Source organism: Mesorhizobium sp. CA13, assembly GCF_020165235.1.
Taxonomy (GTDB): domain Bacteria; phylum Pseudomonadota; class Alphaproteobacteria; order Rhizobiales; family Rhizobiaceae; genus Mesorhizobium.
In genome coordinates, this window is sequence record NZ_JAIUHS010000011.1 from 171,001 (window position 1) to 220,659 (window position 49,659).

64 protein-coding genes, 1 tRNA gene and 1 pseudogene (1 of these 66 only partly in view) are annotated in these 49,659 nt (G+C 64.0%); 45 read left to right on the forward strand and 21 right to left on the reverse strand.

Annotated elements, in window-relative coordinates:
- On the reverse strand, positions 1 to 1,581 hold the 5' portion of the coding sequence (locus tag LB566_RS23125) for an NAD(P)/FAD-dependent oxidoreductase (protein ID WP_224627375.1). 222 nt of this gene lie to the left of the window's left edge; 1,581 of the gene's 1,803 nt are visible here — the first part of the coding sequence; its start codon is at positions 1,579 to 1,581; the stop codon falls past the left edge of the window.
- A gap of 444 nt (positions 1,582 to 2,025) precedes the next feature.
- Here LB566_RS23125 and LB566_RS23130 point away from each other — a divergent pair, with 444 nt between their 5' ends.
- The 9 genes from LB566_RS23130 to LB566_RS23170 all read left to right on the forward strand — a co-directional run bounded on the left by LB566_RS23130 (position 2,026) and on the right by LB566_RS23170 (position 12,801).
- Complete coding sequence (locus tag LB566_RS23130) at positions 2,026 to 3,807, forward strand: acetolactate synthase 3 large subunit (RefSeq protein WP_140553557.1); 1,782 nt, start codon at positions 2,026 to 2,028, stop codon at positions 3,805 to 3,807.
- Positions 3,808 to 3,889: 82 nt separating this feature from the next.
- Positions 3,890 to 4,462 carry an acetolactate synthase small subunit gene (gene ilvN / locus LB566_RS23135; RefSeq protein WP_023676680.1) on the forward strand — a complete coding sequence of 191 codons (573 nt, stop codon included), beginning with the start codon at positions 3,890 to 3,892 and terminating at the stop codon, positions 4,460 to 4,462.
- A gap of 110 nt (positions 4,463 to 4,572) precedes the next feature.
- On the forward strand, positions 4,573 to 5,169 hold the full coding sequence (locus LB566_RS23140) for a LysE family translocator (protein WP_140553558.1): 597 nt from the start codon (positions 4,573 to 4,575) through the stop codon (positions 5,167 to 5,169).
- Positions 5,170 to 5,384: 215 nt separating this feature from the next.
- The gene (locus LB566_RS23145) at positions 5,385 to 6,671 is read left to right on the forward strand and encodes an efflux RND transporter periplasmic adaptor subunit (RefSeq protein WP_224627384.1); all 1,287 of its coding nucleotides are present in this window, start codon (positions 5,385 to 5,387) and stop codon (positions 6,669 to 6,671) included.
- Positions 6,668 to 9,829: an efflux RND transporter permease subunit gene (locus LB566_RS23150; RefSeq protein WP_224627386.1), complete on the forward strand. Its 3,162-nt coding sequence runs from the start codon at positions 6,668 to 6,670 to the stop codon at positions 9,827 to 9,829. The genes LB566_RS23145 and LB566_RS23150 overlap by 4 nt, the downstream gene beginning before the upstream one ends.
- A gap of 73 nt (positions 9,830 to 9,902) precedes the next feature.
- Positions 9,903 to 10,508 (forward strand): nitrile hydratase subunit alpha, encoded by a 606-nt coding sequence (nthA, locus tag LB566_RS23155; RefSeq protein WP_140553561.1) that lies wholly within the window; start codon positions 9,903 to 9,905, stop codon positions 10,506 to 10,508.
- Between the two features lie 14 nt (positions 10,509 to 10,522).
- Entirely contained in the window at positions 10,523 to 11,182 is a 660-nt protein-coding gene (nthB, locus tag LB566_RS23160; protein WP_224627389.1) for a nitrile hydratase subunit beta, read from the forward strand.
- On the forward strand, positions 11,169 to 11,531 hold the full coding sequence (locus LB566_RS23165) for a nitrile hydratase accessory protein (protein WP_224627391.1): 363 nt from the start codon (positions 11,169 to 11,171) through the stop codon (positions 11,529 to 11,531). Before nthB ends, LB566_RS23165 begins: the two co-directional genes overlap by 14 nt.
- A 142-nt stretch (positions 11,532 to 11,673) precedes the next feature.
- Complete coding sequence (locus LB566_RS23170) at positions 11,674 to 12,801, forward strand: ATP-dependent RecD-like DNA helicase (protein WP_140553563.1); 1,128 nt, start codon at positions 11,674 to 11,676, stop codon at positions 12,799 to 12,801.
- Here the strand turns inward: LB566_RS23170 and LB566_RS23175 are convergent.
- Positions 12,794 to 13,201, reverse strand: a complete 408-nt coding sequence (locus LB566_RS23175; protein WP_224627401.1) for an STAS/SEC14 domain-containing protein — start codon at positions 13,199 to 13,201, stop codon at positions 12,794 to 12,796. The two genes, LB566_RS23170 and LB566_RS23175, sit on opposite strands and share 8 nt — an antisense overlap.
- 112 nt (positions 13,202 to 13,313) lie before the next feature.
- Between LB566_RS23175 and LB566_RS23180 the strand changes: the two genes are divergently transcribed.
- From LB566_RS23180 to LB566_RS23190, 3 genes are all read left to right on the forward strand, one after another.
- A complete protein-coding gene (locus tag LB566_RS23180) occupies positions 13,314 to 14,054 on the forward strand; it encodes a pyridoxine 5'-phosphate synthase (protein WP_224627403.1) in 741 nt (246 codons plus the stop codon).
- A 103-nt stretch (positions 14,055 to 14,157) separates the two neighbouring features.
- Positions 14,158 to 16,077 carry a potassium transporter Kup gene (locus LB566_RS23185; RefSeq protein WP_140495382.1) on the forward strand — a complete coding sequence of 640 codons (1,920 nt, stop codon included), beginning with the start codon at positions 14,158 to 14,160 and terminating at the stop codon, positions 16,075 to 16,077.
- 40 nt (positions 16,078 to 16,117) lie between these two features.
- Positions 16,118 to 17,158, forward strand: coding sequence for an SDR family oxidoreductase (locus tag LB566_RS23190; RefSeq protein WP_224627405.1), 1,041 nt, complete (start codon positions 16,118 to 16,120; stop codon positions 17,156 to 17,158).
- Positions 17,159 to 17,202: 44 nt separating this feature from the next.
- Here LB566_RS23190 and LB566_RS23195 read toward each other — a convergent pair whose 3' ends face one another.
- Positions 17,203 to 18,096 (reverse strand): SDR family oxidoreductase, encoded by an 894-nt coding sequence (locus tag LB566_RS23195; protein ID WP_224627446.1) that lies wholly within the window; start codon positions 18,094 to 18,096, stop codon positions 17,203 to 17,205.
- A gap of 135 nt (positions 18,097 to 18,231) precedes the next feature.
- Here LB566_RS23195 and LB566_RS23200 point away from each other — a divergent pair, with 135 nt between their 5' ends.
- Positions 18,232 to 18,642 (forward strand): winged helix-turn-helix transcriptional regulator, encoded by a 411-nt coding sequence (locus LB566_RS23200; protein WP_224627449.1) that lies wholly within the window; start codon positions 18,232 to 18,234, stop codon positions 18,640 to 18,642.
- A 132-nt stretch (positions 18,643 to 18,774) separates the two neighbouring features.
- Here LB566_RS23200 and LB566_RS23205 read toward each other — a convergent pair whose 3' ends face one another.
- A complete protein-coding gene (locus LB566_RS23205; protein ID WP_224627450.1) occupies positions 18,775 to 19,512 on the reverse strand; it encodes a glutathione S-transferase family protein in 738 nt (245 codons plus the stop codon).
- 100 nt (positions 19,513 to 19,612) lie between these two features.
- Here LB566_RS23205 and LB566_RS23210 point away from each other — a divergent pair, with 100 nt between their 5' ends.
- The 3 genes from LB566_RS23210 to ilvC all read left to right on the forward strand — a co-directional run bounded on the left by LB566_RS23210 (position 19,613) and on the right by ilvC (position 21,917).
- Entirely contained in the window at positions 19,613 to 20,071 is a 459-nt protein-coding gene (locus LB566_RS23210; RefSeq protein ID WP_224627453.1) for a MarR family winged helix-turn-helix transcriptional regulator, read from the forward strand.
- A 78-nt stretch (positions 20,072 to 20,149) separates the two neighbouring features.
- The gene (locus tag LB566_RS23215; RefSeq protein ID WP_263498322.1) at positions 20,150 to 20,872 is read left to right on the forward strand and encodes a TetR/AcrR family transcriptional regulator; all 723 of its coding nucleotides are present in this window, start codon (positions 20,150 to 20,152) and stop codon (positions 20,870 to 20,872) included.
- A 25-nt stretch (positions 20,873 to 20,897) separates the two neighbouring features.
- Entirely contained in the window at positions 20,898 to 21,917 is a 1,020-nt protein-coding gene (gene ilvC / locus LB566_RS23220; RefSeq protein WP_224627463.1) for a ketol-acid reductoisomerase, read from the forward strand.
- A 101-nt stretch (positions 21,918 to 22,018) separates the two neighbouring features.
- Here ilvC and LB566_RS23225 read toward each other — a convergent pair whose 3' ends face one another.
- Positions 22,019 to 22,591 (reverse strand): BA14K family protein, encoded by a 573-nt coding sequence (locus LB566_RS23225; RefSeq protein WP_224627473.1) that lies wholly within the window; start codon positions 22,589 to 22,591, stop codon positions 22,019 to 22,021.
- 187 nt (positions 22,592 to 22,778) lie between these two features.
- On the opposite strand from LB566_RS23225, the gene LB566_RS23230 reads away from it, so the two are divergent.
- The 3 genes and pseudogenes from LB566_RS23230 to LB566_RS23240 form a co-directional block, all read left to right on the forward strand.
- Positions 22,779 to 23,891 carry an endonuclease/exonuclease/phosphatase family protein gene (locus LB566_RS23230; RefSeq protein WP_224627485.1) on the forward strand — a complete coding sequence of 371 codons (1,113 nt, stop codon included), beginning with the start codon at positions 22,779 to 22,781 and terminating at the stop codon, positions 23,889 to 23,891.
- A gap of 3 nt (positions 23,892 to 23,894) precedes the next feature.
- Positions 23,895 to 24,611 (forward strand): hypothetical protein, encoded by a 717-nt coding sequence (locus LB566_RS23235; protein WP_224627487.1) that lies wholly within the window; start codon positions 23,895 to 23,897, stop codon positions 24,609 to 24,611.
- A 175-nt stretch (positions 24,612 to 24,786) separates the two neighbouring features.
- A pseudogene (locus LB566_RS23240) lies at positions 24,787 to 25,026 on the forward strand (PIN domain-containing protein); the annotation flags it as partial.
- Positions 25,027 to 25,106: 80 nt separating this feature from the next.
- Here LB566_RS23240 and LB566_RS23245 read toward each other — a convergent pair.
- Genes LB566_RS23245 through LB566_RS23255 form a run of 3 tightly spaced genes read right to left on the reverse strand, consistent with a single transcriptional unit; the run spans position 25,107 to position 28,331 of the window.
- Positions 25,107 to 26,324 (reverse strand): ABC transporter permease, encoded by a 1,218-nt coding sequence (locus tag LB566_RS23245; protein WP_224627489.1) that lies wholly within the window; start codon positions 26,322 to 26,324, stop codon positions 25,107 to 25,109.
- A gap of 2 nt (positions 26,325 to 26,326) precedes the next feature.
- Positions 26,327 to 27,034, reverse strand: a complete 708-nt coding sequence (locus LB566_RS23250) for an ABC transporter ATP-binding protein (RefSeq protein ID WP_224627490.1) — start codon at positions 27,032 to 27,034, stop codon at positions 26,327 to 26,329.
- A gap of 4 nt (positions 27,035 to 27,038) precedes the next feature.
- Entirely contained in the window at positions 27,039 to 28,331 is a 1,293-nt protein-coding gene (locus tag LB566_RS23255) for an efflux RND transporter periplasmic adaptor subunit (RefSeq protein WP_224627500.1), read from the reverse strand.
- A 130-nt stretch (positions 28,332 to 28,461) separates the two neighbouring features.
- On the opposite strand from LB566_RS23255, the gene LB566_RS23260 reads away from it, so the two are divergent.
- Together LB566_RS23260 and LB566_RS23265 are read left to right on the forward strand one after the other, a co-directional pair.
- Positions 28,462 to 29,394, forward strand: coding sequence for a PhzF family phenazine biosynthesis protein (locus LB566_RS23260; RefSeq protein WP_224627502.1), 933 nt, complete (start codon positions 28,462 to 28,464; stop codon positions 29,392 to 29,394).
- Between the two features lie 107 nt (positions 29,395 to 29,501).
- Positions 29,502 to 29,577 (forward strand) — tRNA-Lys (locus LB566_RS23265).
- Positions 29,578 to 29,668: 91 nt separating this feature from the next.
- Here the strand turns inward: LB566_RS23265 and LB566_RS23270 are convergent.
- Positions 29,669 to 29,884: a hypothetical protein gene (locus LB566_RS23270; RefSeq protein WP_224627505.1), complete on the reverse strand. Its 216-nt coding sequence runs from the start codon at positions 29,882 to 29,884 to the stop codon at positions 29,669 to 29,671.
- Positions 29,885 to 30,221: 337 nt separating this feature from the next.
- Here LB566_RS23270 and LB566_RS23275 point away from each other — a divergent pair, with 337 nt between their 5' ends.
- On the forward strand, positions 30,222 to 30,425 hold the full coding sequence (locus LB566_RS23275) for a FitA-like ribbon-helix-helix domain-containing protein (RefSeq protein WP_224627516.1): 204 nt from the start codon (positions 30,222 to 30,224) through the stop codon (positions 30,423 to 30,425).
- Here LB566_RS23275 and LB566_RS23280 read toward each other — a convergent pair.
- From LB566_RS23280 to LB566_RS23335, 12 genes are all read right to left on the reverse strand, one after another.
- Positions 30,422 to 30,685: a hypothetical protein gene (locus LB566_RS23280; RefSeq protein WP_224627517.1), complete on the reverse strand. Its 264-nt coding sequence runs from the start codon at positions 30,683 to 30,685 to the stop codon at positions 30,422 to 30,424. The genes LB566_RS23275 and LB566_RS23280 overlap by 4 nt on opposite strands.
- A gap of 57 nt (positions 30,686 to 30,742) precedes the next feature.
- Positions 30,743 to 30,916 (reverse strand): hypothetical protein, encoded by a 174-nt coding sequence (locus LB566_RS23285; protein WP_224627518.1) that lies wholly within the window; start codon positions 30,914 to 30,916, stop codon positions 30,743 to 30,745.
- 31 nt (positions 30,917 to 30,947) lie between these two features.
- The gene (locus LB566_RS23290; protein ID WP_224627527.1) at positions 30,948 to 31,139 is read right to left on the reverse strand and encodes a hypothetical protein; all 192 of its coding nucleotides are present in this window, start codon (positions 31,137 to 31,139) and stop codon (positions 30,948 to 30,950) included.
- On the reverse strand, positions 31,118 to 32,488 hold the full coding sequence (locus LB566_RS23295) for a hypothetical protein (protein ID WP_224627529.1): 1,371 nt from the start codon (positions 32,486 to 32,488) through the stop codon (positions 31,118 to 31,120). The genes LB566_RS23290 and LB566_RS23295 overlap by 22 nt, the downstream gene beginning before the upstream one ends.
- A gap of 42 nt (positions 32,489 to 32,530) precedes the next feature.
- Positions 32,531 to 32,710: a hypothetical protein gene (locus LB566_RS23300; RefSeq protein WP_224627541.1), complete on the reverse strand. Its 180-nt coding sequence runs from the start codon at positions 32,708 to 32,710 to the stop codon at positions 32,531 to 32,533.
- A gap of 156 nt (positions 32,711 to 32,866) precedes the next feature.
- On the reverse strand, positions 32,867 to 33,019 hold the full coding sequence (locus LB566_RS23305; RefSeq protein WP_224627542.1) for a hypothetical protein: 153 nt from the start codon (positions 33,017 to 33,019) through the stop codon (positions 32,867 to 32,869).
- Positions 33,016 to 33,366: a transcriptional regulator gene (locus LB566_RS23310; RefSeq protein WP_224627544.1), complete on the reverse strand. Its 351-nt coding sequence runs from the start codon at positions 33,364 to 33,366 to the stop codon at positions 33,016 to 33,018. The genes LB566_RS23305 and LB566_RS23310 overlap by 4 nt, the downstream gene beginning before the upstream one ends.
- Entirely contained in the window at positions 33,363 to 33,677 is a 315-nt protein-coding gene (locus LB566_RS23315; RefSeq protein ID WP_224627546.1) for a hypothetical protein, read from the reverse strand. Before LB566_RS23315 ends, LB566_RS23310 begins: the two co-directional genes overlap by 4 nt.
- Positions 33,674 to 33,958 (reverse strand): hypothetical protein, encoded by a 285-nt coding sequence (locus LB566_RS23320; RefSeq protein WP_224627548.1) that lies wholly within the window; start codon positions 33,956 to 33,958, stop codon positions 33,674 to 33,676. The genes LB566_RS23315 and LB566_RS23320 overlap by 4 nt, the downstream gene beginning before the upstream one ends.
- On the reverse strand, positions 33,955 to 34,305 hold the full coding sequence (locus LB566_RS23325; RefSeq protein WP_224627558.1) for a hypothetical protein: 351 nt from the start codon (positions 34,303 to 34,305) through the stop codon (positions 33,955 to 33,957). Before LB566_RS23325 ends, LB566_RS23320 begins: the two co-directional genes overlap by 4 nt.
- Positions 34,302 to 34,583: a hypothetical protein gene (locus LB566_RS23330; RefSeq protein ID WP_224627561.1), complete on the reverse strand. Its 282-nt coding sequence runs from the start codon at positions 34,581 to 34,583 to the stop codon at positions 34,302 to 34,304. The genes LB566_RS23325 and LB566_RS23330 overlap by 4 nt, the downstream gene beginning before the upstream one ends.
- Before the next feature lie 102 nt (positions 34,584 to 34,685).
- Entirely contained in the window at positions 34,686 to 35,135 is a 450-nt protein-coding gene (locus LB566_RS23335; protein ID WP_224627571.1) for a helix-turn-helix domain-containing protein, read from the reverse strand.
- Between the two features lie 135 nt (positions 35,136 to 35,270).
- On the opposite strand from LB566_RS23335, the gene LB566_RS23340 reads away from it, so the two are divergent.
- The 23 genes from LB566_RS23340 (at position 35,271) to LB566_RS23445 (ending at position 49,551) form a co-directional block, all read left to right on the forward strand.
- Entirely contained in the window at positions 35,271 to 35,546 is a 276-nt protein-coding gene (locus LB566_RS23340; RefSeq protein ID WP_224627573.1) for a hypothetical protein, read from the forward strand.
- A 40-nt stretch (positions 35,547 to 35,586) separates the two neighbouring features.
- Positions 35,587 to 36,168 carry a hypothetical protein gene (locus LB566_RS23345; protein ID WP_224627583.1) on the forward strand — a complete coding sequence of 194 codons (582 nt, stop codon included), beginning with the start codon at positions 35,587 to 35,589 and terminating at the stop codon, positions 36,166 to 36,168.
- A complete protein-coding gene (locus tag LB566_RS30400; RefSeq protein WP_263498324.1) occupies positions 36,165 to 36,293 on the forward strand; it encodes a hypothetical protein in 129 nt (42 codons plus the stop codon). Before LB566_RS23345 ends, LB566_RS30400 begins: the two co-directional genes overlap by 4 nt.
- Positions 36,290 to 36,499 carry a hypothetical protein gene (locus LB566_RS23350; RefSeq protein WP_224627585.1) on the forward strand — a complete coding sequence of 70 codons (210 nt, stop codon included), beginning with the start codon at positions 36,290 to 36,292 and terminating at the stop codon, positions 36,497 to 36,499. The genes LB566_RS30400 and LB566_RS23350 overlap by 4 nt, the downstream gene beginning before the upstream one ends.
- Positions 36,496 to 36,840, forward strand: coding sequence for a hypothetical protein (locus LB566_RS23355; RefSeq protein ID WP_224627586.1), 345 nt, complete (start codon positions 36,496 to 36,498; stop codon positions 36,838 to 36,840). The genes LB566_RS23350 and LB566_RS23355 overlap by 4 nt, the downstream gene beginning before the upstream one ends.
- A complete protein-coding gene (locus tag LB566_RS23360; RefSeq protein WP_224627593.1) occupies positions 36,837 to 37,112 on the forward strand; it encodes a hypothetical protein in 276 nt (91 codons plus the stop codon). The genes LB566_RS23355 and LB566_RS23360 overlap by 4 nt, the downstream gene beginning before the upstream one ends.
- A complete protein-coding gene (locus tag LB566_RS23365) occupies positions 37,109 to 37,438 on the forward strand; it encodes a hypothetical protein (protein ID WP_224627595.1) in 330 nt (109 codons plus the stop codon). The genes LB566_RS23360 and LB566_RS23365 overlap by 4 nt, the downstream gene beginning before the upstream one ends.
- On the forward strand, positions 37,438 to 37,608 hold the full coding sequence (locus tag LB566_RS23370; protein ID WP_224627597.1) for a hypothetical protein: 171 nt from the start codon (positions 37,438 to 37,440) through the stop codon (positions 37,606 to 37,608). The genes LB566_RS23365 and LB566_RS23370 overlap by 1 nt, the downstream gene beginning before the upstream one ends.
- Positions 37,605 to 37,949 (forward strand): hypothetical protein, encoded by a 345-nt coding sequence (locus tag LB566_RS23375; RefSeq protein WP_224627599.1) that lies wholly within the window; start codon positions 37,605 to 37,607, stop codon positions 37,947 to 37,949. The genes LB566_RS23370 and LB566_RS23375 overlap by 4 nt, the downstream gene beginning before the upstream one ends.
- 130 nt (positions 37,950 to 38,079) lie before the next feature.
- Positions 38,080 to 38,343: a hypothetical protein gene (locus tag LB566_RS23380; protein WP_224627601.1), complete on the forward strand. Its 264-nt coding sequence runs from the start codon at positions 38,080 to 38,082 to the stop codon at positions 38,341 to 38,343.
- The gene (locus LB566_RS23385; protein ID WP_224627603.1) at positions 38,340 to 38,615 is read left to right on the forward strand and encodes a hypothetical protein; all 276 of its coding nucleotides are present in this window, start codon (positions 38,340 to 38,342) and stop codon (positions 38,613 to 38,615) included. The genes LB566_RS23380 and LB566_RS23385 overlap by 4 nt, the downstream gene beginning before the upstream one ends.
- Positions 38,615 to 38,926 carry a hypothetical protein gene (locus LB566_RS23390; protein ID WP_224627605.1) on the forward strand — a complete coding sequence of 104 codons (312 nt, stop codon included), beginning with the start codon at positions 38,615 to 38,617 and terminating at the stop codon, positions 38,924 to 38,926. The genes LB566_RS23385 and LB566_RS23390 overlap by 1 nt, the downstream gene beginning before the upstream one ends.
- Positions 38,926 to 39,399: a hypothetical protein gene (locus LB566_RS23395; protein ID WP_224627616.1), complete on the forward strand. Its 474-nt coding sequence runs from the start codon at positions 38,926 to 38,928 to the stop codon at positions 39,397 to 39,399. Before LB566_RS23390 ends, LB566_RS23395 begins: the two co-directional genes overlap by 1 nt.
- Complete coding sequence (locus tag LB566_RS23400) at positions 39,399 to 40,553, forward strand: toprim domain-containing protein (protein WP_224627618.1); 1,155 nt, start codon at positions 39,399 to 39,401, stop codon at positions 40,551 to 40,553. Before LB566_RS23395 ends, LB566_RS23400 begins: the two co-directional genes overlap by 1 nt.
- Positions 40,554 to 40,558: 5 nt before the next feature.
- Positions 40,559 to 40,870, forward strand: a complete 312-nt coding sequence (locus LB566_RS23405; RefSeq protein ID WP_224627620.1) for a Gp49 family protein — start codon at positions 40,559 to 40,561, stop codon at positions 40,868 to 40,870.
- Position 40,871: 1 nt separating this feature from the next.
- The gene (locus tag LB566_RS23410) at positions 40,872 to 41,555 is read left to right on the forward strand and encodes a hypothetical protein (protein ID WP_224627622.1); all 684 of its coding nucleotides are present in this window, start codon (positions 40,872 to 40,874) and stop codon (positions 41,553 to 41,555) included.
- An 83-nt stretch (positions 41,556 to 41,638) separates the two neighbouring features.
- On the forward strand, positions 41,639 to 43,522 hold the full coding sequence (locus LB566_RS23415; RefSeq protein WP_224627625.1) for a hypothetical protein: 1,884 nt from the start codon (positions 41,639 to 41,641) through the stop codon (positions 43,520 to 43,522).
- Positions 43,523 to 44,066: 544 nt separating this feature from the next.
- Positions 44,067 to 44,606 carry a hypothetical protein gene (locus LB566_RS23420; protein WP_224627627.1) on the forward strand — a complete coding sequence of 180 codons (540 nt, stop codon included), beginning with the start codon at positions 44,067 to 44,069 and terminating at the stop codon, positions 44,604 to 44,606.
- Between the two features lie 361 nt (positions 44,607 to 44,967).
- Entirely contained in the window at positions 44,968 to 45,369 is a 402-nt protein-coding gene (locus LB566_RS23425; RefSeq protein WP_224627629.1) for a hypothetical protein, read from the forward strand.
- Positions 45,366 to 47,048, forward strand: a complete 1,683-nt coding sequence (locus tag LB566_RS23430; protein ID WP_224627632.1) for a hypothetical protein — start codon at positions 45,366 to 45,368, stop codon at positions 47,046 to 47,048. Before LB566_RS23425 ends, LB566_RS23430 begins: the two co-directional genes overlap by 4 nt.
- A 41-nt stretch (positions 47,049 to 47,089) precedes the next feature.
- On the forward strand, positions 47,090 to 47,506 hold the full coding sequence (locus tag LB566_RS23435) for a hypothetical protein (protein WP_224627633.1): 417 nt from the start codon (positions 47,090 to 47,092) through the stop codon (positions 47,504 to 47,506).
- Positions 47,507 to 47,623: 117 nt separating this feature from the next.
- Positions 47,624 to 49,186 (forward strand): portal protein, encoded by a 1,563-nt coding sequence (locus tag LB566_RS23440; protein WP_224627635.1) that lies wholly within the window; start codon positions 47,624 to 47,626, stop codon positions 49,184 to 49,186.
- Positions 49,183 to 49,551 (forward strand): hypothetical protein, encoded by a 369-nt coding sequence (locus LB566_RS23445; protein ID WP_224627637.1) that lies wholly within the window; start codon positions 49,183 to 49,185, stop codon positions 49,549 to 49,551. The genes LB566_RS23440 and LB566_RS23445 overlap by 4 nt, the downstream gene beginning before the upstream one ends.
- Positions 49,552 to 49,659 lie beyond the last annotated feature (108 nt).

Consider the following 49,659-nt stretch of genomic DNA (forward strand, 5'->3'; position numbering starts at 1 on the left):
TTTGCCGACCTTGTCGGCAACCTCCTTTGAGATCAACTCGGCCGCCCAGCCATTCATCGAGCCGTAGCCGGTGGCGTAGACGATGACGTCCGCCGGCAGTTCGGTGCCATCGCTGAGCAGGATGGAATGTTCTTTGATCTCGGCCACGTCGACGCCGCTCTTGAGTTTGATGGCGCCGTCGATGATCAACTGCGAAGCGCCGATATCGATATAGTAGCCGGAGCCACGCCTGAGATATTTCATGAACAGGCCGGAGCCATCGTCGCCCCAGTCGAGCATGAAGCCGGCCTTTTCCAGGCCCTTGTAGAATGCCGCGTCGCGCTCCTTCATCTTCTCATAGAGCGGAATCTGGAACTCGTGCAGGATCTTGTAAGGTAGGGAGGCAAAGATAAGGTCGGCCTTGGCGGTGGTCATACCATTCTGCACCGCCTGCTCCGAGTAGAGAGCGCCAAGCCCGATGTCCATCAGCGTGTCGGATCTGACGATGTGGGTGGTCGAGCGCTGCACCATGGTGACGTCGACGCCGGCTTCCCACAGTGCCGCGCAAATGTCGTGCGCGGAATTGTTCGAGCCGATGACGACGACCTTCTTGCCGGCGTATTGGTCGGGGCCGGGGTGCTTCGAGGAGTGGTGCTGATCGCCCTTGAAATTCTCCATGCCCTTGAACTTCGGCAGGTTGGGACGGCCTGACATGCCGGTCGCCAGCACCAGCTGCTTCGGCTTCAGCGTGATGTCCTTGCCGTCGCGGCGGACGACAACCGTCCATTCCTTCTTCTCCTCGTCATAGGAAGCGCTCTTGGCCTCGGTTGAGGACCAGTAATTCAGTTCCATCACCTTGGTGTACATTTCCAGCCAGTCGCCGATCTTGTCCTTGGGCGAGAACACCGGCCAGTTCCGGGGAAAATCGATGTAGGGCAAATGATCGTACCATACCGGATCGTGCAGGCAGAGCGACTTGTAGCGCTTGCGCCAGCTGTCGCCGGCACGTTCATTCTTCTCGATGATGATCGTCGGCACGCCGAGCTGCCGGAGCCGCGCGCCAAGCGCGATGCCGCCCTGGCCGCCGCCGATGATGACCGTATAGGGCTGCGTCTTGAAGCCAAGCTCGGCCGCTTCCTTTTCGCGCTCTTCCTTCCAGGTCGGGCGGTTCTTGCCGGAGCCGTGCTTGGCGCCCATCGGCCGGGCGAAGCCGGCCGGCTCTTCATGCCCTTTCAGCTCGACCATTGTGGTCAGCAGCGTCCAGATCTTGCCGTCCTTCAACCTGATATGGCCGAAGCCGCGCGCCACGTCGGTCTCGAAGCTGATCCAGCCGTCGATCACCCCGTTCGCCTCGGTCGCGTCCTCGCCCCTGGCGATCGCAAAATGCGAGGGCTTCGTCTTCGACAGCTGGCTTTCCAGCATGTCACGCACCTGATAGCGGCCTTCCATGGTCTTGATGTTCCAGGTGAAGGTGACGAGGTCGCGCCAATAACAATCTTCCTGGAAGCATTCGACCGCCTTGTCGATGTCGCCGGCGGCGAGGGCCGCGCCAAATCGTTCTAGAAGGTCGGAAAGCTTCCTGTTCGGGGCCTTGTCGAGCATCAGTTTCCTCCGCGTTTTTGTTGATCGGCCTCGTTGCGAGCTGCCTTTGCCGAGCTTGGGGTCCGGCCTCGGGCAGTATCGCGGCAAACCATGGGCCGCGTCACGTCGCCAAATAGTTCGCTTTGTTTTCAGTAGCTTGACCAGCAACCCGGCGTCGAGCCGGGTCTAAATGACGGCGTGCGCCTGCTTCGTGCCATGCACCGGGCAAGCCGCCATGAAAGCGGAATCGACCCCATTGACGAACGGCCGCTTTCACCCTTATGGTTCGCCACCATGAAAAAGGCACTCATTCTCGTAGGAAGGCGCGTGGGCAAGGCGGTGTAACCGCCGGGCGAAAACCTCCCATGCGCACACACAGGCTCCCTCGGGGGCCTTTTTTATTGCCTGAAACACGACTAAACGACCAGCAAATCGCCAGATGGCGGACAGTACGGGACCAAACCGATGAGCAACGGACAGAGCGAGCGGCGCGAAATGACTGGCGCCGAAATGGTGGTGCAGGCGCTGAAGGACAATGGCGTCAAGCATGTGTTCGGTTATCCGGGCGGCGCGGTTCTCCCGATTTATGACGAGATCTTCCAGCAGGACGACGTCGAGCACATCCTGGTGAGGCACGAGCAGGGCGCAGGCCACGCGGCCGAGGGCTATGCGCGCTCGACCGGCAAGGCAGGCGTCATGCTGGTGACATCGGGTCCGGGCGCGACCAACGCGGTGACGCCTTTGCAGGACGCGCTGATGGATTCGATCCCGCTGGTGTGCCTGACCGGCCAGGTGCCGACCTCGCTGATCGGTTCGGACGCTTTCCAGGAGTGCGACACGGTCGGCATCACGCGCCCTTGCACCAAGCACAATTGGCTGGTGAAGGACGTCAACGAACTTGCCGCAACCATCCATGAGGCCTTCCATGTCGCCACCACCGGCCGTCCCGGTCCTGTCGTGGTCGATATCCCGAAGGACGTGCAGTTCGCCAAGGGCTTTTACGTTTCTCCGCAAACCGCGCCACGCACCAGCTATCAGCCGAAGGTGCAGGGTGATCTGGAGAAGATCAAGGCTGCGGTCGAGCTGTTGGCCGGTGCCAGGAAACCGATCATCTATAGCGGCGGCGGCGTCATCAACTCCGGTCCGGAAGCGAGCCATCTGCTGCGCGAGCTGGTCGACCTCACCGGCTTCCCGATCACCTCGACGCTGATGGGGCTCGGCGCCTATCCGGCATCGGGCAAGAACTGGCTCGGCATGCTCGGCATGCACGGCACCTACGAAGCCAACATGGCCATGCATGACTGCGACGTGATGATCTGCATCGGTGCGCGCTTCGACGACCGCATCACCGGCCGGCTCAACGCGTTCTCGCCGAACTCGAAGAAGATCCATATCGACATCGATCCGTCCTCGATCAACAAGAACGTCCACACCGACGTGCCCATTATCGGCGATGTCGGCCGGGTTCTGGAGGATCTCGTGCGGCTGTGGCGGGCGACCGCCAAGGCCGACAAGAAGGCGCTCTATCCCTGGTGGGAGCAGATCGCCAAATGGCGCGCGCGCGACTCGCTCGCCTATAAGATGAACAACGACGTGATCATGCCGCAATATGCCATCCAGCGGCTCTACGCCCTGACCAAGGACATGGACACCTACATCACGACGGAGGTCGGCCAGCACCAGATGTGGGCGGCCCAGCACTACCATTTCGAGAAGCCGAACCGCTGGATGACGTCCGGGGGGCTCGGCACGATGGGTTACGGCCTGCCGGCGGCACTCGGCGTGCAGATCGCTCATCCGAACGCGCTGGTCGTCGATATCGCCGGCGACGCTTCGGTGCAGATGACGATGCAAGAGATGAGTGCCGCGGTGCAGTTCGACGCGCCGATCAAAATCTTCATTCTCAACAACCAGTATATGGGCATGGTGCGGCAGTGGCAGCAGCTGCTGCACGGCAACCGGCTGTCGCATTCCTACACCGAGGCGATGCCTGATTTCGTCAAGCTGGCCGAAGCCTATGGCGGCCACGGCATCCGCTGCGACAAGCCGGACGAACTGGACGATGCCATCAAGGAGATGATCTCGGTCAGGAAACCGGTGCTGTTCGATTGCCGCGTGGCGACGCTCGCCAACTGCTTCCCGATGATCCCGTCGGGCAAGGCGCACAATGAGATGCTCTTGCCGGACGAGGCCACGGACGAGGCGGTGGCCAACGCCATCGACGCCAAGGGCAGGGAACTGGTGTAGCAGCGGACAGAGGCAGGGCTGTCGCGAGAAGCCGTGCGTAAACAGAGATTAGACCCTAGAGTTTGAAGTCGAGATTCACATCATGAACGCACAGCTACAACCGACCGGCTCCGCCTATTTCATCGCCAAGGAAACGGAAAAGCCCGAGAACCACACGCTTTCCGTGCTGGTCGACAACGAGCCGGGCGTGCTTGCCCGGGTCATCGGCCTGTTTTCCGGGCGCGGCTACAACATCGAGAGCCTGACGGTCTCGGAAACCGAGCATGAGAAACATCTGTCGCGCATCACCATCGTAACGCGCGGCACGCCGCATGTGCTGGAGCAGATCAAGCACCAGCTCGAGCGCATCGTGCCGGTCCACCGCGTCGTCGACCTCACCGTGCGCTCGCAGGAATTCGGCCAGGAACGGCCGCTGGAGCGGGAACTGGCGCTGGTCAAGGTCGCCGGCACCGGCGAGGCCCGCGTCGAGGCGCTACGGCTCGCCGACGCCTTCCGCGCCAGCGTCATCGACGCCAACACCGAGCATTTCATCTTCGAGATCACCGGCAAGGGCTCCAAGCTCGACCAGTTCATCGCCATCATGAAGCCGCTCGGCCTGGTCGAGATCTGCCGCACCGGCGTGGCGGCGATGAACCGTGGCCCGCAGGGGATGTAGCACCGGTCAGTTTCCCCACAGCGTGACGAGGGGCTCGGCCACCGGCCGAGGGTGGCCTTTATGCGGTCGTTGGAAAGAGACAATAATACTGGCTTATCCGGGAGGATATCATGTCGCTCGACGCATTCCTCGCCTTGCTTGTCTACGCCTTCGTGACCTCGATCACGCCCGGGCCTAACAATCTGATGCTGCTCGCCTCAGGTGTGAATTTCGGCCTGGTGAGGAGCGTGCCGCATATGTTCGGCATCAGCATCGGCTTTCTTGTCTTGCTGCTGGCGGTCGGCCTGGGTCTTGGCGCCGTGCTGACCGCGTTCCCGGCGCTCCACACCGCGCTCAAGATCGCCGGCGCTGCCTACCTCCTTTATCTTGCCTGGAAGATCGCCATGTCGCGCTCGCTCAGCGGCAAAGGCGAAACGAAGGCGCGTCCGATGCGTTTCATCGAGGCGGCGGCGTTCCAGTGGGTCAATGCCAAGGCTTGGGTGATGGCAATCACCGCCATGGCCGTCTACTCCAACCCCGAGCATCCGTTCCTGTCGGTGGCCCTGATCTCGATTGCCTTCACCATCGTCAACCTGCCGAGCGTCTCGGTGTGGGCAGGGTTCGGTACCGCGCTGCGCGGCTTCCTGTCCGATCCAGTGCGGCTGAAATGGTTCAACATCGCCATGGGCGTGTTGCTGGCCGCGACGCTTTGGCCGATGCTGCGGTGAGCTGTCGAGGTTCGCGATCGGGCTTTTGCACGCGATCATAGTGGGCTGCCCATCCATTGTGCAGTGCACATTAAATCTTCGTAATGCCGTGTTTTGGCCCTTTTCCGCCAAAGCCCTGTCCTATCTATTCAGCGAAATCGCGGCAGGCAGCCGTGATTTGAGCTAGAATACGACCACCTGGCTATGGCGTGTCGGACGGAGAGGGTCTTTTGTCGATGCGTGGAAAAGTCATTCTTTCATTGCTTGCAGTCGCCTGCGCAGGCGCGGCCTGGCTCTATCTGTCTCCCGACACGCTGAGCAGGGCCCGGCAGACCATCGGTGCAAAGCAGGTCGCGTCGGACAAGCCGGCGCCGGATAGGCAGGATCCGCAGGCAGGGGCCAAGCAGGCGGCTGGCGGCACTGGCGCCCGTTCGGCCTCGATCATCTCGGCCACGGCAACGACGGCCGATTTCCCGGTCCGGCGCTACGCCATCGGCTTCGTCTCCTCTCCCGCCGTGGTCAGCATCAACGCGCGGGTGTCCAGCCAGATCGTGTCGATCGACGTCAAGGACGGGCAGATGGTGAAAACCGGCGACCTCCTGTTTTCGCTAGATGACCGTGCCTTGAAGGCGCAACTCGCCAAGGATCAGGCGACGCTCGCCAAGGATCAGGCGCTGCTTGCCAGTTCGAATTCCGATCTTCAGCGCGCCAAGGATCTTGTCGCCAAGCAGGCCGGTACGCAGCAGACCTACGACCAGGCCGTTGCCACGCAGAAGGCGGCGGCAGCGACTGTCGATGCCGACAAGGCGACAATCGATGCAGACAATGTCCAGCTTGGCTTTGCCACGATTACCGCGCCGATTTCCGGCAGGCTTGGCGCGGTCAACGTTGCCGTGGGCGATCTCGTGACCACCAGCAATGGCAGCAGCAGCACCTCGACCCCGCTCGTCACCATCACCCAGATGGATCCGCTGCAGGTGAACTTCAACCTGCCCGAAAGCAACCTTGCGCTGCTGCACAAGGCACTGGCAAAGCCACAGCAAGGGGCAGTGACCTTGACCCAGGACGGCGACCCGACACCGATCGGCAAGGGCACGCTCGATTTCGTGGATTCCAGCGTCGATACCGCTTCCGGCACCATCGCAACACGAGCCAGCATACCCAACGCCGATCTGTCGCTGTGGCCGGGCCAATATGTGAATGTCGTGCTCGACGCCGGCATCATGCCGCAGATGACGTCCGTCCCCACGGTCGCGGTGCAACCCAGCCAGAAGGGGCCGTTCGTCTACGTGGTCAAGCCTGACAACACAGTCGAAATGCGGCCGGTGCAAGTGGCGCTGACCGAAGGTCAGAACAGCGCCATCAGCGATGGCCTGAAAAGCGGCGAGAAGGTTGTCATCGAAGGCCAGACGCGACTGAAGAACGGGGCTGCCGTGCACGAAGGCAAGGCATCGGCCAGATCCGGCGACCAGGCAGCACCCAAGGTTGCGCAAGCTGACAAGGCCGGCGAGGCCGCCCAATGATCTCCGAGTTCTGCATTCGCAGGCCTGTCGCCACCCTCCTGATGTCGTTCGCCCTCGTTCTAGGCGGGCTGTTCGCCTACAAGTTCCTCCCGGTGGCCGCGCTGCCCAGTGCCGAATTCCCTGTCGTCAACGTCTCGGCACAGCTGCCCGGCGCCTCGCCGGAAACGATGGCAACGTCGGTGGCGACGCCGCTGATCAAGCAGTTCGCCACCATTGCCGGCATCGATTCGATCTCGACCACCAACTCGCTCGGCCAGACCTCGATCGCCATCCAGTTCGTGCTCAACCGCGACATCGATGCCGCGGCCGCGGACGTGCAGGCAGCGATCGCGCGCACGCAAAGATCGCTGCCGCCCCAGATGACCTCGCCGCCGAGCTACCGCAAGGTCAATCCGGCCGACGCGCCGATCCTTTTGATGTCGCTGGTCAGCGATACGGTTCCGCTGACCGATCTCGATGCTTTCGCCGAAAACGTCATCTCGCCGTCGCTGTCGACCATCGACGGCGTGGCGCAGGTCTCCATCTTCGGCCAGCAGAAATATGCAGTCCGCATCCAGATCGATCCGACCGCGCTTGCCGCGCGCGGCATTTCGATCGACCAGCTGCAGGCGGCGATCGCATCCGCCAACTCCAATACCCCGCTGGGCGTTCTGAAGAACAACAAACAGCAGCTGACGATCACGGCCAATACGCAGCTGACCGACGCCGCCGGATTCTCCAACCTCATCATCGCCACCAAGAACGGTCATCCGGTGCGGCTGGGCGAGGTGACACGCGTCGTCGATTCGGTGCAGACCACGACGACTGCGAGCTGGTATGACGGCACGCGCGCGATCATCATGGCGGTGCAGCGCCAGCCCGACGCCAACACTGTCGACGTCGTCGACAAGGTCAAGGCGATGCTGCCGTCCTTCCAGGACCAGATGCCGGCCGCCGCCCAGATCAAGCTGCTCAACGACCGTTCGACCTCGATCCGCCAGGCCGTGGACGACGTGCAGTTCACGCTGCTGTTGACCATCGCGCTGGTGGTCATGGTGATCTTCGTGTTCCTGCGCCGCGTGACGGCGACAATCATCCCGGCCGTGGCGGTGCCGATATCGTTGATCGCCACGCTCGGCGCGATGTTCCTGTTCGGCTTTTCCATCGACAACATCTCGCTGATGGGCCTGACACTCGCGGTCGGCCTCGTCGTCGACGACGCCATCGTGATGCTGGAAAACATCTTCCGCCATATGGAGGAGGATGGGTTGTCGGCGTTCGATGCGTCGCTGAAGGGCGCGCGCGAAATCGGCTTCACCATCATATCGATTTCGATCTCGTTGGTGGCCGTGTTCATTCCGGTGCTTCTGATGGGCGGCGTGATCGGGCGCATCTTCAACGAGTTCGCCGTCGTGGTGACGGTCGCCATCCTGGCGTCGATGTTCGTGTCGCTGACGCTGACGCCAATGCTGTGCTCGCGGCTGCTGTCGGTGACTAAGGCCGACCGGGAGGCGCATGGCGATGGCCATAGGCGCGATTTCATCACCCGCGGCTACGACCGGGTCTTGAGCTTCTGCCTGCGGCACACCTTCCTGGTGTTCCTGGTCTTCATAGGCACCGCGGCGGCGTCGGTGTGGCTGATCGAGGTCTCGCCGAAGGGCTTTTTCCCGCAGGAGGATATCGGCCAGATATCGGTGACGACCATCGCGCGCCAGGACATCTCGTTCGACGCCATGGCAAAGCTGCAAGGGCAGGTGGCCAGCGTCTTCTCGCATTCGCCCTATGTCGATCATGTGGCTTGGTCGGCGGGCAGCGGCAACAATGCGCTCAACCAGGGGCAGCTTTTCGTCCAGCTCAAGGGCAAGGACCAGCGGCCCAATATCGAGAAGGTGCTTGCGGATCTGCGCAAGCAACTGGCCGGCGTGGCGGGCATCGAGACCTACATGCAGCCGGTGCAGAATTTGCGGCTGGGTTCGCGCTCGTCGGCCAGCGCCTACCAGCTCGTGGTTCAGGGCCTCGACACCGGCCAGACCGATATCTGGGCGCAGAAACTGAATGACGCGATGGCGGCCGATCATGCGACCTTCACCGACGTCACCAGCGACTTGCAGAACAATGCGCTGCAGGCGACGCTGGTGGTGGATCGCGACAAGGCGGCCCAGCTCGGCATCGACACCGACACGCTGCGCTCGGCGCTGTATGGCGGGTTCGGCACCGACCAGGTTTCGACAATCTTCGGCTCCGCCGACAGCTACGAAGTCATCACCGAGCTCGATCCCAAGATCGAGTGGTCGCCGGAGCGGATGCTGGCCATCCAGATGAGGACGGCGAGCGGCTCCCTGGTTCCGCTTGGCGCCTTCGCCCGGGTCGATCGCACGGCCGGCGCCTTGACGGTCAACCAGCTCGGCCAGCTTCCGGCCGTGACGATCTCCTACAATCTGCCGCAAGGCGTGGCGCTCGGCGACAGCGTGAGCCGCATCAACGCGCTCAAAGAGCAGATCGGCATGCCGGAGACGATCTCGACCAGCTTCGCCGGCACGGCCAAGACCTTCCAGGACTCGCTCGCCAACCAGGGCCTGCTGATCGGCGGCGCGATCCTGACCATCTATATCGTGCTCGGCATTCTCTATGAGAGCTTCATCCATCCGCTCACGATCCTCACAGGCTTGCCATCGGCTGTGCTGGGGGCGGTTGTCGCCTTGCGCTTCGCCGGCATGGACCTGTCCGTCATCGCGGTGATCGGCATCCTGATGCTGATCGGCATCGTCAAGAAGAACGGCATCATGATGGTCGACGTCGCGCTCGAATTGCGACGAGAAGGCATGTCGGCCACCGAGTCCATCCACAAGGCCTGCCTGATGCGGTTCCGGCCGATCATGATGACGACGCTGGCCGCCTTGATGGGCACGTTCCCGATCGCGCTCGGCACGGGCGCCAGCGCGGAGCTGCGCCAGCCGTTGGGCGTCGCCGTCGTCGGCGGCCTGCTCGCCTCGCAGGCTCTGACCCTGTTCGTCACACCGGTGATCTATGTCTACATGGAGCATTTCTCGGGTTGGCTGCTGGGGCTATTTCCGAAGCGAAAGGCCGAGTTGCACCTGGTCGAAGGGGGGGATCAGCCTTCGCTGTTCGACGGCGATGACGAGAGGCAGGGCGAGCCGCAGAAGGCGGCTGCGGAGTAGGATCCGCATCGCGCCCGCTGGCCCAAGCCGTCATGCTTGCGGCCGACGGATAGGAGAGCCATAATTTGTCGCCATGTCCCACGATCATGACCACGACAACGAGCTCGATCCGTTTGCCGCCCGCGTGCGCGCGCTGGAAACCATTCTCACCCGCAAGGGATTGATCGATCCGGCCGCGATCGATGTCATCGTCGATACCTACGAGACCAAGATCGGTCCGCGCAACGGCGCGAGGGTGGTGGCCAAGGCCTGGAGCGATCCCGCTTTTGCCGAGTGGCTGAAGCGCGATGCGACGGCAGCGATCGGATCGCTGGGTTACACCGGCCGCCAGGGCGAGCACATGCAGGCGGTGTTCAACACCGAAGAGACGCACAATCTCGTCGTCTGCACGCTGTGCTCCTGCTATCCGTGGTCGGTGCTCGGCCTGCCGCCGGTCTGGTACAAGGCGCCGCCCTATCGCTCGCGCGCGGTCATCGATCCGCGCGGCGTGCTTGAGGAATTCGGGCTGACGCTACCGGCCTCGACAAAGATACGCGTATGGGATTCGACCGCGGAGTTGCGCTATCTCGTCGTCCCGATGCGGCCGCAAGGAACCGAAGGCTGGAGCGAGGAGCGGCTGGCCGAACTGGTAAGCCGTGATGCCATGATCGGCACCGCGCTGGCCAAAGTACCGGAATAAAGGGGGGAGCCGGCATGAACGGGCCGCAGGACCTCGGCGGACAAATGGGATTCGGGCCGGTGGCGCCGGAGCGGGACGAGCCGTATTTCCATGCCGACTGGGAGCGGCGGGCGCTCGGCGTGACGCTCACCGCCGGCGCAATGGGTGCCTGGAATATCGATGAGAGCCGGCATGCGCGGGAATCGCTGCATCCGGCCGACTATTATGCCTCCAGCTACTACCAGATATGGATCAAGGCGCTGGAAACCCTGCTCAAGCGCCATGGTTTCGTAAGCGAGCGTGATCTCAAGGCAGGCGAGGCGATCGATCCAGCGGCGACGCCCAAAAGAGTGCTGAAGGCCGACGACGTTCCGGCCGTTCTGGCTAAGGGCGCTCCGTGCAACCGGCCTGTGGGGACGACCCCACGCTTCAAGGCCGGCGACCGCATACGAACCAGGAATTTCAACCCGACCGGCCACACCAGGCTGCCGCGCTACGCCCGCGGCAAGCGTGGGAGGATTGAAGCGGTGCGCGAAGGCTTTGTGTTCCCCGACACCAACGCGCATGGGCAAGGCGAAAACCCGCAATGGGTCTATACGGTGGTCTTCGACGGAGCCGAGATCTGGGGTGACGGGGCCGATCCGACGCTGACCGTGTCCATCGATGCCTGGGAGAGCTATCTTGAACCGGCCTGAGGCGACCGGGCCTGCCGGTTTGCCCGCCGGCCTCGATGCGCCCATCTTCGCCGAGCCCTGGCAGGCCGAAGCCTTCGCGATGACGGTGGCGCTGCACGACAAGGGCCTGTTTTCGTGGAGCGAGTGGGCGCAGGCGCTGTCAGCCGAAGTGAAGAAACCCGGTGCCGCGGCTGACGGCCATGACTATTACGAACATTGGTTGGCGGCGCTGGAAGGGCTACTAGCGTCGAAAGGATTGGCCGCCAAGCCCGATGTCGATGCAATGGCGCGGGCCTGGGAGCGCGCAGCGCATGCCACCCCGCACGGCAAGCCGATCCTGCTGGAGAACGATCCGCACGCCGTCATCTGATCGCGCGTACATGGCGCCCCTGTTCCCTTTACGTTCCCGTGCTCGCCTGATAGGCTGAAGCGCAGGGCGTTCGCCACCAGGCTGCGTCGATGGCGATGGCGGCTATCTTGTCTTTCCCTCGCGAATCCGGTCACACGATCAGATGGAATTTTCACCCCAACAGGACGAGGCGCTGCAAGCGGTCGCGCGCTGGCTCAAGGCCGGCAAGCCGCAATTGTTCCGGCTGTTCGGCTACGCCGGCACCGGCAAGACGACGCTGGCGCGCTATTTCGCCGAACATGTCGACGGGCAGGTGCAGTTCGCCGCCTTCACCGGCAAGGCCGCGCAGGTGCTGCGCTCGAAGGGCGCGGTCAATGCCCGCACCATCCATTCGCTGATCTACAGGCCCAAGGGCGAGGAATCGGTCGAAGACGAGGTGACCGGCAAGACGTCGATGTCGCCGACCTTTTCGCTCAACCGGCAGAGCCCGATCTCGCGTGCGAAACTGGTCATCATCGATGAATGCTCGATGGTCGACGAGCAGCTTGGCCGTGACCTGATGAGCTTCGGCACGCCGATCCTGGTGCTGGGCGATCCCGGCCAGTTGCCGCCGATCTCGGGCGGCGGCTTCTTCACCGACCACGAGCCGGATTTCCTGCTCACCGAAATCCACCGGCAGGCGCGGGACAATCCGATCCTGCGGCTGGCGCTCGACGTGCGCGAGGGGCGCGAATTCATGCGCGGCGACTACGGCACGGCGCAGGTGATCGGCAAGGAAGACGTCAACCAGGAGCTGGTGCTGAGGGCGGACCAGGTGCTGGTCGGCACCAACCGCACGCGCCGCCGCTACAACCAGCGCCTGCGCGAGCTCAAGGGGTTCAATGCCGACTATCCGCAGGCCGGCGACAAGCTGGTGTGCCTGCGCAACGACCCGGCCAAGGGCCTGCTCAACGGCTCGCTGTGGAAGGTGATGACCTCGTCGCGCGAGACAGTAAAACCTGGCATCAACCTTCTGGTGTCGCCGGAAGAGGATGATCCGGACCGCGGTGTCGCCAAGATCAAGCTGCTCAAGGCGGCTTTCGAGGATCCCGACGCCGATATCCCGTGGCAGCAGAAGAAGCGGTTCGACGATTTCGACTATGGCTATGCGCTGACCGTGCACAAGGCGCAGGGCTCGCAATGGAACGAGATCGTGCTGTTCGACGAGAGCTGGGCGTTCAAGGAGACGCGCCAGCGCTGGCTTTACACCGCGATCACCCGGGCGGCCGAACGGTTGACGATCGTCAGGTAGCGGAGCTCAGTTGCCTGGCGCCGAGCCATTGCCAGGCATCGGCCTCGTCCTCGTCTTTGAAGTGCCTGAGTTCGACTGGCGGCGGGGTAGGGAGGAAGTCTCGCGCTTGCGCCGTCCAGTCCGGCTCGCCGATCGCGGCACAACGGCCGACATGCTCCACGGCCTGCACCGCGCCCTGTCTCAGCGTCTCGTCCGATATGTCGTTCCAGTCGACACCGTCATGATCGATCACGCGCACCAGCACATCGATTCGCGGGTGAAGCGCGTAGGCCGCTTCGAGCAGGCCGAACAGGTTTTCCGCGTCGGCCGCCGAGACATGGCCGACGATATCGATGGCGAAGAGATCCTCACGGTCCGTATCGATGCGCCGGATTGCCGGCACGGCTTCGAGGAAATTCAAGGGATCCTAACCTTTCACAAACGTCATCCGATCTTCTGGAACACCGGAAACCCCCTATCTGTTCCCGTCAAAGGCGGTATAGATGCGCCGAAATCGAGCAGGATCCGAAGCCATGCCCGCAAAGCTTTCCGTCAATCTCAACGCCATCGCCATGCTGCGCAACCGGCGCGACCTGCCGTGGCCTGATGTGATCAGGCTTGGCCGCATCGCGCTTGCGGCGGGAGCGCATGGGCTGACGGTGCATCCTCGCCCGGACGAGCGCCATACCCGCCGTTCAGACCTGCCTGAGATCAGGGCCTTGATCGACGATGAGTTCCCGCGGGCCGAATTCAACATCGAGGGCCATCCGACCGAGGATTTCCTGACGCTTGTGGAAAAGCACCAGCCGGAACAGGTAACCCTGGTGCCTGACGATCCCTCCCAGGCAACCTCGGACCATGGCTGGAACTTCATCGCCGATGCAGCGTTCCTGACACCGATCGTGAGACGCCTGAAGAAGTGCGGTTTCCGGGTCTCGTTGTTCTCCGATGCGGATCCCGCCGGCATAAACGCCGCGCGCGATACCGGCGCCGACCGTATCGAGCTTTACACGGGACCTTATGGCAGTTGTCATGCCGATTCCGCCAAGGCGGCCAAGGAGCTGGAAAGACTGGGAAAAACCGCCGATGCGGCCGTTGCCGCGGGCCTTGAGGTCAATGCCGGGCACGATCTGACGGTGGGCAACCTGCCGGCCCTGGCGCGACGCGTTCCGGCATTGGCCGAAGTGTCGATCGGACATGGGTTGACAGCCGACGCGTTGGAGTATGGCATGGCCGGCACGGTGGGCCGATTTCTCAGGGCTTGCGGGTGGTAATGGTGGCAGCCTCGCGTGCAAAGCATGGCAGCCATAACGCGACGGTACTTGATATTGCATCGCAGCAAGCGTAGAGCACCGCCCGCTTATCGGAGTGTCGTTCATGGCCCTTGCCAACACTGGTAGTGAGGCAGAAACCGTCGAACAATCGAGCCATCCTGAGATCGAGCAGCACAGCACCAAGGTGTTGATGCTCGGCGCGCTCGGCGTTGTTTACGGCGATATCGGCACCAGCCCGATCTACGCGTTCCGCGAGGCGCTGGTGGCGTCGTCGGGCGGCGAAGTGGCCGACCGTGGCGACATTCTTGGCGTTCTCTCGCTGATCATCTGGTCACTGACGATCATCGTCACCATCAAATACATCATGTTCGTGCTGCGCGCCAACAACCGCGGCGAAGGCGGCGTGCTATCGTTGATGGCATTGGCGCGCGGCAGTTTCCCGAAGCGCTCGGCGATCATTCTGGGCATCGGTATCGTCGGCGCCTCGCTGTTTTTCGGCGATGCCGTCATAACCCCGGCAATTTCGGTGCTCTCGGCGGTCGAGGGCATGAATGTCGTCACGCCGACGTTCCAGCCCTATGTCGTGCCGCTGACACTGGTCATCCTGGCGGTTCTGTTTTCGGTGCAGCGCTTCGGCACCGGCGGCGTGGCGCTGATCTTCGGCCCGATCACCGCGGTCTGGTTCCTGGCTATCGGCCTGTCCGGTCTCAACCATATCATCGCCGATCCGGAAATCCTGTGGGCGATCAGCCCGCACTATATCGTCGCCTTCCTGATCAATTCGCCCGATGTCGCCTTCGTCACCATCGGCGCCATCTTCCTTGCGGTCACCGGCGCCGAAGCGCTCTATGCCGATCTGGGCCATTTCGGCCGCAAGCCGATCGTGCTCGCCTGGCTGGCGATCGTGTTCCCTTGCCTGCTGCTCAACTATGCCGGCCAGGGCGCCTTCGTGCTGGCCAAGAACGGCGTGGTCGGACATCCCTTCTTCGAAATGAACGAAGGCTGGACGCTGATCCCGATGGTGGTGCTGGCGACCGCCGCGACGGTCATCGCCAGCCAGGCGGTGATTTCAGGCGCATTCTCGCTGACCAGGCAAGCGGTGCAGCTCAACATGCTGCCACGGCTGGAAATCCTGCACACGTCGGAAAAACAGTCCGGCCAGATCTACATGCCGCGCGTCAACCTGTTGCTGGCGCTGGTGGTGATGATGCTGGTGGTAGGCTTTGGCGAATCCAGCAGGCTGGCCTCGGCATACGGCATCTCGGTGACCGGCAACATGCTGGTGACCACGGTGCTGCTGTTTGTCGTCATGACCCGCATCTGGAAATGGCGGCTGTGGGTGGCGGTCGCGATGACAGCCTTGTTCGGTTTCATCGATGTCGGTTTCTTTGCTTCCAACATCGTCAAGGTGTTCGAAGGCGGCTGGGCCTCGCTGGCGGTGGCCTTCACCATCGTTCTGGCGATGTGGACCTGGGTGCGCGGCAGCCGTTATCTCTTCGACAAGACCCGCCGCAACGAGATCCCGCTCGATTTCCTGGCCGGCAATCTGTTGAAGAAGAAGCCGCAACTGGTATCCGGGACCGCGGTGTTCCTGACCAGCGATCCGCTGAGCGCGCCGACCGCGCTGATGCACAGCCTGAAGCACTACAAGGTCCTGCACGAGCAGAATGTGATCCTCTCGGTGGTGACCGCGCCGCAGCCGGTGGTGCCTGACAGCGATCGGGTCAAGATGGAGACGGTCAACGAGCTGTTCATGCGGGTGACGCTGACCTTCGGCTATATGGAGCAGCCCAATATCCCGCGCGCGCTGGCGATCTGCCGCAAGCAAGGCTGGAAGTTCGACATCATGACGACGTCCTTCTTCCTGTCCCGGCGCTCGCTGAAAGCCTCGCCCAATTCCGGCATGCCGGTGTGGCAAGACCGGCTGTTCATCGGGCTGGCGCGCACGGCGGCCGACGCCACTGAATATTTCCAGATACCGACCGGCCGTGTGGTAGAGATCGGCACGCAGGTGGCGATCTGACAGTCTCGATCGCCTTGGGCTGAGGCTTGGGGGGGCGGGCATGAGCGGCGAATTGGTGCTTGTCACCGGCGGATCTGGCTTTCTCGGCGCTCACTGTATCCTTGAACTGCTGAAGGCGGGCTACCGCGTGCGCACGACCCTGCGCTCGGCCAGGCGGCAAGCCGATGTCCTGGCCATGCTCAAGGCAGGTGGCGTCGAGCCGGATGGCCGGCTCTCCTTTGCAATCGCTGATCTCATGAGCGATGCCGGCTGGCTGCCAGCCGCTGCCGGCTGCGACTATGTCCTGCATGTCGCCTCGCCGTTCCCGCCCGGCGTGCCCAAGCATGAGGACGAACTGATCATTCCGGCCCGTGAAGGTGCGTTGCGGGTGCTGCGGGCGGCACGAGATGCCGGCGTCAGACGCGTCGTGCTGACGTCCTCCTTCGCGGCAATCGGCTACGGCAAGCTGCCGCCCGACGGCCGTGCGTTCACCGAGGAGAGCTGGACCGATCCGATGGGAAGGGTCAGCGCCTATGTGAAGTCGAAGACGCTCGCCGAGCGCGCGACCTGGGATTTTATCGCCGCCGAGGGGGACGGGTTGGAGCTTGCTGCCGTCAACCCCGTCGGCATCTTCGGGCCTGTGCTTGGCTCCGACCATTCGACCTCCACCGAATTTGTCCAACGCATGATGAATGGCGCCATGCCCGGGCTGCCGCGCCTGTCCTTCGGCGTCGTCGATGCACGCGACGTGGCGGACCTGCATGTCCGCGCCATGACCGATCCCGCTGCCAACGGCGAGCGCTTCCTGGCGGTCGCCGGCGATTTCATGACCGTGCGGGAAATCGCGCAAACCTTGAGAAAGCGGCTCGGCAATGCGGCGGCGCGCGTTTCGACCAGAGAGCTTCCCGATTGGCTGGTGCGCATGGTGGGACTGTTCAATCCGGAAGTCGCACAGCTCGTGCCTGAGCTGGGCAAGGTCAAGAATGCCACCAATGCCAAGGCGGTGCGCATGCTCGGTTGGAAACCGCGTTCGCGCGAAGACGCGCTGGCGGCGACCGGAGAGAGCCTTATCCGGCACGGCCTGATCAAAACATCGAAGTAGGGGGGCGGCGGTAAGTCGAGAACAGACTTCCCGCCGCGTGGATTTCAACCGGCCAGGGCAGCCTTGTTCGCCTCGAGGAATTGCCTCAACGTCCTTGGCGTCCTGCCGGAAAGCATCTCGACCGCGTCTGTCACCATGGCGATGCGGCCGGCGCGCGTGTTGACGTCGAAGGAAACGATGACGCCGGCGAAATCCTCGGGAACACCTGATGCCTTTACGCCTTCGGTCAGGGCATCATCCGAAACCTGCACGACATCGAGCGGTTTGCCAGTGACTTCGCTGACGAGGGCAGCGATCTCGGCCGTCGTATACGCTTGCGGGCCAGTCAGCGTGTAGGTTTTGCTGTCGGTCGAGCCGGAAGCGAGGCCGGCGGCGATCGCTGCGGCCATGTCATCGCGTGCGCCATGGGCGATGCGGCCTTCGCCGGCGGACGTGTACCAGTGCCCCGAGGCGATCGCGTGGGGCAGCGCCATGAACAGGTTCTCCTGGTACCAGCCGTTGCGGAAGATCGTGTAGGGGATGCCGCTCGCCTTGATCGCCTGCTCGGTGCCGTAGTGATCGTTGGCGAATAGCACCGGCGAAACCGGTTCGGGGTTGGGCATCGAGGTATAGAGAAGATGGCCGACGCCGGCTTTCTTCGCGGCAACGACCGCGTTCTCATGCTGCCTCAGGCGCTTGCCGTGAAGCAGGTCGAGCTCGCCAGTCGAGATGATCAGCACCCTGTCGGCGCCCTTGAATGCAGCCTCCAGCGATGCGGTATCGTCGAAGTCGGCGGCCCTGATGGTGGCGCCGCGCGCCGCCAGGTCGGCAAGGTTTTCCGGATTGCGGGTGGTGGCGATGATTCGTTGTGGCGGAACCTTGAGTGAGTCCAGCAAATGCTGAATGACGCCGCGGCCGAGTTGGCCGGAAGCGCCGGTGACGAGAAGGGTAGCGGTCATGGAGAATCCCAACATTGCGCCGGAAGCGCGGTTCGAGTGGTGGTCTCAAAAAGAGACCAGCGCTAAAATAGGAATTGACCCGTGGTCGTAAAGAAGGCAGTTTTTCGGGAGGTAGGCACAGCCAGGGAACCAGCCGTGGACAGCAAGATCGTCAATCTCAGAACGAAGTTGGAGGTCTACAAGGCCATCTCAGGCGGAGGCAACTTTTCCAATTGCCCGGTCCGCGACGTCATCCAGGGGGTGAGCGGCAAATGGAGTTCGCTGCTGATGATGGCGCTGGCCGAAAGGCCCTACCGCTTCGGAGAATTGCGCAGGCTGGTGCCGGACATCTCACAACGCATGCTGACGCAAACGCTGCATGATTTGCAGCGCGACGGTTATGTGCATCGCGAAGTGTTCCCGACCAAGCCGCCAAGCGTCGAATACAGCCTGACCGATCTCGGACGTTCGATGTTCGGTGCCTTGCACCAACTGATCCTATGGGCCGAGCTCAATCATGACGCGGTGCGCGACGCGCGCCTCGGTTTCGATGCCGCCAAGGCTTGAGCCTGACAAGGTCGAGAGGCGCGACTAGATTTCACCCGGCGGGGCTGATCCCGCAGTCCACGGGCTTGGCGGTGCCGGCCCCGGCGCCGCAGCTCCTGGCCTCGATGGTGGCCGGCACGGTGGTCGATCCGTTCAGGCGAACTGGGCTGGTAGAAGCGCGCTGGCCGGATCGTTCTTGCGAATGACCGTCGAAAGATACGATCCCTTCGCCCGCAGGAAGGCATGCAGGCGCTGCGGATAGTCTTGCGCCACGGCATGCTTGATCGACGGGCGTTCACTCAATACCTGGCGCCAGGCCTGGACGAGCGGTTTGCCGTCCAGAATGCCGAAATCGCCGATCCGGTCGAAGGTATCGATGTAGCGAAAGACAGGGCCGTAGACTGCGTCGACGAGCGAAAAGCGCCCGCCTTCGAACCATGGTCCAGTCCGGCCGGCTTCGCCCGCCAATTCGGTCTCCACACGATCGAACATTTCCGACAGCGTCCGCGACTCGGCGAGGAATCCTGCCTCGGTCGACGCCGAATAGAACCGGCCGACAGCGTTGAGGATGGCCGACCCGTACTCGATCCAGGCGCGATGCCGGGCACGGGCATAGGGATCGGCGGGGTGGAGGGGATTGGCCTCGGTTTCTTCGAGGAATTCCAGGATGACGGGCGATTCGAAGATCACCGTTTCATCGTTCCCCAGCCGCACGCGCAACAGCGGCACCTTGCCGAGCGGTGAGATCGCCTTGAACCAGTCAGGCTTGTTGGCGAGGTCGATGTCGACGCGCTCGAACGGCACGCCTTTCTCGGCCAGCGAGATCGCCGCACGCTGGACATAGGGGCAGAGGGGATGGCTGACGAGAATGAGGGTGTTGGCATGCTTCATCGGATTTGCCTCTCGATATCGATGCATTCGCATCTATCTAGATGCAAATGCATTCATCGTCAAGCTTGATGCAATTGCATCTATCTCTTATGATGCCGCCATGATCGAGACAGCCATGCCATCGCCGGAGGCCATCAAGACATGGGCACGCCTGATGCGGGTATCGCGCCAGCTGGTGGAACGTGCCGAAGATGCGCTGAAGGAGGGCGGCCTGCCGCCGCTTGCCTGGTATGACGTGCTGCACGAACTCGCCGAGGCGGGCGAGGGCGGCTTGCGGCCGTTCCAACTGATCGAACGAACCCTGTTCGCGCAGTACAACATTTCGCGTTTGCTGGCCCGCCTGGAGACCGACGGGCTTGTCGAGAAGCTGCCGGTGGCCGATGACGGCCGCGGCCAAACCGTCCGCATCACGGCCAAGGGACGGGAGACGCGCCGCCGTATGTGGGCCGTCTACGGCAGGTCGATCGCGGAACTGGTTGGCGACAAGCTCTCGCCGCAAGAACTGAACACGGTATCGGCCTTGCTCGGTCGGTTGCGCGATCCGCCAGCCGGCGACTGACATACGTTTGCGCGGCTACGGGGACACCGGAAGGCATTTCGTCATTTTCCCCTTGCGCCGATGTTCGGATTGCGCAATATGCCGAACCGTAACGTACGGTACGGACTCGCGGCGATCCGCGGCTCTACCATCAACCGGGAACAGAACGTGTTGCAGGCAAACGCCGATCTCGACGACAGCGAAGCGCTGACGGAGCGTCAGAAGGCGGTTCTGGATGCCGCACTCCGCCTGCTGGTCGAGGAGGGCGACAATCTGACCATGACCGCAGTGGCGCGCCGGGCGAGTTGCTCCAAGGAAACGCTCTACAAATGGTTCGGCGACCGCGACGGGCTGCTCACCGCGACGGTGCAATGGCAGGCCTCGAAGGTGCGGGTGACGGCGGTCGACGGCAAGGGACTCGATCTTGCCTCATTGGCCGCGAGCCTGGAGCGATTTGCTTCCGACTGGCTGAGGGTCATTTCCAGCGACACTTCGATCGCGCTCAACCGGGTGGCGGTCGGCCATGCCGGTTCGGGCAAAGACAATCTTGGCGCGGTGGTGCTGGAGAACGGGCGCTTTGCCCTCGCCAAGCGCCTGAAGCCGGTGCTGGAGGCCGGCCGCCGGGCCGGGCTGCTCGATTTTTCGGATGCCGAGACGGCGTTCCGCACCTTTTTCGGGCTGGTCGCCCGCGACGTGCAGATCCGTCTCTTGCTCGGCGACCGGCTGGAATTGACTGAGGCGGCGATCGGCGGCGATGCCGTCCGCGCGACGCAGCAGTTTCTCGCTCTTTTCGGAGCAAAAACCGGGCCGCAAGGCCTCTGATCTTCAAACGGGAAGGAAGACAAAAATGCGCGTCTATTACGATCGTGATGCCGATCTCAATCTGATCAAGGGCAAGAAGGTCGCCATCATCGGCTATGGCAGCCAGGGCCGGGCGCATGCGCTCAACCTCAAGGATTCCGGCGCCAAGGAGATCGCCATCGGCCTCAAGGCCGGATCGGCAACCGCCAAGAAGGTCGAGGCCGACGGGCTCAAGGTGATGAGCGTGGCCGACGCCGCCAAATGGGCCGACCTGATGATGATGGCGACGCCCGACGAATTGCAGGCCGACATCTACAAAGACGAGATCGCGCCGAACATCCGCGACGGTGCGGCAATCGCCTTCGCGCACGGCCTCAACGTGCATTTCGGCCTGATCGAGCCGAAGTCGACGGTTGACGTCGTCATGATCGCGCCGAAGGGCCCTGGTCACACCGTGCGCGGCGAATACCAGAAGGGCGGCGGCGTGCCGTGCCTGGTCGCGGTCAACCAGGACGCCTCGGGCAACGCGCTCGACCTCGCTCTCTCCTACGCCTGCGGCGTCGGCGGCGGCCGTTCGGGCATCATCGAGACCAATTTCCGCGAGGAATGCGAGACCGATCTGTTCGGCGAGCAGGTCGTGCTGTGCGGCGGCCTGGTGGAGTTGATCCGGGCCGGCTTCGAGACCCTGGTGGAAGCCGGCTATGCGCCCGAAATGGCCTATTTCGAGTGCCTGCACGAGGTCAAGCTGATCGTCGACCTGATCTATGAAGGCGGCATCGCCAACATGAACTACTCGATCTCGAACACCGCCGAGTGGGGCGAATACGTCTCGGGGCCGCGCATCATCACCGCCGAGACCAAGGCTGAGATGAAGCGCGTGCTGAAGGACATCCAGACCGGAAAATTCACCTCGGAGTGGATGCAGGAATACCGCGCCGGCCTGTCGCGCTTCAAGGGCATCCGCCGCATGAACGACAGCCATCAGATCGAGGAGGTCGGCGCCAAGCTGCGCGCGATGATGCCGTGGATCTCGAAGAACAAGCTGGTCGACAAGGCCAAGAACTGAGCGATCCACGTCCCTTGTTTTGAACGTCCTGAGCGATCCACGCTCGAAAGGAAACGGCGCCGCGCGGCGCCGTTTCTTATTGCAAGATTATGCGGCCTGGCTCAGCGATAGGGCGAGTAGCACTGCTGGCGCGGGCCGTTATAGGGCTGGAAGGTGTTGTCCCAAGCGCGATACGACCGGTATCGGTTGTAGCACCACCGGACATGGGCGCTCGACAGCCGGCCGGCGCGATAGTAGCGGCGCGGCGGCGCATCATAGTAGTTGTAGTTGTTGTACAGGCTGCTGAGGCCAAGCCCCAAGCCAAGGCCCAGGATCGCGGCACCGGCTCCGTCGTCATAGTAGCGGCCGCGATAATGGTGGCGGCGCCAACGCCAATCGTCGCCGCCATTCCAGTGGCGACCGTTCCAGTGGCGGCCGTTCCAATTACCGCGATTCCAGTTGCCGCGGTTCCAGCCGCCCGACCGGCGCCATCTCCAGTCGTTGTTGAAACTACTCCGGTTGTTGCCGCCGGCCCAGCTGTCGCGAACAGGCGTCACAGTCGGCGCTGCTGTGCTGGCGGGAATCGACAGGTCCGGCTGCAGGATCGGTCCGGCAGCGGAAGGTGCCGTGATGCCGGAGAAGATACCGAGCGCTATCAGCCCGGATTTTACAGTGGAAGAAAAGAGCGCGTTCATTGCACTTCTCCAAGAAAACAGGCCCCACGCCGACCCTGGATGGGCGCACTGTGGGTCTTTGCGTCTGAACGGCGGATGAACGGAAAGGTTCCGTCAACCACGGCGCGAAGCCCGCCAGGATCAATCGCTCCCAGCTGGTGGTTGCCCGGCCTTGTTTTCTGCCGCGCTTGCGGGCAAAGGTCATGATATGTCGCTGCGCCTTGCAACCTTCAATGTCGAGAACCTGATGAACAGGTTCGATTTCTCCGGATACCGCAACCAGCTCAACGAGGATCGGACGCTGGCCCTCTTCGATATCCAGAGCGAGGCCGAGTACAAGATGCTGGAGCAGGCCCGGGCCATCGCGCAATCGGACGACACGCGGCAGCTGACGGCGCTGGCCATCGCGGCCACGCGCGCGGACATCATCTGCATGCAGGAAGTCGACAATATCGAGGCCTTGAAGGCGTTCGAATATGGCTATCTTTTCAAGATGGTGGGTCAGGGCTACCGCCAGAAATACACCGCCGCCGGCAATGATTCGCGCGGCATCGACGTCGCCGTGATGATGCGCAGCGAGACCGCGCAGGGCCAGCCCATCGACTTCGTGCGCATGACCAGCCACGCTTATGTGACCTATGAGCAGTTCGGGCTGCACACGCCGGAGCTGGCGGCGCTCGGCAACCAGCCCAATGAACGCATCTTCCGGCGCGACTGCCTGGAAGTGGACCTTACCGTGGGCGGCTCGCCGCTGACCATCTATCTCGTGCACTTCAAGTCGATGGGCTCGCCCCGCAACGGGCTCGACGGGCGTGAAGCGACGATGCCGATCCGCATCGCCGAGGCGCAGGCGGTGCGCCGGATCATCGAGGAGCGCTTCGGGGCGGATCATGCAGCCGACAAGCGCTGGGCGATCTGCGGCGACATGAACGATTACCGCCAGCGCGTGAAGATCGCCGGCGACGAATTCGACGGCTATCGTTTCGAAGTGGTCGACGAGAACCTGTCCTGCATCAACGTGCTGACGGCTGGCGGTTTTTGCGAAAACGTGGTCGAGAGGCGGCCGGAAATGAACCGCTGGACTTTCTACCACACGCGTGGGCCGCAAGAGCGGCATTTGTGCCAGCTCGATTATATCCTGCTGTCCAAGGGACTGGCGGCTAAGAACGCCACCGCCGTCCCGGACATCATCCGCAACGGCCAGCCCTGGCGCACGATCTTCCCCGCCGGCCAGGAAGTTGAACGTTTCCCGCGCGCCGGCTGGGACCGGCCGAAGGCATCGGACCATTGTCCGGTGGCCATCACGCTGGACATGGCCTGAGCCGTGAGCTTCGACCTGCCGCGCAATGTCATTTTGCCGGTCGACGCCGTCGATGTCCGGCTCGATCCCGGCCCGCATCCTTTCGCGCTGGACAATGCCGAGGCGATCGCCGCGAACTGGCAGCACGAGATCGCGGCCAATCCCGCGTTGTTCGATGGTCCCGTGGTGCTGCTTTCGCGACTTGCCTGGCGCGACAATCGCCTCGTCGGCCGGTGCCACGCGGTCAGCTACTCCACCTTCATGCTTTGGCGGAAGCGGCGCGAGAATTCCGGCGCCGAGCACGCCTATGCCCATGCCATGCTTGTGGCCGGCGACAATGCGCTGGTGGCTATCCGCATGGCCGCCCACACCGTCACTGCCGGCCGTGTCTATTTCGCCGCCGGCTCATTCGAACCGGCCGATTTTCGCGACGGCCTCGTCGATGTCGATTTCAACATGATCCGCGAGGTGCGGGAAGAAACCGGCCTCGACATTTCCGGCGCCGCACGCGGCCTGCACTACCATGCGCTGTCGACCGCAAGCGGCACGGTGATCTTCCGCCGCTACCGGGTTCCCGAGCCCGCCGAGGAGATCGCGCAGCGCATCTCGGCCTTCGTCGCAACCGAGGCCGAACCGGAGATCGTGGGTCCGGTCATCATCCGCCATGCCACCGACCTGCCGCACGGGCTGATGCCGCATATGAAGCCGCTGATCGAATGGCATTTTGCGAACCGGGACTAAAATCTTAGTACCCTTCCGTGCTGATCGTCTGGCCAGCCATGCGACGGTCTGAGTGGCTTTCCGCTACCGCGAACATCGAATGTCTCCCTCCTGTCAGGGGCGCGGACTGTTGTGCGTTGATGGCAAATTCTCCATATTGCTATCAATGACATCATTGTGACCTTGGATGATATCAATAGAGCAGGATGCGTTGCCGCTGTTTGCAGGCCGCATTCTGCCTTTCGACCTCGAGGCGTCGCGCGCCTATGCCAAGCTCATGGTGCAAGCGAGAGCCGCAGGCAAGGCGATCAGCAATGCGGACGGCTACATCGCGGCCACGGCCGCAGCAAACGGCCTGACGGTCGCCACACTCGACACCAGCCCATTCGCGGCCGCCGGATTGAATACCATCAATCCGTGGGAAATAGCGTCGTAGCCGCGCCTCCCAGCCGTAAGCAAGCAAAAGCCCAAGCATGTCAGGGCGACTATGGACGCCGCAAGCTTTCCAATCGCGCCCTATTCATGGCGCAGCGCGTCGATCGGATCGAGCCTGGCGCCGCGCAGCGCCGGGAAGAAGCCGAAGACCATGCCGATCAGCGCGGAAAAGCCGACGGCGAGCAGGATGACCGCCGGACTCGGCGCGAAGGGAATGGTCAGCGTCACCGAGGCGAGGCCGGCCAGCGAGAGCCCGATCAGGATGCCGATGATGCCGCCAAGCAGCGACAGCACCGTCGCCTCGACAAGGAACTGGATGAGGATGTGCTTCTCATGCGCGCCGATGGCGAGCCTGATGCCGATCTCGCGGGTGCGCTCGGTGACCGACACCAGCATGATGTTCATGATGCCGATGCCGCCGACCAGCAGGCTGACGCCGGCGACCGCGCCCAGCATGCCGGTCATGGTGGTGGTGGCGCTGGCCATGGCGTCGGCGATCTGGGTCATGTCGCGGATCGCGAAATCGCTTTCGCGGTCGGGCGTGAGGCGTCTGGCGTCGCGCAAAATATCCTCGACGCGCGGCTGCAGCTCGCTGGTCGGGGTGCGGTCGTCGGCGGCGACGTAGATGTTGTCGATGTTGCGGTTGCCGGCAATGCGCCGCTGATAGGCATGCAGCGGCATCAAGACGACATTGTCCTGGTCCTGGCCGAAGCCGGTATAGCCCTTCGGCTCGAGCAGGCCGATGATCTTGCAGGAGGTGCGGTTGACGCGGATGATTTCGCCGTCGGGGTCGCCGGCGCCGAAGAACTGCTGGCGCACCGTCTCGCCGATCAGGCACACGCCGGTGCCCGCGCGGGTCTCGGACTCGCTGAAGGGACGGCCTGAGACCAGTTTCCAGTCGCGGGCGTCGAGATAGGCGCTGTCGGTGCCGGTGACGCCGGAGGTCAGGCTCTCGGTACCGAAGATGACGCGGACCTGCTTCTGCGAGGCCGGCGAAATCGCGCGAGCGCCAGTCAGGTGCGTGACCAGCGCGGCAAGGTCCTTTTCGGCGAGCGGGCGGACCACCTGGTCGAGCCCGCCCGGGCCTCCGGGCCCGGCCGGGCGGCCGGAACGCACAACCAGAAGATTGCTGCCGAGTTTGGCGATGTCGCCCTTGACCTTGGCGGTGGTGCCCGCGCCGATGGTGAGCATGGCGATGACCGCGGCGACGCCGATGACGATGCCGAGCAAGGTCAGGAACGAGCGCAGCATGTTGCGGCGGATCGAGCGCAAGGAGAGGCGGACGGTTTCCCAGAGCATGTTCAGGCCACCTCGACTGTCATCGTGTCGGAGGCGACATGGCCGTCGAGGAAGCGCACCGTGCGCTCGGCATATTCGGCGACGTCGGCCTCGTGGGTGACCATGGTGATGGTCAGGCCAAGCTCCCGGTTCAGCCGTGTCAGCAGCTCCATGATCTCGTGCGTGCGGGCAGTGTCGAGATTGCCGGTCGGTTCGTCGGCGACGAGCAGCGTCGGCCTGGTGACGATGGCGCGCGCGATCGCAACGCGCTGCTGCTGGCCGCCGGAAAGCTCGGCCGGAGTGTGATGCTCGCGACCGACAAGGCCGACTTGCGCCAGCGCCTGCATGGCAAGATCGCGGCGCTCGCGGCCGGCAACGCCGCGATAGATCAGCGGCAGTTCGACATTTTCCGCCGCCGTGGTGCGCGCCAGCAGATTATAGCCCTGGAAGACGAAGCCGACATAGAGGTTGCGCAACATGGCGCGGCGGTTGCGGTCGAGCCGGCCGGCATCGACGCCCATGAAGGAATAGGTGCCGGCGGTCGGCGTGTCGAGGCAGCCGATGATGTTCATCGCCGTCGATTTGCCGGAGCCGGACGGGCCCATGATGGCGACGAATTCGCCGCGCCGGATCGCAAGGTCGACGCCGGCCAGCGCATGTACCTTGGCTTCGCCCTGGCCATAGCTCTTCCAGACCTTGTCGAAGGTGATGAGAGGCGCGCCCATCGCCACGGCGTCAGCTCCGCTGCTGCGAGGCGGTGATGACCTGCGCCCCCTCTGACAGACCCGAGGTGATCTCGGTCAGTTCGCCGTCGGTCGAGCCGATCCTGACGTTGACCGGATGCGGATGCCCTTTCTCCAGCACGTAGAGCGTGCGTGAGCCGTCGGCGGGCGGCGTTGCCGCCTGGCGCTGGCGATTGCCGCCGGGACGTCCCATGCGGCCGGTGAACAGGTCGCTCAGGCTCCAGCCGCGGGCGGCCTGCTGCGCGGGACGATAGCGGAAGGCGGAGGAGGGGACGGTCAGCACGTCCTTGGCCTGCCGGGTGACGACTGAAACCGTGGCGGTCATGCCTGGCCGCAGCAGCAACTCGTTGTTGTCGACCTCGAGCCGCGCATTGTAGGTGACGACGCCATCGGTGGTGACCGAGGCGTAGGAGATGTCGCGGATCTCGGCGTCGAACGGCCGCTCCGGGAAGGCATCGACGGTGAAGCGGGCATGCTGGCCCGGCTTGACCGCGCCGATATCGGCTTCGTCGACTGCCGCCACCAGTTCCATGTTCCTGAGATCGGCGGCGATGATGAACAGCACCGGCGCCTGCAAGGAGGAGGCGACCGTCTGGCCGGGGTCGACAGAGCGCGTCAGCACGATGCCGTCGATCGGCGCATAGATGGTGCTGTTGGCAAGATCGGTCTGCTGCGATTTCAGGTCGGCGTTGGCGATGGCGAGATTGGCCTCGGCGCTATCGAGCGCCGCCTTTGAACGGTCGCGGGTCGCGGTCGCGGCCTCGAGCGACTGGTCGGTGGCCATGCCGCGCTTGGTGAGGGCGGCTGCGCGCACGAGCGCGCTTTCATTCTCGGCCAGCGTCACGGTGGCATCCGCGACATTGGCGGCGGCCGCCTTGGCGGATGCCTCGGCGCGTTCGATCTGCACCTGCAGCTTGGCGGTGTCGAGCGCGGCCAGCACATCGCCCTTCTTGACCTGCTGGTTCTCGTTGACGGAGACTGAACGGATGATGCCGGAGAGCTGGCTGGAAATGTCGACCTGGGTGAGGGGCTGCAAGGTGCCGGTCGCCGAAACCTCGACAGTGAGGTCGGCCCTGGCGGCGGGCGCCGTCGTATAGTCGATCTTGACCGGCGAGCCGGCATACCACTGGTAGCCGGCAAAAGCCGCGACAAGGACGATCAGCGCCAGCAGGCCATAGAGCCAGCCGCGGCGGCGTTTCTTGCGCCGCCCCGTCTGGTCGAGCCCGAGCGCCGTCTCGATGGCGGAATCCGATTCCGTCTTTGGCAGATTGACAATCTGGTCCACGCCGGACCCCCTGAAGCGCAATATGTCCCTATGAGTGCACAGATCAGTGCTAATGGTTCGAATATCAAATTAAATTTCGCTCATGTTGGGATTGAGGCAGAAATTCGGATCAAAGCGGAAGGTTTCCTCCATGAGACGCGATTACTTGCTTTACGATGTGTTTACGACCGATCGGTTGGCCGGCAACCCGCTGGCGGTGGTGTTGGACAGCGGCGGACTGGACACGGCTGCGATGCAGGCCATCGCGCGCGAGTTCAACCTGTCGGAATCCGTGTTCGTGCTGCCGCCGGACAATCCCAAGCACCGCGCCCGCATCCGTATCTTCACGCCCGACTATGAAATGCCTTTCGCCGGCCACCCGACCGTGGGCTCGGCGATCGCGCTGGCGGAACTCGCCGATATCGCGCTCGCTGAAATGGCCGACAATGACGGCGCTGCGAGCATTTTCGTGCTGGAGGAAAACATCGGCCCGGTGCGCTGCGCCGTCAGCAAGCACGATGGCGCGACATTCGCCGAATTCGACCTGGCGAAGCTGCCGGAGCCGCTGAAGCTCGAAGCCGACCCGGTGGCGATCGGCGCCGCTCTTGGCCTGGCGCCGCACGAGATCGGTTTCGAGAATCACCGCGTCGCGTTCTGGTCAGCCGGCGTGCCCTACGTGACCATCCCGGTGGCCAATCTGGAGGCGGCCGGCCGGATCCGGCTCGACAACCAGGCCTGGTCGGAGCTGGCGCCGCGCAAGAGCGAATGGGCCTTCGCCAGCCCCTATGTGTATTGCCGGGAGACGGTGAACCACGAGAGCGCCTTCCATGTGCGCATGATCGTGCCCGGCACTCCTTCCTACGAGGACCCGGCGACCGGTTCGGCGGCCGCGGCCTTCGCCGGCGCCATCATGCATTTCGACGCTCCGACGGATGGCGTTTCGCAGCTCTGGATCGAACAGGGGCTGGAGATGGGGCGGCCCTCGCGCATCCGCCTGGAACTGGCCGTGCAAGGCGGAAAACTGGCATCGGCGCGCATCGGCGGCAACGCGGTCAAGGTAGCGGAAGGCAAGCTGTTCGTCTGATCATCCGCGTCACTTCGGCGATTTGTCGGGAAATGATTCCGGCAGGGCTGGACAGGACCGGCATCGGCGGCTATATGCCCGCCAACGCCGGTTTTTGCCGGCCGAGTGGGTGCGTAGCTCAGTTGGTAGAGCAGCTGACTCTTAATCAGCGGGTCCACAGTTCAATCCTGTGCGCACCCACCAAAGATTTCAAAGACTTAGGTGGACAGACCCCGTGAACAACACGAGAACGTGAGGCGCGCGTTTTCGCGCCTCACGCCCCATGTGGGGCTTTTCAGGCGGCGGCCCTTATTTCGTCGAGCTTGGCGCTGGCTTTTCGCAGCCGTTCCTTCGCCAGGTGCAGCAGCGTGACACAAGCCTCGTTGAGCGCCTGGTGCTGCGCCGGTTCGGCCTCGACCCTGATGTAGATCAACACGTCGATGATCCCCTCTGCCTCGCAGAGGTTGAGATCGATCATGTTGGAATGCCCGTCGACTAACTCCTTGGTCATTTCTTCCTCGTAACTCCCACTACACATGGCTGCGCCGTGCGGCCTCTCTTGCAGCCGCCGACGCTGGTTGAGTTCGAACTTAAAACCTCGCGAAATTCCCGCCGCTCCTTCCCCGTCCAAGGGAAGCCGCACGACCCCGCCACTTGGTCTTGCTCGCCCCGCTTCGAACCGGCGGGCTACCCTCCAAAGTGGCCGACATGAACACGCATTTCAATCACCCGATGTATCACCATGTATCAGCCTGTGAACTATGGGGACAAGTGGGCTATGTGGTGGGCATATTTACCCATGTCGTGGGCCGATTTCCCCGCGTTGCGCTTTCGGCCATAAAATCGATATGACCGAACGACCGCTTGATTCCCATTTCCGTCTGTCGCCGGCTCTCAAGAAGCGGCTGAAGGTCGCCGCGGCCGAGAACGGGCGCAGCCTGAACGAAGAGGTGGTCACCAGGCTGGAAGGTTCATTCGAGCTTAGCACCGATGCGCGCGGCAAACTGAAAGGGCTGTTGGCCCAGGCGCTGACGGAACTGGACGGCGACTAGTCCGGATGGCGCCGCAGATAGCATCCGACCACGGTGAAATGGTTGCGAACGATGTTGCCGCATGCGAGGCAGCGCAGGTGCCGGCCGACGTAGCGAAGCTGCTCGCCGGAACCCCATCGCTTTTCAATGCGGTGGCGATCGACCGGACCCACATGCCGGCAGAGGATGCAGCGGCCGCCCAGGATGTAATCCGGAGGCACGTCGCGGAAGCTGATGGCGTAGTAGGCCTTGCCGGGCACGGCATCGTAGAGCGGATCCATCGTTCCGATTTCGTTCCGCGCGCGATCTCCGTCAAGCGGCGGAGGAAAATTTTCCTGTCACCCCGCATTGAGAGCGAGGAAGCGGGCAAGATCGGCTTCCTCGCCTGACAGCTTACGGGCTTTCGCGCGACCCGGCTCGACGATGAAAACCGTGTGCCAGTCGTCCGTGGAATAGTAGACGCGACCATCCACCATTTCGACCTTGGCAGCTTGCGCCGGTATCTTAGCCATGGCTTGAAGAATGGCGCCGCCGGCGGCGGCGTCAAGCCTTGTTGTTGTACGCCTCGATCATCCAGCCGACCAGGAACACCACTATGCCGGTTGGCACGCCGACCAAGGCGACGTTGCCGAGCATGAGGCTATCACTGACCGCTGCAATTGCGGCGACGACAACCGAGCCTGCTGCGAAGAGAATGCCGGCATAAACGGCGCTCATCGTGCCGTCCTCCGCCACTTTTCCATCCTGGCCATGCCGCTCCTGGCGAGATCCGGATGCAGGCCGAAATAGTGCTTCAGGATCTCGTCGATCGATTTCAGGCTGTGCCCGGTGATCGAGGCGATCTCCCATTTCGTGCAGCCGGCCAGCGCCAGCCAGGTGACGGCGGTATCGCGCAGGTCCTGGTCGTGGAAGTCGGCCAGGCTCGGCATCGGCTTCAGACCGGCCGCATCCATCACCGCGCGAACGTCGACCTTGCCGAGCAGCTGCTCGGCGGTTCGCGTCACCTTGCCATTGACCGTCTCGAGCGTGCCGAAAGCGGCGGCGTGGCGCAGCACGCGGTAGACCTTGCGATAGCGATGGTCGTCCCAGGGGCGGCGCAGGCGCTCGTCGATCAGCACATGCGGATAGTTCAGCCGCCAGTCGGCGCGACGCTTGCTGGCCGCGACCAGGCGATCGCGCAGGATCTCGACCATCGGGATCAAGAGCGGCTGTCCGCCCTTCTTGCGCTGGTGAAACAGGATACCCTCGCTGGTGATGCGGCTATCCTCGAGCGCCAGGCGGTCGGCCTGGCGCTGCGCGGTATAGAGGCCGAGCGTGTTGCTGTCGCCGATATCGGGAAAGCCGAGCGCGTCGCAGACGGCGACCAGGTGCACCATTTCGGCGATCGAGCCGACGCGGATCCGCGGCTCGAGCACCGGCAGCGTGTCCTCGAGGCCGGCGACGGGATTGTGCTTGACGATGTAGCCGCCGACCTTGGAGCGGCCGAAACCGTAGGCCGCCGAGATCATGGCGCGCAGCGCGCGCGCCTGCGCCAGGCCGTGCTTGACCTCGACCTTGTCGAGGATGCCGGTCAGCACCTCGGGCGTCATGTCGTCGGCCGGCTCGTGCCAGGCCGCGCCGTCCTCGAGCTGCTCGAGCACGCGCGCCGAACCGCGATAGCCGCGCACGGTGGCGGCGGCAAGCGGCTTGCGGCGCTTCTTGCCGTCGATGATCGGCACGCCCTTCATGCGCGGGTTCTGGTCGAGGAAAGCCTCGACGAGCTGGCTGATGGTGGTGACGCCGGCGAGGCGTGCGCGCTCGGCCGCGTTGGCTGTCTTCTTCACGGTCGTCTCGCCGGCGGCGATTGCCGCACGCTTTTCGGCGAGTTCGGCCTGACGGTTTTTTGACCAGGTGATCGCTTCCTCGACCGTGAACCAGGGGCCGGCCTTGCCGTGGCGCAGGTCCTCGCCCTTGTAGCCGAGATCCCGATGCACCTTGGACGCAAAGAACCGCGGCCGGCCGTCGCGCCAGGTGACAAGCGGAATGCTGATCTCGACGCGGCCCACAAGGCGCCCCTCGCGTTGAAGTCTGGAACCGCTGAACATGGTGAAATCCCTTCCGCTTGTCAAAATGGCCTGTGGACGCCGTTAGCCAAGGTAGAATGCATCGCCGTCCTTATCGGTCGCGATCGGCGGTTTTCCGTCTCGGCCGGCGACGATCTCGTCAACGCCGACGATCTTGACCGGGACGCGGGTTTCAGCGTCGAACCCGTTGATCGTGATGCGACCGCCCGCGCGGCGTGCCGTCCAGTCGACAATCTTTTCCATGTGCCATCCTTTCGTTTGAAAAATGCGGCCGGGCGCCATTCACGGCCGCCCGGCCAGTTTGCCGCCCCCACTAAACAAAAGGGCGGATGCAGTAGGCCCGGCGGGTACGCTGGCGGGAGGTGAGCCAATCCCGCCGGGCCGATCCCCCAACGGGATCTAACGGTTGCGCCGCACGGGGCGGTGCTCGTAGCGCACGGCAAAGCCGGCGCGGCGCGGCGCCGGCTGCCAGTAGGCGAGAATGACGGCGCAGGCGAGCACCAGGGCGGTGAACGCGCCGGCCGCCAGCATGATGAGGACGGGCGCGGTCATGCCTGCCCCCTGACGCCGCGCAGATACGGGCGCTCTTCCAACACCTCGACGGTCGGACGCCAGGAGCGGCGGCCGGCGGCCTTGTCGTCCTCGTTCCAGATCGAGGCCATGCGGTTCATCGCCTGCAAGACGCGCAGCTCCTGCGCCTTCCTGCGGTCGAACCGGTGCGCCATGAACAGGTCGTAGAGTTCGGCGCCGCGTTGCAGACGGCGGTTGTTCCATGCCTGGCGATGGGCGGCCGAGCAGAACCGGGCATTGGCAGGCGCCGCAGTGCCGCACTCCTGGCAGGCGTTTAAACGCCTCGCCACAGAGGGGCCGCCAGACGCGGCGGCGAGGTTCGCGCTCATGGCCGATGCTCCGCGACGGCGTCCAGGCGCCTGCGGGCCGCATTGATCCAGTTGCGCAAGACGCCGCCGGGGCCTCCGGTGCATGACGACTGGATGCCGGCCAGCCGCAGGGTGTAGCCGGTGCCGCCGCTCGTCCATGCCGCGCCGTGTTCGTCTGCAAGGACATGAAGGATTGCCTGGGCGGCACGTTCATGCGCCCGGCATTCCTCGTAGGCGTCGTCCAGTTTCGGCCTCGTCGCGAGAACCGCCAGTCCGGCATCGACGATGTCGATCATCCGCGTGACGCGGGCAATGTCCAGCTTCTTGGTCATGACTGCCTCCGTTGGCGGCGCTGCTCCATCACCGCGTAGGCGGCCATGCCCTTGCCGGTCAGCATCAGCTGGTCGCCGTGGCTGTTGTGGTCGGTGCGGGCGACGCCCTTGCCGATCAGCTGGCGCGCCAGCTGGCGGGTGACGCGGTGCGGCGCGTGGCCGTAATAGCCGCCGCGCGAGGCAAAGCACCTGAAGTCATGAATGATGACCATGGCCTTGCGTTCGCTGTCGGTGAGGTCGCGCGGGTCGAGCATGCCCGACGTGTTGACGGCGGCGATCATGCGCGGCCTCCCGGCGTGCCATGAACCTTTGCGCAGTCCTCGAAACGAACCCGATCCCGGCTCTGCAAGACCTTGCTGAACATCAGGGCCGTCGCCGGACCCGGAAAATTCTGGGTGAGAGTTTCGATGATGTTGGCGACCGCCGCAGCCGTTGCGCCCGCAACCAGCATGTCAGCCGTTTCTAGATTGCGCTCGCCGACGATGAACTCGACGAAGGCGCGGCCGACGAGGTTTGCGGCGCGCACCTGGATTTCGACACCCGGGACATTGCCGCGCTTGGCCATGTCGTCGACCATGCGCTTGTGTTTTTCCAGGGCTTCCTGGACACTGAAATGAACCGGCGTCATGACGCGAACCTCCGCTCGAGCGGCGTCGGGCCGGGCACGCGCACGATGTTAATCGCAGGCTCGGCCGGCACACTGCCGCTGCCGGCATCGCTGTCGATCCAGCGCATGACGGCGGCACGTGACCAGCCCGGCGCGCCAGGCAGTTTTTTGGGGAAGCCGGCCGCCTCGAGCCTGCGTCGGTTGTTGCGGAAGCTTTCGACGGTCTTCCAGCCCAAAAGCTCTGCCACCTCGATGGCGCTAAGCACCGGCCGCCGCGATGCGGGATCGGATTGTTTCATTGCAAATCACCTCGCAAATCAGTTGCGAGGCGGAAAATGACCTCAAAGTAGCTTTAATGCAACTAGCTATTTAAAAAATGCAACAGCGAAGTGATTTAAGTTTCACGTGGAACGCTTCTGCCTGAGTCGCTCGACCTGGAAGGACACTACGCCCTCGAACTGCTCGGCCTTGCCGTCCCCGGCCTTGGCGAGCCAGTCGGCGAGCTCAATGACGGCGCGAGCCACGTCCGCCGGCGAGGCAAGCTGCAGCGCCTGGCGACTGTGAAGCGCGGCGACCGTCTGCTCGATCGCGTGCTTAAAGGCCATTTCGGCCGGCGCCACCGGCGGCGAAACGCCGAACTTGCGCACGATTTTTTCAATCGTTGACGACGACAGCGCGTGAGGATGGTCCGGATCGGCGGCCAGTCTGGACAGCGTCGTCTTAGCCAGGCCGGCCTGTATGGCGATCTGGGTCGGCGTCAGCTTGAGCTGCCTGCAAAGCTCCAGCACCCAGTCTCGATGCAGCCGGATCAGCTCCCGTGCTGCATTGCTTGAACCCTCGTCACTCGTCATCCGCCCTACTCCAACAATTGGAGCAACAGGATGCGCTATGGGGACAGCCGACACGCGTTGCATAAACACACTTGACACAACAAAGGCAAATCAGATTTGGGTTGCATTAATGCACCCACGTCGAGCGAAAACGCAATGGACAATCGCACTGATATCCTTAGCAGCGAAGCGATAACGGCCCGCGCCGACGCCATCGGCGTTCCTCTTTCGAAGCTGGCGACCGAGGCCGGCCTCGCCGCGTCGACCGTCTCGCGCTGGAAAACAGGCGGGTCAAACTCGGGCTCGCTGCGCAAGGTCCAGAAGGTTCTCGTGGCGCGCGAACGGGCATTGCTGCTGTCACTGGTTCGCCTGCACCCGGACATCGCGGACAAGAACCTGCTGGCCACACTCGCGGAAGGGAAGGCTGCATGAACGCGCCGGTGCTGCCGACGGGCCAACAGGAGGGGAGCGAATGAAGGGGTTTCCGTGCCAACAGGAATGGGTCGTCAACCTGTCGTGGATGCAGCAGGCAGTTCTCTTTGCCGCCGTGCGCGCACCGGACGGGATCCGAAAGGACCATCCGGTGAAGGTGCTGATGCGCTGGTACCGGCGCAGCGTGTTGCAGGGCGCTTTTGAGGGTCGCGCCTTCGTCGATCCGTTCGAAGCCGGCGGCGGCAGTTTCACAGGCCCGTTTACGCCAGAGCACGCGCACAACTTTGGAATGCTCGGCAAGACAAGCTGGTGGGACGTGCCGATCAAACAGCGGGATGCGACCTGGCAAATCATCAAGCGCGACGCTTTCGACAAGTCGCGCGAGCTCTATCTGCGCCACGTCGACGAGCTGCCGCACCATTTCCAACTGCACCTCATGCATGCCGCCGAGATCATCGGCTACGAGCACCCAACACCTTGGATCGCCGAGTGGTGGCGGAAATTCTACCTGATGGTGGTCAATGACGCGCACCTGTTCCCCGAAAGCCGGGAGCAGATGAATGTGCGGCTGTCTGACAGTGAAGATGAGTGGCGCGCCCGCGAGGAAGTGACGGCCGCATGAGCACCTGGTGGCGGCGGCTTTGCGACTTCGCGTTCAATCTCGGCCTGGCGCTCGGGTGCTGGCGGGCGCGCGACACCTCGATGCAGGACGTGAAGCGTGAGCTCGAGAAGAGGCTCCGCTCATGACGACGCCGGCGCCCGAACCGAACCCCGACGCGGTGCTCTCCGGCCAGCCCGGCCTTGCGGCGATCGTGCTGTGGGCCTCCGGCCAGTTCAGCACGCTGGAAATCGCCCAGGTGCTCAATTTCCGTGAGGACGCGGTTTCGCGCACCTTGCACATGTCGCGATCGCTCAATGAGGGCCGACTGACGCCGGCGCGGAAACGCTCATGAGCTGGTCGCCGCAAATGCGCGAAAGCCGGCGCAGCAGGGGGGGGCAGGCCGACATGTTCGATAGCCTCGTTCTCAACTATGAGCTGTTCGCTGGCGACGAAACCGACACGGTGTTGCTCGCCAACAAGATGCTGCTGACGCGCAAGCCGCACGACTGCGTGATCTGCGCCGAGACGATCCCGGCCGGCACGCGCGTCCGGGCGCAGTCCGAGGTCAATCGCGAAGACAACCAGGTGGGGCGCTTCTACGTCTGCGTGCCCTGCTGCGAGGCGATTGCTAAGCGGTTCGATGACGACGGCCATGCGATCGACGCGCGAATTGCGGCGAGGCGCGCCGCATGAGAACGTCACTTCGCTTCGCTACCGCCGACGTCTTCACCGGTCAGTACAAGGATCCGAAGACGTTCATCGCCGCCATTCTCGGGCGCCTCCAGGTGGCGGCGCTGCAGGACGGCTGGATCGGCACCCAGCTCTACGACGCCGACTGGATCGAGAAGACGGGCGAGCCGCCCATGGCGGTGATTTCGCTGCGCCCCGGCGAGGGCGCGGCGACCGTCGCCGACGTGCGGCAATTTCTCATCGACAAGAAACGGGCGGAAAGGAAAGCCGCATGAGCTTCGCCGATCAACGGGTGCCTATCTCCTTCTCGCTGGACAGGGCGATGTATGCCGGCCTCGAGCGCCGCGCCCAAGCGATGGGCAAGAAGCCCGTCGACTATATCCGCATGCTGACCGAAGCAGCCTATCTAGCGCGCATCGGCAGGGAAAAGCAGACACCGTCGACCGATCGGGATCTCGATGAAGCCGTGCGGGCGGTGTTCTGCCTATCAGGCGAATTTTCGACGGCGGCGATCGCCAAGGTGACGGGACTGGCGGAAGGGTTGGTCGTCGACATCCTGGGCGGCCTTAAAACCGTCGCCCGGCAAAGGCGGAGCGCGTGATGGCCAAGCCCGCTCCAAAAAACAAACTGCTGGCGCTGGTGTTGCCCGCCGAGATCCACGCGACGCTCGACAAGATGGCCAAAGCCGCCGGCGTCCCGGTCGAGGATCTGGCGGAACGCTTCCTGCGTGAAATCTCGGGGGCGTTCGTGCGCCAGGTGGAGGCATCATGAGCAACAAGATCCCGATCATCGACCAGCTGCACAATGCCGATGGCGATCGCGACCGTGCCGACGTGCTGCTGCGCTGCCCCGACGCGCTGATGTTGAAGTACGAGACGGTGTTTCTCAACGCCTGCAAGCACTTTCCCGCCGGCGAGCTGTTCGTCCTACAGCGCTCCAATGCCATGCGCATGGTGCGCTCGGCCGCCGGCGGCCTGCCGGGCGCGATCGCGCTCGAGCTCGAGACGCTGCGCGCCGAGCTCGCCGCCTACGCCGCCGGCGCGCCGGTGCAAAGCAAGCCTCTGGTCGATCGCCTCGCTGCAGCGAAGGGGCCGCCGTCGATCGACATCTGACCTTCGTAGCGTGTTGCGTGTGCGTCCTTGGGAACCGCCGGTTTCGACTGCTTGCCCGGCGGCTCCTGTGGGCCGGCTTTACCCCAAAGCCGGCCCACTTCCCCTTTCAGGCAGTCATGGGGTGGGACAAATGCCGCGCAGAAACAAGAACGCTGAAAGGCCGAAGCGCACGCCGTATCGGCCTGATGCCACGGCCGCGCTCGAGCGGATCGAGGAGAAACGCGAACGGCTGGGCGTCACGCTGGCGGATCTCGCCGGCCGCGCCGGCCTGACCGAACGGACCTTCACCAATATGCGCCGGCATAAGCGGGCGTTCCCGCGCCATATCCGGGCGCTGACATACGCACTGCGCACGATCGCCCGCGAGCAGGATGCGGAAGGCGAGACGCTGTGACCCGCCTGATCGAGCGCGCGGGACACATAGCGGCGGTTGGCGTCAACGCCGTGGTGGAGGCCTCCGGCCTGGCGGCGGACCTGCGCCGGCCGGTGGCGCTCTACCTCTTGACGGTCGGCTGCAACCTGCCGGGCGCCACGGTGGCCGCGATCGCCGGCTGCACCAAGCAGAACGTCTCAAAGCATCTGCGCCGCGTCGAGGACGCGCGCGAGGACGCGACTTTCGACCAGGCGCTCGAGCGGCTGGAACAGCAGCTCTTTGGAGGAACATGATGGACAACGCTGACAAAGGTGCCGCTCCCGACAGCGTCGATGAAGACACGTCGGCCGAGACCGCGGTACTCGACCACGAAAGCCAGGTGCGGGAGTTTCGCGACGCGCTGAAACAAGCGCTCAACACGGTCAATCTCGAGATCGCGGCCAATGGCGGCCGGCCGGGCATCGATGCGGTGATGGCGGCGCTGACGTCGCTGCAAGCCGAGTTCATCGCTATGCAGCCGTCGCGCTTCGCCAGGCACATGCAGATCAAGGAAATCGAGCGTGAGCTGCCGCGCCTCGTCGCGCTGCGGACGGGCGGGCACTGATGGCCAACGAAGCGGGAAAGCTATGGTGTCCATGCGAATGGGCTGACGAGATCATGCCATCGCTGCAATCCAGCCCGGATCGCTTCGTGGACCGGATCGACGGCCAGTGGAAGCTGATCCCTCCGGCCGACAGCGGCGACCGCGAGATCGATTGGTATTGCCGCGACCTGGAGGACGGCCAGGTCGTCGAGTTTATGTGGCACGAAGGCTACGGCTCTCGTATCCTGACGGTGAACGTAGACCGCACCTTTTCACTCGATCGCGAGATCCCTGACAACACAACGCATGTATGTCTGGCCGGCGATTTCGACGCGCTCGCCGGTAGCTTGGGTGAGCTTGTAGCCAGCGGGGATCTCGGCATGCCGCTCGAGGCAGGCGAATACGAGATCTTGGCCTATTTCTGGTCGGATGGCGTGCCTTTCCGCTTCGATGCGGCCTCGGGTGTTTTTAGACTGTCGCCCGGCTCGAACTGATGAGCTCGCGCTTCGCCCTGGTGAAGGACAAGCTGCAAGGCGACATCAAGTCGGTGATCGCCGATGTCTTCGGCTCGATCAATGCCAATCCCAGGCGGCGCAAGCGGCTGCGCTGGGCGCTGATCAATCCCTGGGCCGGTTCCAAGTCCGCCAATCTGCACGTCTATCTGACCGGCGCCCGCGCCGGCGGCTGGAAGGATTTCACCACGGGCGAGACGGGCGACATCATCGACCTGGTGGCGTTCGGCAAGGAAGGCTCGGTCAATCCGGACAGCCGCATGCGCGTGATCGAGTGGGCGGAGGATCGCTACGGGATCCGCAAGCTCGATGCGGCTACGCGCGCGAAAATGGACAAGGAAGCCGCCGATCGGCGCGATCTCGCCGAGAAAGCGGCGGTCGAAAGCCAGGCTGAGCAGCGCGATCGGGTGCGCAAGACGTTCTACGCCTGCCAGGCGAAGATCCTGGGCACGCCCGTCGAAACCTACTTGGCGACGCGCGGCGTGGTGCTGGCGGACGTGCCGCATATCACGCCGGCGTTTCGCTATCGGCCGGATTGCGAATACTGGCCGCTGGCCCCCGTCGACGGCGAGGGTCAGCGGCTCGGGCGCGGCCCGCTCTTTCCCGCCATGGTGTCGGCGATGGTGTCGGGCGACGGCCGGCTCGGCGCGTTGCATCTGACGTTCTTCGACCATGACGGCCTGCGCAAGGCGCCCGTCCAGACGCTGGCGGCCGCTCAAGGGCTCGATCCCAGGGACTTCAGCGCAAAGCTGTTCAAGGGCGACGTCCAGGGCTTCGTGATCCGCTGCACGAACGGGCCTTCGGGACTGTCGGCCGAACGCGCGGCGGAGGCGGGCGTCGCCGGCATCTGCGGTATCACCGAAGGCATCGAGGACGCGCTATCTGCGGCTGTGGCGCATCCGGCCTTGCGCATGTGGGCCGCCGGCTCGCTGTCGGGCCTGCTGCACGTGCATGACCATCCGGCGGTCAGCGCCTGGATCATCTTCAAGGACAACGATTGGGGAAAGCCGCAGGCGGCCGCGCTGTTCGATCGCGCCGTGGCGCGGCTCCGGTCGTTCAAGAAGCCCGTGGAAGTGCTGGCGATGCCGGCGGACTGGGGCAAGGACGTCAACGATGCACTCAACCAAGAGGACTGAAAAAAATGGACAGCCTGGAAACCAGCGACGCGGCTTCGGCCGCAGTGCAGAAGACACCGAACCGGGTGACGCTCGCCTCGATGTTCGAGAAGATCGCCGCCGAAGCCTACATCAACGATGCGATCGAGCCGACGCTCACGGTCTGCCTCATGAAGCTAAAAAACGGCTTCGTGATCGTCGGCAAATCGGCGCCGGCGGATCCCGCAAATTTCAACCAGGAGCTCGGCGAGAAGTTCGCGCGCGAGGACTGCCTGCGCCAGATGTGGCCGCTAGAAGGCTACCGGCTACGCGAGCAGCTCGCTGCGGAGGGCAAGTGATATGGACATTCTGGAAATCGATGCCGTGAGCTTTGCCGGCCGTGTCGCGCATGTCGCGGCGGCCGAGCTCGCCGGCCTGCTGAAGTTCGGCGAGGTTCGCCCGTTCCCGACCTGGTTCGCTGTCGGCGACATCGCCGAAGATCACGACGTGACGGCCGACATCGAAGCGATGGCGGCCTATGTCTCGCGCCGTCTCTGCATCGGTGAAACGCTCTATCGCAGCCGCAACGCCGCCGATTGGGGCGGCGAGGATCCGGCGATCAAGATGGCCTACGACCTTTTCGCCTCGACGGCGGCAAGCGTCGTTTCGAAGCTGCTGACCGCCCAGGCGCAGGCCGAGAAGGCACTGGAGCTCGAGACCAGGCCGCCGGCGGCCGCGATCGCGCTCGAGGACACGATTTTCGAGACGGAGGAAAGCCTGCACACGCTGCGGCCGGAGGCCGTCCAGGCGCAGAAGCAGGTTGCCGCGTACGACCAGGCGCAGAAGGCCGACAGGAAAGCCAAGCGCGAGGCCAAGGCGCTGGCGGATGCAGCGAAGCGGGCGACCAGGCCGCAATCGGGCGCCGTCACGGTCACGCGACGGGTCGGCGAAATGAAGGGCACGCCGGCACCCATGTCGATCGGCGAGGCGCCGCCGGCGGCGCCCGTCAATCGCGGCGGCCGTGGCAACAGAAAACGGCGCTGATCGCGCCAGATGCGCGCCTCGAGGCTCCCGGACCCGGGGCGCGTACCTGAAATTTTCCGGAAAATTGTCAACCGCGAGCAGTGATGACAGGCCAAAATGACGGGTTCGGCAGCGGACCCGAAAAAAAATCTGCGGGCAAAAAGAAGGTCTCGGCCGTCATCGGCGCATCGATCGGGAGGATCGAGCATGCGTTGAAGCGCCAGACCATCCGCTGGCCGCTCAAGGGCATGCCCTACGAGGGCATCACGCCCGGTGCCTGGCGCGACGAGGGCGAGCTCGACACGACGGGCTATCTGCCCGCCGACTGCCCGGTGCGGCCGCTCGGCTATTCCGGCGAGGATTATTACTTCATCGACACGTCCGGCCAGGTGTTCAACAGCGGCGACAAGGCGCTCGGCGTCGAGCGCGTGCAGAAGCTGTTCGCCGGCTGCGAGGATTTTCTCTACTGGGCCTGGCCCAGCTGGTCGGCCGGCAAGAACCGCCGCGTTACGGGCTTCAAGGCGGAGGAAGTGCGCCGCGATCTCTACGCCGCCTGCCGCACGCGTGGCCCCTGGACGCCGACCGACCGCGTGCGCGGCCGTGGCGCCTGGCTCGACAATGAGGGCCGGCTGATCCTGCATTGCGGCGAGTTTCTGTGGGTCAACGGCAGGCTCGAGGATACGGGCGAGCTCGGCGACTATTTCTACGTCCGCCGGCAGGCCTCGCTCGTGCCCTGGGCGGAGCCGGTGACGTTCGACATCAATCCGGCGGTCGAGATTGTCAAGCATCTGCGCACCTGGAATTTCGAGCGTGGCGACGTCGACGTGATGATCGCGCTCGGCTGGATGGTGGTTTCGCAGATGGGCGCGGCGCTGGAGTGGCGGCCGTCGATCTTTATCGTCGGCGACAGCGGCGCCGGCAAGAGCGAGCTTTCCGGCAAGACGGGCCTGTTTCGAACGGCGCTCGGCCGCTCGATGCTTTCGACCACCAACGCCAGCGAGGCCGGCCTCTACCAGATCGTCGGGCATGACAGCCTGCCGATCTTCATCGACGAGCTCGAGGGCGACGACAATCCCGACCAGGCGCAGAAGATCGTCAAGATGGCGCGCGACGCGGCGTCCGGATCGGTGCGCATACGCGGCGGTAGCGACCACAAGGGCGTGGAGTTCGCCGCGCAATCGACCTTCGGCTTTTCAGCCATAAATCCGCCGGGCATTCCGCCGGCCTCGATGTCGCGCATGGCCGTGCTGCAGCTCAATCCCTTGACGTCGGCGGAGGGTAAGGCACCGCGGCTGAAAGCGCCGGAGACGGTCGGGCCACGGCTGCTGCGCCGAGTGGCTGATCACTTCGACGACTTTCCCGACATCTACGAGGCCTACCGCACCACGCTGCGCGAGCACGGCCACAATGCGCGCGGCCAGAACACGTTCGGCACGTTCCTGGCGGCGGCGCACCTGGTGCTCGGCGACGAGGGCATGGAGGCCTGCGGTCTGGAGTTCGAAAACCTCGATCATTGGGGCTCGCTGCTGGCGGCCGACGCGGTGCCCGAGCTCGAGAACGTCAAGCCCACCTGGCTGGACTGCATCGAGAAGATCCTGACCAGGCCGATAGAGCAGTTCAAGGGCGGCACCAGGCACACGCCGGCGCAGGTGCTCGAGGACCTGCAAAACAAGCAGCTGTCCTTCGTCGACGCGGCCGAGCGGCTGGCTTCGGCGGATCTCGGCCTGGTCGACAGCGGCGATCTGGTGGAGGGCTATTACCTCGCCGTGCCGCACCAAAGCGACATCCTGCAACGCATGCTGGCCGGCACGGCCTACGCGCCGATCGGCGTCTCAACCACGTCGTGGAGCTGGGCGCTGCGCCGTGGGCCGCGCGACATCTTCATCATCGACAAGTCGAAGAACCGGATCACGATCGCCGGCCACCAGCGGCGCTGCACGCTCGTTCGTGCCGCCGAGCTGCGCCGCTGGCTGCACAAGCACGGATGATTACTACGATGGCTGGTTCGCAATACTTCAAACCTACACGTCGCATCAAAAAAAATCTTGCTGGCCGGCAGGCCAGCGCCAATTCCCTATCGATCGCACCAAGTGCGATTGATCTCAAACCCGCACCCCGGACCGATCTGCGCGCGTCATTTTCCCTGACCCTCACCCCGCAGGGATCAAGAAGGGGACCGGTTGACGGCTGCGGCGGCGTCGTAGGCTCTCCTCATCGCGCGGTTTCTCGCCCTTCTGACGGGTCTGGGGTGCTGCGGTGTCTAGCAAGTGTCTTCGACGTGTCTAGACGCCAAGCTGTTGAAAACAAAGCGATTTCCATGATTTCAGACACGTTAGACACTTTAGACACCATAGGGCCTCGCATACGCATACGCGCGCGCGCATGTACGAATTTCCATGTGTCTAAAGTGTCTTATGTGTCTATTTCTCTGCAAGCGATTGATTTCATTGCGGAAATCGAAAGACACCGGCCTAGACACTTCCAAGACACCTTGGCGCGGCCGAAACCAATAAAATATTCCCGGGTGGCGCCATGAGCGGCGATCGGGACCTGTTCGAAAGCGAGGAAGAGGCGCGATCGGCGCGCGCACGGCTGGAAATCGGCAACCCGTTCGCCGACGCCCCGGCGCAGGCGCAGCGGCGCGGGCGCGGCCGGCCGAGCGGCGCGCTGAACGTCAAGACCAAGGAATTCGAGCGCTACTACACCGCAATGGGCTTCAAGGATCCGCTGGTCGGCGACGCTCACTTCTACTCGGCCGATCCGGTGGCGCTGGTGGCGTGGTTCGAGGAGCACGAGCCGAACAAGAAGAAGCGGCCGAGCCTGTGGGAGATCATCCGGGAGCAGAACGCGCGCTCGGATGCGCTCAAGCCCTACTTGCATGGCAAGAAGCCCGTCCAGGTGGAGATCATCGACGAGCGCCTGCCGACGCTGATCGTCGATCTCGGCACCAATCAGCTGGCCGACGCGCGCCGCCTGGCGGAGCAGCGGGCGCTGTCGGTCGGCGCGCCGATCGAGATCGAGGGCGAGACAGCCGACACCAACGAAAACAATGACTTAGCGGAGGACAAATGAGCGCGCCTCACGGCATCGCGCCTCACGGCGCAGCCAAGCCATTGATGTCATTGCGTTATCAGGCATCAACCCCGCTGATCGAAAATCAGCGGGGCAGCGGAGGGGTCCCCCTCATTTGGCAAGGTCGACCTGGCCTCGACCAGGCGGCCGCCGCAGCCATGCGCCCGGCGCAGGGCAGTGCAACCATGGCGCGCGGACAAGGCCTCCCCCGAAAGGGGGGCCGACCCCCCATACAGGGGCAGGCGTTCTCACACCGTCTGCCGTTTTTGCATCTGCCGGAGGCCGGCGGTGGCAGGGGAGATAGGGCGCGGGTCGACGTGGTGCTGCGGGGCGCGGGTCCGGGGTATGGGGACATGGCGTGATGAAACCTGCGCCGCAGAGTTTGGACGCGTCCAAATCGAAAGCAGATGCCGCGTTGATGGAGCTCTACCAGCTGCTGGCAAAGCGGAACGCGCCGAAGGCCGGCAGCTTCACCAGCCTGTCGGCCGACCAGCGGCGGGAATATTTCCGGGTCGCCCGGCGGCGGAGCCGGGCCAGGGCGCGGGCCGCCGCCGGCGCCGGCGCGGTCGAGCCGAACACGCGCAATGTCCGTGACGCGCTGGCCGATGCCGCGCTGATGATCCTGGCAACGGATGCGCCTGGTGCTGACCTGGTGCTCGAGGTCCTGGCGAAAGTGTTCCGGGAACGGCCTGGCGTGCCGATCTCGGTGCAGCACAGGGCCAAGGTCGGGAAAATGCGGCCAAAGCGGGTGGCGCTGTCATGAGCGGGCACATTTCCGACCTCATCAGCCGGGACGATCTGACCATCCTGGCGGAGGAAGAGGTCCGCAAGCTCGTCGCCAAATACGAGCTCGCCGAACACTTCGATCCGTACCGCTATGTGCCGCCTGGTCCTGTGGCGCAGGCGTTCATCCTGTCGACGGCGCTGACCAAGGTCATCATGGGGCCGCTCGGGGGCGGCAAGACGACAACCTGCGCCTTCGCGCGGATCTACGCCGCGACGCTGGCGCCGGTGGCGCGGCATCCGGAGGACGGCAAGCCGACGCGCATGTGCCGTTGGATCGTGCTGCGCGACACGTTCCGCTCGGCCGAAAAGACCGTGCTGGAAAGCTGGAAGCAGTGGTTCCCGAAGGGCTATCCGGGCTCGACCTGGACCGGCGGCAACGACCGCCCTGTGACCCATGTGCTTCGCTTCATCGGCGCCGACGGCGTCCGGATCGAGGCGATCACGGAATTCGCCGGCCTTGGCGAGGCCTCGATCGAGACCTTGATGAAGGGCCGCGAATATTCGGGCGCCTGGCCAAACGAGCTCGACACCCATGCACCTGGTGCGCTCGACGATCTCGAGCAGCGTGTCGGCCGCTATCCGAAGTCGGACATCCTGCTGACCAAGGCCGAGCTCGAGAAGCTTGCCCGGGAGTTGGGCAAGGCGCTGATCGTGTCCGGGCCACGCCTGCGCTTCGTGATCGGCGACATGAACGCGCCGACCATCGACAATTGGACCTACAAGGCCTTTGTCACCAACAAGAAACCTGACCGGCTGCTGTTTCGCCAGCCGTCCGGCCGATCGGTCGACGCCGAAAACCGCTTCAACCTCGAGGCCGATTATTACGACCGCATCATCCGCAACCAGGAGGACCATTTCGTCAAGCGGATGGTCGACAACGAGTTCGGCTATTCGCGCTCGGGCAAGCCGGTATTGAGCAGCTTCTCCTACTTCAAGCACGTTGCCTCTAGCCGTCTCATCTGGCGGCCGGAGCTGGACCTCTACATCGGCGTCGATGCCTCGACGTCGGGCCTGTCGCCCGCGGCCATTTTCGCCCAGGCATGGACACCGCGCCTCGCCTTCCTGGACGAGTTCTATCTCGGCCACGGCGTCGGGACGGCGCGCTTTGGCGAAGCGCTGAAAATGAAGATCGACGCCGAATATCCGGACGCTCGGTTGAAGGTCTATGTCGACCCTGCGGCGCAGTACGGCGCCGACAAGGAAGGCGGCCAGCTGGCCGCTCTCGAGCTGCTGTCCGTCATTCTCGGCCTGCCGATCATGGTGCCGGCCAACGGATCCAACGAGCTCGGCATGCGCATCGACGCGATCAATTCGGAACTGCGCGGCTATCTCGAGCCACATTCGCACCTGATCGTCTGTCCGGAAAAGTGTCCGCTGTGGCTCGAGGGCGCTGCCGGCAAGTACCGTTTCCGCAAGAAGCCGGAGAACTCGGGCAACGAATACGACGACATTCCCGAAAAGCTGCATCCTTGGTCCGATCTCCAGGACGCCGGCCAATATGTGACGCTCGGCATTCGCGGCCGCGCCGCCGCAATCCGGGGTGCCGCGACCGGGCGTGGCCAGGGCGATGGGCGCCGATGGGGCTCGCAGGCCGCCGGCGGCGATCGGCGGCCTGCGCCAAAAGAGCGTGGCGGCTTCAACCCGCACAAGTTTTGACCATGGCGATAACGATCACCTCGCCGGCGACGCTGTTCGACATGGCCGAGCTCTCGGGCGCCAGCTCGCGCCTGATGTGGGCGGTGGCGCGCGAAATGTGGGCAACGGGAACGACGTTCGCGATCCGGGACGGCGCCGAGCTGATCGGCCTGGCCGGCATCTACCCTCTAAAACCCGACTGCGGCGAATGCTGGTTCAATGTCCGGCCGGCCGGTGCCGGGCACATGCTGGCGATCTGTAGGGCGATCAAGTTGACGATACGGGCGAGCGGCTACCGTGAAATCGTGGCGGTCTGCACCTCCGATGCTGGAAAGCGCATCGCGGCCGCAGCCGGCATGCAGTTTTTCGAACGAACCGAAATGGGAGAAGTCTGGTCATGCCAACCCTCTTTGGTGGCGGAAACGACGCCGCAAAGCAGCAACTCGAGGCGCAGCAGCGCCGGAGCCTCGCCGATCTAGCCAAACAGCAGGGTGAGATCGACCAGGCGGCGGCCGCTCCGGCCGGCGGCACCCGCAAGCAGGGACGCGGCCTCCTGACGTTCCTGTCGGGTACCGGCCAGGACACGTTCGGCTGATATGTACGAGACGAGACGCCTAAAGGAGCGGCGCAACGCCGCCAAGCGCGAGCACGACACTTTTCAGCCGCTCGTCGACGAGGCGTTCCAGTACGCCATTCCCTACCGCAAATCGACGCGCGATACCAGCACCGGCGAAAAGCGCGTCGACCAGGTGTTCGACCAGACGGCGATCGATAGCGCGTTTCGCTTCGCCGGCAAGCTGCAGCAAGATCTCTGGCCCACCGGCCAGCAGAATTTCGAGCTCGAGCCGGGGCCGATCATCATTGACCAGCGTCAACGGGAGCAGATGAGCGCCGACCTCGAGCCGATATCGAAGGTGCTCACTGCCTTCGACGATGACGGCGATTGGGATATGGCGTTCCACGAAATGGCGCTCGAGCTGTCGGCCGGCACCGGCGCCATGCTGATGAACTCGACAGACGATCCCGACCTGCTTTGGGAGCCGATTTCGGTTTCGGTCGACGAATTGCTGCTCGAGAAGGGCCGCAACAACAAGATCTCCGCCATCTTCTGGACCCAAAAGATGTGCCTGCGGGTGCTTTGGGACACGTGGCCGGAAGGCAAGTTCGGCTACGAGCTCACCGAGCTCTATCGAACGAAGCCCGAGACCGAAATCGATGTCAATTGCGACACCGTTTGGGACAAGCAGAAGCGCCGGTGGATGATGCTCATCTGGTGCGAAAAGCAGGAAACGATCATCTACACGTCGCAGTCGCGCACATGCCCATGGCTGACGCCGCGCTATATGCGCGTGCCCGGCGAAACCAAGGGTCGCGGCCTGGTGATGTTGGCCATGCCGACCATCAAGACCGCCAATACGGCCAAGCGCCTGATGCTGCAAGCCGGCGCGATCGCCATGCTCGGCATCTACACGGCCGTCGACGATGGCGTGTTCAATCCGGACCTTGCGCCGCTCGAGCCCGGCGTTTTCTGGAAGGTCGCCCGCAACGGCGGCACGCTCGGCCCGTCCGTCTCACGCTTCCCGGATCCGCGCCTCGACCTGGCCGGCCTAGTGGTCAGGGACATGCAGTCCGAGATCAAGGCGACGATGATGGACCAGACGCTGCCGCCCGACAGCGCGGCGGTGAAGTCGGCGACCGAGATCCTCGAGCGCGTGAAGCGCCTTGCCGCCGATCATATCGGCGCCTTCGGCCGCCTGGTGAAGGAAATCGTTGTGCCGTCCGTTCGCCGGCGCATGGAGCTCGCCTACAACAAGGGGCTGATCAGCACCGAGATCCCGATCGACCAGCTGCTTGTGCGGGTCAAGGTCAAGTCGCCGCTGGCGCTCGCTCGCGAAGCGGAGCGCATCGGCAAGATCGTCCAGTGGCTGGAAATGGTCATCGCCATTCTGACGTCCGTTGGCGCGCCACAGGGTGTCAACCGCATCGCGAAGCTCGAATTGCTGCTGACCGATATCGCCGGCGACATGGGCGTGCCGTCGAAATACGTCGTGACGACGGATGAACGGGCCGAAATGGACAAGGCCGAGCAACAGCAACAAGCCCTGTTGGCGGCGGCCGCCGCAGCAACGGGCGCAGCGGGTGGGATGCCGACAGCATGAGAGACAGGGACGTCCAGGATGTCGTATCCGGCGCCGCGCGCAGCGGCTGGGAATGGTTCGATGGGGCGGACGAGAAGATCCGCGAGCGCTTGGATGTGCGCCAGTCCCTCGAGGGGGAAGATGCCAGGGCGGTTTCCCGCGCCTGGGCGGACTTCGCGGCCACGCCCGGCGGCGAGAAAGCGCTCCTCGCGATGGCAAAGGCAACGCTCGATCGAACCGTTTTCTTCGTCAATCTCGGCCTGGACCCGGTGTCCATGGCCGTTTTCGGCGCGTTCCGTGAGGGTCAGAACGCGCTCGCGCATGAAATCTTTCGCCAGGTCGCCAAAGGCCAGGGCGAAACCCTCCTTCCGAGAGACGTGACTTAACCGGAGAACGTGACATGAGAAACATACTGGACAGGTACCTGCGCGCGCCGGAAGGTGGTGGCGCCGGCGGCGGCGATGGTGGCGGCGGCGATGGTGGCGGTGGTGGTG

Coding starts and splice junctions, on each gene's coding strand:
- LB566_RS23335 (WP_224627571.1), bottom strand. CDS start 35,135: ATGACGAGTGACGAGGGTTCAAGCAATGCAGCACGGGAGCTGATCCGG.
- LB566_RS23215 (WP_263498322.1), top strand. CDS start 20,150: ATGCCGAACCGTAACGTACGGTACGGACTCGCGGCGATCCGCGGCTCT.
- LB566_RS23350 (WP_224627585.1), top strand. CDS start 36,290: ATGACGACGCCGGCGCCCGAACCGAACCCCGACGCGGTGCTCTCCGGC.
- LB566_RS23395 (WP_224627616.1), top strand. CDS start 38,926: ATGGCCAACGAAGCGGGAAAGCTATGGTGTCCATGCGAATGGGCTGAC.
- LB566_RS23150 (WP_224627386.1), top strand. CDS start 6,668: ATGATCTCCGAGTTCTGCATTCGCAGGCCTGTCGCCACCCTCCTGATG.
- LB566_RS23360 (WP_224627593.1), top strand. CDS start 36,837: ATGAGAACGTCACTTCGCTTCGCTACCGCCGACGTCTTCACCGGTCAG.
- LB566_RS23435 (WP_224627633.1), top strand. CDS start 47,090: ATGGCCGAGCTCTCGGGCGCCAGCTCGCGCCTGATGTGGGCGGTGGCG.
- LB566_RS23275 (WP_224627516.1), top strand. CDS start 30,222: ATGACCGAACGACCGCTTGATTCCCATTTCCGTCTGTCGCCGGCTCTC.
- LB566_RS23420 (WP_224627627.1), top strand. CDS start 44,067: ATGAGCGGCGATCGGGACCTGTTCGAAAGCGAGGAAGAGGCGCGATCG.
- LB566_RS23340 (WP_224627573.1), top strand. CDS start 35,271: ATGGACAATCGCACTGATATCCTTAGCAGCGAAGCGATAACGGCCCGC.
- LB566_RS23195 (WP_224627446.1), bottom strand. CDS start 18,096: ATGACCGCTACCCTTCTCGTCACCGGCGCTTCCGGCCAACTCGGCCGC.
- LB566_RS23280 (WP_224627517.1), bottom strand. CDS start 30,685: ATGGATCCGCTCTACGATGCCGTGCCCGGCAAGGCCTACTACGCCATC.
- LB566_RS23260 (WP_224627502.1), top strand. CDS start 28,462: ATGAGACGCGATTACTTGCTTTACGATGTGTTTACGACCGATCGGTTG.
- LB566_RS23225 (WP_224627473.1), bottom strand. CDS start 22,591: ATGAACGCGCTCTTTTCTTCCACTGTAAAATCCGGGCTGATAGCGCTC.
- LB566_RS23310 (WP_224627544.1), bottom strand. CDS start 33,366: ATGAGCGCGAACCTCGCCGCCGCGTCTGGCGGCCCCTCTGTGGCGAGG.
- LB566_RS23245 (WP_224627489.1), bottom strand. CDS start 26,324: ATGCTCTGGGAAACCGTCCGCCTCTCCTTGCGCTCGATCCGCCGCAAC.
- LB566_RS23210 (WP_224627453.1), top strand. CDS start 19,613: ATGATCGAGACAGCCATGCCATCGCCGGAGGCCATCAAGACATGGGCA.
- LB566_RS23270 (WP_224627505.1), bottom strand. CDS start 29,884: ATGACCAAGGAGTTAGTCGACGGGCATTCCAACATGATCGATCTCAAC.
- LB566_RS23410 (WP_224627622.1), top strand. CDS start 40,872: ATGGACATTCTGGAAATCGATGCCGTGAGCTTTGCCGGCCGTGTCGCG.
- LB566_RS23405 (WP_224627620.1), top strand. CDS start 40,559: ATGGACAGCCTGGAAACCAGCGACGCGGCTTCGGCCGCAGTGCAGAAG.
- LB566_RS23180 (WP_224627403.1), top strand. CDS start 13,314: ATGCCCGCAAAGCTTTCCGTCAATCTCAACGCCATCGCCATGCTGCGC.
- LB566_RS23445 (WP_224627637.1), top strand. CDS start 49,183: ATGAGAGACAGGGACGTCCAGGATGTCGTATCCGGCGCCGCGCGCAGC.
- LB566_RS23170 (WP_140553563.1), top strand. CDS start 11,674: ATGGAATTTTCACCCCAACAGGACGAGGCGCTGCAAGCGGTCGCGCGC.
- LB566_RS23205 (WP_224627450.1), bottom strand. CDS start 19,512: ATGAAGCATGCCAACACCCTCATTCTCGTCAGCCATCCCCTCTGCCCC.
- LB566_RS23370 (WP_224627597.1), top strand. CDS start 37,438: ATGGCCAAGCCCGCTCCAAAAAACAAACTGCTGGCGCTGGTGTTGCCC.
- nthB (WP_224627389.1), top strand. CDS start 10,523: ATGAACGGGCCGCAGGACCTCGGCGGACAAATGGGATTCGGGCCGGTG.
- LB566_RS23400 (WP_224627618.1), top strand. CDS start 39,399: ATGAGCTCGCGCTTCGCCCTGGTGAAGGACAAGCTGCAAGGCGACATC.
- LB566_RS23145 (WP_224627384.1), top strand. CDS start 5,385: ATGCGTGGAAAAGTCATTCTTTCATTGCTTGCAGTCGCCTGCGCAGGC.
- LB566_RS23130 (WP_140553557.1), top strand. CDS start 2,026: ATGAGCAACGGACAGAGCGAGCGGCGCGAAATGACTGGCGCCGAAATG.
- LB566_RS23320 (WP_224627548.1), bottom strand. CDS start 33,958: ATGATCGCCGCCGTCAACACGTCGGGCATGCTCGACCCGCGCGACCTC.
- LB566_RS23375 (WP_224627599.1), top strand. CDS start 37,605: ATGAGCAACAAGATCCCGATCATCGACCAGCTGCACAATGCCGATGGC.
- LB566_RS23440 (WP_224627635.1), top strand. CDS start 47,624: ATGTACGAGACGAGACGCCTAAAGGAGCGGCGCAACGCCGCCAAGCGC.
- LB566_RS23325 (WP_224627558.1), bottom strand. CDS start 34,305: ATGACGCCGGTTCATTTCAGTGTCCAGGAAGCCCTGGAAAAACACAAG.
- LB566_RS23305 (WP_224627542.1), bottom strand. CDS start 33,019: ATGACCGCGCCCGTCCTCATCATGCTGGCGGCCGGCGCGTTCACCGCC.
- LB566_RS23330 (WP_224627561.1), bottom strand. CDS start 34,583: ATGAAACAATCCGATCCCGCATCGCGGCGGCCGGTGCTTAGCGCCATC.
- LB566_RS23185 (WP_140495382.1), top strand. CDS start 14,158: ATGGCCCTTGCCAACACTGGTAGTGAGGCAGAAACCGTCGAACAATCG.
- LB566_RS23355 (WP_224627586.1), top strand. CDS start 36,496: ATGAGCTGGTCGCCGCAAATGCGCGAAAGCCGGCGCAGCAGGGGGGGG.
- LB566_RS23345 (WP_224627583.1), top strand. CDS start 35,587: ATGAAGGGGTTTCCGTGCCAACAGGAATGGGTCGTCAACCTGTCGTGG.
- LB566_RS23315 (WP_224627546.1), bottom strand. CDS start 33,677: ATGACCAAGAAGCTGGACATTGCCCGCGTCACGCGGATGATCGACATC.
- LB566_RS30400 (WP_263498324.1), top strand. CDS start 36,165: ATGAGCACCTGGTGGCGGCGGCTTTGCGACTTCGCGTTCAATCTCGGC.
- LB566_RS23415 (WP_224627625.1), top strand. CDS start 41,639: ATGACAGGCCAAAATGACGGGTTCGGCAGCGGACCCGAAAAAAAATCT.
- LB566_RS23190 (WP_224627405.1), top strand. CDS start 16,118: ATGAGCGGCGAATTGGTGCTTGTCACCGGCGGATCTGGCTTTCTCGGC.
- nthA (WP_140553561.1), top strand. CDS start 9,903: ATGTCCCACGATCATGACCACGACAACGAGCTCGATCCGTTTGCCGCC.
- ilvC (WP_224627463.1), top strand. CDS start 20,898: ATGCGCGTCTATTACGATCGTGATGCCGATCTCAATCTGATCAAGGGC.
- LB566_RS23300 (WP_224627541.1), bottom strand. CDS start 32,710: ATGGAAAAGATTGTCGACTGGACGGCACGCCGCGCGGGCGGTCGCATC.
- LB566_RS23425 (WP_224627629.1), top strand. CDS start 44,968: ATGAAACCTGCGCCGCAGAGTTTGGACGCGTCCAAATCGAAAGCAGAT.
- LB566_RS23380 (WP_224627601.1), top strand. CDS start 38,080: ATGCCGCGCAGAAACAAGAACGCTGAAAGGCCGAAGCGCACGCCGTAT.
- LB566_RS23230 (WP_224627485.1), top strand. CDS start 22,779: ATGTCGCTGCGCCTTGCAACCTTCAATGTCGAGAACCTGATGAACAGG.
- LB566_RS23365 (WP_224627595.1), top strand. CDS start 37,109: ATGAGCTTCGCCGATCAACGGGTGCCTATCTCCTTCTCGCTGGACAGG.
- LB566_RS23140 (WP_140553558.1), top strand. CDS start 4,573: ATGTCGCTCGACGCATTCCTCGCCTTGCTTGTCTACGCCTTCGTGACC.
- ilvN (WP_023676680.1), top strand. CDS start 3,890: ATGAACGCACAGCTACAACCGACCGGCTCCGCCTATTTCATCGCCAAG.
- LB566_RS23430 (WP_224627632.1), top strand. CDS start 45,366: ATGAGCGGGCACATTTCCGACCTCATCAGCCGGGACGATCTGACCATC.
- LB566_RS23295 (WP_224627529.1), bottom strand. CDS start 32,488: ATGTTCAGCGGTTCCAGACTTCAACGCGAGGGGCGCCTTGTGGGCCGC.
- LB566_RS23390 (WP_224627605.1), top strand. CDS start 38,615: ATGGACAACGCTGACAAAGGTGCCGCTCCCGACAGCGTCGATGAAGAC.
- LB566_RS23285 (WP_224627518.1), bottom strand. CDS start 30,916: ATGGCTAAGATACCGGCGCAAGCTGCCAAGGTCGAAATGGTGGATGGT.